Genomic DNA, 57,671 nt, shown 5'->3' with positions numbered 1-57,671 from the left:
TATTCCTGAGTTTTCAACCTTACATTTTATTTCAGCACCTTCAACAGATACAACTCTAAGTCCTACAAGACCGTCATCTATAAGTATTGTATCTCCTGCTTTTACGTCATCTGCAAGACCTTTGTAGCTTACTGTACATATTTCTTTTGTACCAACTACTTCGTCCATTGTTATTGTAAAGTCTGCACCCTCTTCTAATAGAACCTCTGGATCTGCAAAGTTTCCTGTTCTTATTTCAGGACCTTTTGTATCAAGAAGTATTGCGACTGGTTTATTAAGTTTTTCTCTTACTTTTTTAACCATATCCATTCTTCCCTTGTGCTCTTCATGAGAACCGTGTGAGAAGTTGAATCTGCATACGTTTAATCCATTTTCCATAAGTTCTGTTAAAGTCTCTTCACTCTGTGAAGCAGGACCAAGTGTACATACTATTTTTGTTTTTTTCATGCAACTTAACATATTTGCTTTCCTCCTGTATATTTAAAACAAGTATTATCCAGTATTACTAAATAATTATTATATAGATAATACTTTTGCCATTTCGTATAAATCTTTTTTGAAAGTTTTCTTCATAGATAGAGCTTCCTGTATGTCCATATCTATTATCTGATTATCTCTTATACCTACAACTCTTGCAGATTTTCCATCAAGAAGAAGTTCAACTGCTCTTGAACCAAGTCTACTTGCAAGTATTCTATCAAATGCTGTAGGGCTTCCACCTCTCTGAACATGTCCAAGAACTGTTACTCTTACGTCAGCTCCTGCCTCTTCAGTAAGTTTTTTCTTAAGGTCGTTTGCACTTCCTATTTTTTCAACACCCTCAGCCATTACTATTATACTGTGTCTTTTTCCTCTCTTCTGAGTAGTTTTTAGTCTCTGAGTTATTTCGTCTGATGATATTTCCATTTCAGGAACTATTATAGTTTCAGCTCCCCCTGCTATTCCTGAATAAAGAGCAAGGTCTCCACAATGTCTACCCATAACCTCTACTATGTTAACTCTTTCGTGAGAAGATGATGTATCTCTTATTTTACTTATAGCATCTATTACAGTGTTCATAGCTGTATCAAATCCTATTGTGTAATCTGTATATTCAAGGTCGTTGTCTATTGTTCCAGGTATACCTATTGCCGGGAATCCCATTTCGCTAAGTTTATTAGCTCCATTGAAAGATCCGTCTCCACCTATTACAACAAGACAGTCTATTTTATATTTTTTAAGTATTTTTACACCTTTAAGTCTTCCTTCTTCTGTTTTGAACTCTTCACATCTTGAAGATTTAAGTACTGTTCCACCTCTCTGGATTATATCACCAACAGATGAAAGGTTCATTTCCTCTAAATCTTCCTCTAAAAGTCCTTTGTATCCTCTGTTTATTCCATATACCTTGCATCCATAGTATATAGCTGATCTTACAACTGCTCTTATGGCAGCATTCATTCCTGGTGCATCTCCACCACTAGTTAAAACTCCGATAGTTTTCATTGTTTTGCCTCCTGTTTCATTCATTATTTATATATGCTTTAATTTTGTTGTCATTATAGATTATGTCATTTTTATAGGACGTTCCACGTCCCTATATGTATTTTTTATCCCACGTCGGTTAAAAAATTAAAATGTCCTTAGTTAAAAGTCCATTTTGTGTTATTATATCACAAAAACGTGTGTAAAGTTGCATAATTCGACATAAAAATTAAATTTTATCCAATCTATTTGAATATATCTTACTGTATTAATTTTACTCTTTTTGAATCTCAAGTAGAAGTGGTAAATTTATTTTTAACCTATGCTTTACATAAAAAAACAGCGAGATTAATTTCCCACTGTTTTTATGTATTTCAATTATAGAATATATGGATGTTTAAGCTTTTTATTTATCAGTATATTTTATCTTCCACATCAATATTATTTTTATTTTCTATAGTTTATTTGTACAAATGACAGTATACCGTTCTATCATTATCCAAATTCATTCCTTCAGGTTCTTTTTGTCTACATATATCAGATACATATGGACATCTTGTACTGAATCTACATCCTGCAGGAATTTCTACTGCGCTTGGTATACTTCCTGTCAATCTTATTCTTTCTTTCTTTTCATCCGGTGAATTTCTTGGAACTGAAGATATAAGCGCCTGAGTATAAGGATGCTTAGGATTTTTATAAATTTTTTCAGCTGGTCCATATTCAACTATTTTCCCCAGATACATTACAGCTATTTCATCACAGAATGATTTAACTACATTAAAGTTGTGAGATATAAAAATATATGTAAGTCCCATTTTTTCCTTCAGATCCAGCATAAGATTAAGTATCTGAGACTGTATCGATACATCAAGTGCCGCAGTCGGTTCATCGCAGACTACAAATTTTGGATTTATGGCAAGAGATCTTGCTATACCTATTCTCTGTCTTTGACCACCACTGAATTCATGCGGATATCTTACCATACATGCTCTGTCCATTCCACACAACTCCAGTATTTCTGCTGCTTTTTCTCTTATTTCATCTTTTGTGAGATTTCTGTGTTTTTTTATTCCTTCTGATACTATACTTTCTATACTTTTTCTTGGATCAAGACTTGCATATGGATCCTGAAATATCATCTGCATTTCGCCTCTGAGTTTTGTCATCTCGGATTTTGATATACACTCTTTTTTGTCATTGCTGTATATTATTTTTCCGTTATATATTACTCTTCCATCTGTGGGTTCTATAAGATTCAGTATTGCTTTTCCCATAGTAGATTTTCCACAGCCCGATTCTCCTACTACTCCCAGTATAGTATTTTCCTTTACAGAAAAGCTGATTCCGTCTACAGATTTTACATATTCTTCCGTTTTGCCGAATGCTTTTTTCCTTATTGGATAATATTTTTTCAGATTTTCCACTTCAAGTATAATCTTTTCTTTATCTGTATTCATAAGCTATACCTCCTGTTGTTCTGCTCTGTGGCATCTGACTGAATGATTTCCTGATATTTTTATTACAGGCGGTTCTTCTTTTTTGCATATTTCAGAAGCATAGCTGCACCTACTGAAATATGGACATCCCTTCACTTCCTCGTACATTCCCGGAACATTTCCCTCTATAGACTTGAATCTTCCATCAAAGTTGTCAGGCATTGCTCCTATAAGGTCTTTTGAATACGGATGACATGCATTTTTGAAAAATTCTTCTGTTGAACAGTTTTCCACTATTTTTCCAAAATACATTACAGATACTCTATCCGCAATCTCTGCAACAACTCCCAGATCATGCGTTATAATCATTACACTTTTTTTCTGTGTTGTACTTATATCCTTCAGTATATCAAGGATTTCAGCCTGTGTCGTTACATCAAGTGCCGTGGTCGGTTCGTCAGCTATTATAAGCTTCGGATTGCATATAAGCCCCATAGCTATCATTATCCTCTGTTTAAGTCCTCCACTAAGCTCAAACGGATATTTCTTTAGTATTTTTTCTGCATCTGGTATATTGAGTTTTTCCAGAAGCTCTATTATCTCTTCTCGACAATTGTCTTTTTTCTCGGGCATATGAATTTTGTAGACTTCTCTCAACTGTTTGTATATTGTTACCACAGGATTCAGAGATGTCATAGGTTCCTGAAATATCATTGATATATCATTTCCTCTTATTTCGCACATTTCTTTTTCTGTAAGTCCAAGTATATCTTTTCCATCAAAAATTATTTCTCCGTTTTCTATCTTTCCCCCTGAAAGCCCCATTACTGCAAGAGATGTAACACTTTTCCCACTTCCAGATTCTCCTACTACTGCAAGTATTTCTCCTTTGTCTACAGATATATCAACCCCTCTTACAACACTTACTCTGCCCATTACTGTATCAAAGGAAACTTCAAGATTTTTTATTTCCAGCAAACTACTCATCATCACACCCCCTATGCCTTAGTTCTTGGATCAAGAGCATCTCTTAAGCCATCTCCAACAAAGTTGATAGATAATACCATTAGTATTATTAAAGCTCCGGCCGGCATCCATAGCCACCATTCTCTCTGAAGCGTTCCTATATTCTGAGCTGCTATAAGCATATTTCCCCAGCTTGGTTCAGGAAGCCTTACACCTATTCCCAGAAAGCTCAGAGATGCCTCTGTAAGTATTCCATTTGCAATTGCAAGTGTTGATGCAACAAGAACCGGAGACATTATATTTGGAAGTACATGAGATTTTATTATCTCAAATGACGAAAGCCCCATGGCTTTTGCTGCCATTATATAGTCATTTTCCTTTATTGATAATATCTCAGCCCTTACAATTCTGGCTATATTAGGCCACATAAGAAATCCTATTATTATGATAAGGTTTTTTATTCCTGGCCCTACCACTGCTGCAACTGAAACTGCTATTACAAAAAACGGGAAACACATTATTATATCTATTATTCTCATTATGATTTTGTCTGTTATACCACCAAAATATCCGGCAATAGCTCCCATTGTTACACCGATTACTACCTGAACACACATTGATGCTATTCCGACAAGTATCGATACTCTTCCCCCATATAAAAGCCTTGCGAATACATCTCTCCCAAGCTCATCCGTTCCAAGTATATGTGATGAATCCGGACTGTTGCTTATATTCATAAGATCTGTCCGACTTATTGAATAGTCTGTTATAAGTGGAGCAGCAGCTGACATCAGAACAAGCAATGCTATAACTATAATCCCTGCTACTGCAAGTCTGTTTTTCATAAATTTTCTAAATGATATTTCATTTAATGAAACATATTCTGTATTCTTCTTTTTTCTCATTATCATATCTGCACCCCCTTTATTCCATGACTTTTATTCTAGGATCTACAACTGCATAAAGTACATCAGCCAGTATATTTGCAATTACTATTACTACAGCTATCATCATTGTTATTCCCATTATAAGCATATAATCTCTGTTCATAATGGCATTGTAATTGAGAGTACCTATTCCAGGCCATACAAATACTGTCTCTGTTATAAGTGCTCCGGATACGAGTGTAGGCAACTGAAGACATAGAACTGTTACTATTGATATAAGCGAATTTCTAAGTCCATGAGTCCATATCGCCTGCTTTCTTGTAAGTCCTTTTGCCTGTGCCGTTCTCATATAGTCCTGAGATAAGGCATCAAGCATTGAAGAACGTGTATATCTTATAAGTGTTGCTGTCTGAGTAAGAGAAAGTACTGTAACTGGAAGTATCATATGTTTTATTACATCAAATATATATGCTATTCCGGTATAGCTTTCTGTAAGTGTCTCCATCCCGGAAGAAGGAAGAATTGCAAGGTCATATCCGAATATTTTTATAAGGATAAGTGCAAAGAAGAATGTAGGTATTGATATCCCTATAAAAGAAAGTACTGTAACAAGATAATCCACCCATGTACCTGATTTTTCAGCAGTTATTATCCCAATTACTATTGCAAGTACAGAGCTTACAATAAATGATGCAACTGATATAAGTATTGTATTTCCAAGTGCATCAAGTATTATCGAAAATACAGGTGCATTAAACTGAGTGGAATATCCAAAATCACCTGTAATAGCTCTTCCTATCCATTTCATATATTGAATATATATCGGATCATAATATCCAAGTTCTCTGAGCTTCTGCTCTACAACATCCGGTGACATGCTCGGATCTATCATATTAAGATATGGATTTCCAGGCTGAAGATGTATAAGAGTAAATACTATTACTGATACACCAAACAGTACTATAAGTGCTACTCCCAGCCTTTTTAAGAGGAATTTTCTCATATATTTTCTCCTTTCATAAAATAAGGACTGCCCTCAGAAGAACAGCCCTTTTATTTAATCAAACTATTTTATAACCCAGTTGTTTACATTATAGAATTCATTGAATGTTGATGGTGTATATCCTTCAAGTTTACTGTTGTATACTCTTTCTATGTTCTGGCAGAATAGATACATTTCAGGAACATCTTCATTTAATTTTTTACCGAATTCCGCATATGCAGATTTTCTTTCTTCCTGATCTAGTGTTGCATTTCCTTTTTCTATTAACGCATCAGTTTCAGGATTGTTGTATGCAACTATATTGTATCCTATAACACCTGCTTCGTTTGATATTGCTTCAGAATGCCACATTGGTCTTGGGTCTGGATCAAGAGATAATGTGTTACCCATCATGTAAAGATCATAATCGTGATTTGCTACAACTTTATCCATAACTGCTGAATATTCCATAGAGTCAATTTCTATTTCAACTCCAACAGCTTTCATCGCTTCCTGTATTGAAACTGCCACCTTCTGTCTTATATCGTTGTCTGTCTGACAAACAAGGCTGAATTTTAGTTTTTCTCCAGCTGAATTTTCTACAAATCCATCTCCGTCCTTATCTTCATATCCGGCAGCTTTTAAAAGTTCTTTTGCTTTTTCTGTGTCGTATTTGTATGCATTAAGTTCTGATTCCTCAGGATATGCCCAGCTTGATGGAAGCATTGGAGTATTTACTATTTCTCCTCTTCCTTCAACTATATTATCAAGTATACTCTGACGGTCTACCGCATACATAAATGCCTGACGTATATTTTTGTCCCGAAGTTTTTCGTTTCTAAGGTTGAATCCCATGTATGTAAACATATAGTTAGGGAATTCAACAAGCTTATACCCTTCATTTTCAAGTGCTGATACATCATCTTTTTTAAGTGCTTCAACATTTGCTATATCTATAGATCCGCTTTTGAATTCTGCCTGTGTAGTATCTGCATTTATAACTTTAAATATAAGATTTTTTGTTTTTGCTGCTCCGTCAAAGAAGTCAGATGCAGCTTCGAATTTTACATTTGAACCACTTGTAAATTCAGTAAGTTTGTATGGTCCACATCCTACTGGTTTATTAAGTAAATCTGTTTTGTTCTGCCATTCTGCAACCGGAACTTCTCCCCATATATGTTCAGGAAGTATTTTAAGGTTACCTATATTTGTAACAGCTGGTGCATATACTTTCTCAAACTGTATTTCTATAGTATCATCATCTACAACCTTGATTCCTTCTACATCTTCTGCTTCTCCATTATGATACGCTTCTGCACCTTTTATATTCTGTACATCGCCATAATATCCGCCTGTATATCCGCCATCTGCCATGCTTTTTAATGTGAATGCCACGTCCTCTGCAGTAACTTTTTCGCCGTCATGCCAAGTAGCATTATCTTTAAGGTCATAAGTTATTGTCTTCATATCTTCTGACACCTCAGATTTTTCGGCAAGATATGGAACTATTTCACCTTTTTCATTTACCTGCATAAGAGATGCATATACAACCGCATTTACATAATCGTCCTCTTTTATATTAGATATTAGAGGGTTGAATATTCCCTGAGGAGTTGTATTCATAGAATAGACAATAGTGTCTTTTGCCTCACTAGAGTTTCCTCCTGATCCGCCACATCCAGTAAGTATACCTGTCGCCATTGCAGCAGATAACAGTACGCTGAAAAGCTTTTTCGATTTCATATTTTAGCCTCCTTTTAAAACATAATATGGTTAATTTGAACAAACTAATCCTTCTTTAAATTAATTATATTTTAAATTCACTTTAATTGTAAAATCGCTAATTACTATAAAAGCTTTTCCTGTTATCGATTTAAAAAATAGTTGTATTAATTGTATTTTTCTAATAAATTAAAAAATAAGAATATGTTTCCATATTCTTATTTTTTTGTATATATTCAGTTTTTTAATCATACCCTGACTTTGTTTATATCGTAAGGAGTTGTCTGGTAAACAAAATAATTAAGCCAGTTTGAATAAAGAAGATTTGCACCAGATCTCCACGTTACCATAGGTCGTTTTGTATCATCGTCATTTGGATAGTAGTTTTTAGGAACTTCTATCTCAAGCCCTGCGTTTTTGTCTCTCAGATATTCAGCTTCAAGAGTTCCTGCATCGTATTCTGAATGTCCCATTATAAATATCTGATTCCCGGACTCTGTAGCAACCGCATATACTCCGGCTTCATCAGAAGAAGAAAGTATATCCAGTTTGGGCTCTTTTTCTATGTCATATCTGCTTACTGTCGTATGTCTTGAATGAGGTACATAGAATGTATCGTCAAATCCTCTGAAAAGCGTAGAGTTTTTGAATTCAACTTTGTGAGGAAATACACCGAACATCTTCTGAGGAAGTATTTTTTTATTTATACCGTAGTGATAATAAAGTCCAGCCTGTGCTCCCCAGCATATATGGAATGTACTGTGTACATTCTTTTTAGACCATTCCATTATCTCACACAGCTCGTCCCAGTAATCCACCTCTTCAAAAGGCATCATTTCAACCGGAGCTCCTGTTATTATCATACCGTCGAATTTCTGGTCTTTTATATCGTCAAATGTTTTATAAAATGACAGCATATGTTCCATCGGTGTATTTTTTGATGTATGACTTTTTGTAGCTATAAGTTCAAGTTCCACCTGTATTGGAGAATTTCCAAGAAGTCTCGATATCTGTGTCTCTGTTTCTATTTTTTTAGGCATAAGATTCAGAAGTACAACTCTAAGAGGTCTTATATCCTGAGTTATAGCTCTTTTTTCTGTCATTACAAATATATTTTCTTCTTTTAGTGTCTTCGCTGCCGGAAGCGCATCCGGTATTTTTATCGGCATATAAACACCCCCTATAAAAGTGCCTGTTTTAAATCTTCTATTATATCGTCCGGATCTTCAAGTCCTATTGAAAGTCTTACAAGGTCCGCAGAAACTCCTGCATCTACAAGCTGTTCATCAGAAAGCTGTCTGTGTGTTGAACTTGCTGGATGAAGACAGCATGTATGAGAATCCGCAACATGTGTTTCTATATTGGCTATTTTTAGTTTTGCCATAAATTCTTCAGCAGCTTTTCTTCCGCCTTTTACACCAAAACTTATTACTCCACAACTTCCATTTGGAAGATATTTGCTCGCTGTTTCATAGTATTTATTGCTTTCAAGTCCAGGATAGTTTACCCACGCTATATTTTCGTTTTCTTCAAGGAATTTTGCTACCTTAAGTGCACTGTCACAGTGTCTTTTTACTCTTAGATGAAGACTTTCAAGTCCTATGTTAAGAAGGTATGCAATCTGTGCCTGCTGATTTGAACCGAAATCTCTCATAAGCTGAGCCACACATTTAGTTATAAATGCTCCCTCTATACCGAATTTTTCTGTATATGTAACACCGTGATAACTTTCATCCGGAGTACATAGTCCAGGGAATTTGTCAGGATATTTTGTCCAGTCGAATTTTCCTGAATCGACTATACATCCACCTATTGCAGATGCATGTCCGTCCATATATTTACTTGTAGAATGAGTTACTATATCTGCTCCCCATTCAAAAGGTCTGCAGTTTATAGGTGTCGCAAATGTATTATCCACTATTAGAGGAACACCGTGTGCATGTGCTGCTTTTGCAAATTTTTCTATATCAAGTACTGTAAGTACAGGGTTTGCTATTGTTTCTCCGAATACCGCCTTTGTATTTGGTCTGAATGCCCGGTTAAGCTCTTCTTCTGTACAATCCGGTGATACAAATGTAAAGTCTATTCCCATTTTTTTCATTGTTACAGAGAAAAGGTTGAATGTTCCACCGTATATTGTAGCTGATGAAACTATATGATCTCCAGCTTCAGCTATATTGAATACTGCAAAGAAGTTTGCCGCCTGACCTGAACTTGTAAGCATTGCTGCTGTTCCACCCTCAAGGTCAGCTATTTTTTTTGCCACAAAATCGCATGTAGGGTTTGCAAGTCTTGAATACATATATCCATCTGATTCAAGATCGAATAATTTACCCATATCTGCACTTGTATCGTATTTAAAAGTTGTACTCTGGTATATAGGAAGCTGTCTTGGCTCTCCGTTTCCTGGTTTGTATCCTGATTGTACGCATTTTGTTTCTATTCCTGTCATTTCAAATTCCTCCTGCTAAACTCAAATATTTATAAATTTAAGAGCTTTTCCGTGTACAAAAAAAGCCCGTCTCAAGTATTCTTTGAGACGAGCATATTACCCGCGGTACCACTCAAATTGCACTTATGTGCCACTCAGACTCCATCAAGCCTTATGCCTTCACGCAGCAATCACGTAGAACCCTACTTGCAGATGTTTCGAATTCTCAGCTCAGGAGCCATAGACCATTGGTTGATTCGGATATCGCTTTGCACCATCCAGCGACTCTCTGTAATCCTCTTCAGCCGATCCTCTCCGTCACAGCCTTTAAAAAGATAATATATGATTTTTCTGACAATGTCAATTATAATTTTCAGATTATTTTATTTTTTTGGATAATTATTTTTTAGTAAATAATTATTATAAAATATAATTTTACACATCTTTATAATAGTTATAACCATATCTAATATTAAGTATATCAAGATGATTATTTTTTAGCTTTTTTTCTATGATTTTCTTTTTATTATCACTTTCCATCCGATTTACAGTATTAATCAAACCATCTACAAGACCTAAAAATTTACTACTATGAATACTTATCCCCATTAGGTTCTCATCCCAATCTGCTCTATGCCTAGTTCCTATACAAAGCATAGATATATTTATATCTTTTGTCGAATAAACTCTTGATGTTAATTCATAACATATTGCTTGATTACCTAAAATCTGCAAACTGTTAGCAACTCCATATTTGTATGAATACCCTTGCAAAATACGCATACAATTATACGGATTTGTTATAAATATAATTACGTCTGGAATATCTTCAAAGTATTCGATTGGCTTAACCTCTACTCCATAGTTTTTTTCTTTTAAATAACACAAGCTTTCTCTTACAGATTTACTTAGTTCTCTACTTTCATATAGATTTAACCTTGCCCAATTTTCACCATTTGAGTTTTTTAAATCTAATGGATTTATACCTAATACTCTAGGACCACTCTGACATCTAAAAGTTTCTTCTAATGCTTTTATTTTATGTCCTTTATATGCAGCTTTTACCATTCCACAATAGTTAATTGATTTTTTAGGAATATTAGCGTCTGATGCATTATATTCATCTTCTGTTTTTAACAACTTTACTCCTATAATATGATTTTCTAAATCTATTAAAGAATAAATTATTTTTACATAATCATGATATTTCATAGTTATTCCTCTACTTGGCTATCGTCTGTATAGAATTCAAATACTCCTGGGAATTTTTCATTTATTTCTTTCTGCACTGATTCTTCTCTAAAGCATTTTGCAAAATCTGTAGCCCACTTTGACTCTATATTTTCATTTTTTACTATTACACCCATCGGTATATTTATCATTTCTTTATCTCTTAAAAGATATGTTGATGGATCTTTACCCGCATTTGACATATGTGTAAAAAATATACATGCTGCAGCCATATCTTCCAAAGAAGTCACTGTCTGAGCTTGATCCATGTCTATAATTTCTATATTCTTTTTATTTGTTTTTATATCTGCTATTGTTGGATTATCTACATCATTTAATTCTATAAGACCCGCATCTTGTAATATATTTAATGCTATTGCCATATTCATTGGGTCATTCATTATTGCAATCTGAGATCCATTAGGTATATCTTCAATTGAATCATATTTTTCAGAATAAAGACCTATTCCTGTATAATATCCATATGGTTTAGCCATTCCTAAATCAGCATTTTTACTTTCATTAAAACTTTCAACATATTTTTTATGTTGCCCTAGAGCAATATCTACATCCCCATTGTTACAAGCTTCTAATACAACTGGATTTGAATCAAACATAACAAATTCTGTTGTGTATCCCATATCCTCATAAATCGGCTTTATCGCTTCATATGTAACTTGAGATATTGATGTACCACCTATTTTTATATTAGTTTTTTCTTCATTTGAGGTATCTGTACCTGAAGAACATCCTGCTAACAATAATGTACTTATTAGCATTGTTGAAATTATAGCTTTTAATTTCATTTTTTAATTCCCCCTTATTTTAAATTTTTATATATTATTTTACTTATCTTTTCAATAAGTAAAACAAATACTATTAATATACATACAATAAAATACATTATTGCGTAATCAAATTGCTGATATCCATAAGTTAAAGCTACTGCACCTAGCCCACCTGCTCCAACCGCTCCAGCTAATGCGGTCATATTAAGCATATTAATCAGCATTATTGTAAAATTTGAAACTAAGCTTGGAAGAGCTTCTACTAACATAACTTTATATATTATTTGAAATTTAGAAGCTCCATATGATTTAGATGCCTTTATTATATCTTCATCAACCATCTTTAATGAGCTCTCTGTCATTCTTGTTGCAAATGGTGTACAAGCAATAGTTATTGAAAAAATTGCAGCTGTTGCTCCTACTGTTGTTCCTACAAAAAACCTTGTTATAGGAGCTATAGCTACTATTAATATAAGTGTTGGAAATGCTCTTATTAAATCTGTTATTTTATCAATTATATTAAACAGTATTTTATTAGGTGTAAGACCATTTTTATCTGTTAAAATAAGTATAATTCCAAAAATCATTCCAAAAATTATAGATAAAATTGCTGATATAAATACTATTTTTATTGTCACAAATATAGCTGGTATTATAAGAGTATCCATATAATCAAATAATCTTGTGTTACCTAACATTATTCTTCACCTCTATCTATATGAAAATAATTTATATTATTTCTATCCAAATACTCTATTACTGTTTCTAAATCATCTTCAGATAAATCTATATTATATTTAAATATTCTACCCTTCGATGTATTTATAAATTCTGCTGCTTTTATAATATATTTTGATTTAATATGTTTATTAAGTTGATATATTATATCTTTATTATTTTCATTATATAAAGATGATATAATTATATTTTCATAATTTTCATCAGCCTCAATATTTTGTTCTCCTAATAACTCCTTTAAATATTCTGATTTGTTTATAAATGCTTTATCTACTTGTTCAACTTGTACCAATTTACCATCTTTTATTATTGCAACTCTATCACAAATATTTTGTATTACAGACATTTCATGTGTAACTATAACTATTGTTATATTTAATTTTTCTCTAAGAGATTTTAGTAAGTTCAATATTGACTTTGTATTAGCTGGATCTAAGGCAGAAGTACACTCATCACATAATAATATTTTTGGATTTTGTGTCAATGCTCTAGCTATTGCAACCCTCTGCTTTTGTCCACCACTTAATTCTTTAGGTTTACACTTCAATTTATCTTCCAACCCCACTAATTTAGATACCTCTAAAATTTTCATATCTATTTCATCAGGTTTATAACCCCAACATTCCATTGGCATTGCTATATTTTTATAAATACTTTTTCTATTGATAAGAGAAAACCCTTGAAATATCATTCCTATATTTTTTCTAATTCCTTTCAGTTGATTATAATTTAAATATTTTATTTCTTTTCCATCTATTAAAACACTTCCTTCTTCAAAATCTTCAAGCCTATTTAAACAGTTTAATAATGTTGATTTTCCTGCACCACTTTCACCTATTATACCTATTATTTCTCCATCTTCTATTGTTAGATTTATATTTTTCAATATTTGCTTTTCTCCATAAAATTTATTTAAGTTTTTTATTTCTATCATTATTATTTCCTCCAAATAAATTATCTCTTAAATATAATTTGGGATTACATCTAAATTATATTACAGTTATGACAAATATCATTATCGTTATTTGCTATTTATTACAACGTTTATATTTCTATTTTCTATAATATTTTTCCAGAATAATCTCATTTTCATACTTTGACAGACTGTATAAAACAAGCGTATAATCTGATTATAAATACAGGAGGATTTTATTATGATTGAATACGATAAACTTGTAAGGGACAACATCCCTCAGATTATAGAATCAGGCGGAACAAAATGTGAATTTGAAACAGTCGATGATTTCTCAGCACTTGAGTATCTTTATGATAAACTTCGCGAGGAAAGTCAGGAACTTATAGACTGTAAAAATGTCGATGAGGCATGCGATGTGCTTGAAGTTGTATTTGCAATAGCTTCAAAATACGGCTATACAGAAGAGGAACTTCTTGCAAGAAGAGAAGAAAGAAAATCTGTAAGAGGTGGATTTGAAAAAAATATAGTTCTCAAAAAAGTATTATAGGAGCCAGAAGGCTCCTTTTTATCTTATTATTTTTCTTGAAAGTACTACCAGCAGATAACTCATGGAAGAAATACCGACAAATGATTCCAGAAGAACCACCAGCTTTGTAAGGCTGTTTAGCGGTGTAATATCCCCGTATCCTACTGTAAAATAGGTTATTCCACTTACATATAGATAATCTATATATGTTTTTGCATGTCCAAAACTTATATATGGTACTGTATAGTAAACAGTCGCAAATGCTACAATACTCAACAGAACTGTAATTAACATCCATTGAGGTTTTGTTCCATATCCACTTGTTATTCCGACTATTGAATCTACAATTCTCTTGCTGCCCTTGATATTTTTGTTCTCCAGCCTTCTATATTCCAGATAACATATATCTTCTTCGCGGTTCTGTCCAAGAAGTTTAAAATTTTCCTTCATCACAAGAAACTGGGAACTGTCTTTATTTTTCTTCATTACATCTATTATTTTGTCTGTATTTATAAATTCAATTCTACCGTTGTTTATCATTCCCTCTATACTGAACTTTTCTATACCATCCCCGGCATCCAGATGAAGTATACTATTCACACTGCAGTCGATGATTTCTATCTTCTTTGATGCGGTAAATTTCATTTCACAATGTCCATATAGTTTACATTTTTTCAGTTTTATATTTCTTACTGATGTATGCTGAAGGTTAAAATCCTCTATTTTGCTGTGATTTATCTGCATGTTTTCTATATCCGCTCCGAATATTACAAGTTCATCCATATTCATCACGAACTCAAGTCTCACACTTCCACCCGTCATTTTCAGACACAAAAGAGATATGCTTATATTGCTTCTTATCATTGTTATTATAAGGTCTGAATTTTTAAATACACTTCTTGCAAATGTTATCGTCTCAAGAAGCTTTTCTCTTGTTCTACATATTACATTACTTATATTCACTTCTGAATTATAAAAACTGCATTCTTCAAATCTCATTCTTCCATCTGGAATATATACTGTAGCTATATTTATATCTATCTTATAAAATACAGAATCAGTAAAACTCATATTTCCATTTTTCACTCTCATTTTCCAGAAGTCCACTCTTGTATTTTTTGTATCACTTCCTACCCACAATGAGCAGCATGCCTGAAATGAATCAAATTCAACTGTTTCTGATTCCCTGTAATTTTTTATATTTCTATACCATGAAAAACAGTCTATATATGCATAGTTAAGATTTATTTCTTTTCCCTCAAGAAACATGGTTTCAAGTTTTTCATAATCTATGCAGGCAAGCCTTGCAACAGCAGTTTTGTTTCCATCTTCAGAAACTCTGTATACTATAACACTTTTTCCATTTCCTACATTTGTTATATTTTTAGGATATATTCCATCATCAGATTTATTTGATATCGAAGAATCCTTTATCCAGTACAGTTCTTCTTCGTTATCTATATACTCTACTTCATATTTTCCTGTAAACATTATTCTCCCTCGTATTTTCATGTTTTAATAGTTCTATTTTATCATATATAAAAATATCATTTATATAAATTTATGAGATTATCTGAATGTTTATATAGAAAATAATATAAAAAGTCTGTATAATAGTGTGTATGATTATATAATATATAAAATTTATTATTCGGGAGGAATCAATGTTTTACTTATTACTTGCAATCATATGCAGTGGATCTATTGCCCTTGTTTTCAAAGTAAGTGAAATGAAAAACTGCAATAGATACCTTGTTACTACTATCAACTATCTTACAGCATTTATAATTTCATCTGTTGTATTTTTCAGTTCAGAACTTACACTTCCATCTTCACTTGATGGACTTTGGAGTGCAACAGCCGGAAACTTCGGAGGAAATCTAACTCCACTTGGAAGTATCGGAGCATCTATAGTTCTTGGTATTATAACTGGACTTTTATTCTTTGTAAGTTTCATAATATACCAGAAATCTATAAGCGAATGTGGTGCCAGTCTTTCAGGAATGTTTTCTAAAATGGGTATACTTATACCTATGATATTTTCAATATTTATATGGAATGAAATTCCATCCGCTATAAAATGGCTTGGTATAATACTTTCATTTGCATCTATAGTTATAGTAAACGTAAACCCTGCAAATATAAAAGAATCTGCATTCAGACCTATACTCCTTATACTTTGTGTGCTTTATGGAACTGCAGATTTTATGAATAAGGTATTCCAGAAATACGCTCTTGTAGAATATAAAAATCTGTTTTTACTTATAGTTTTCCTTTCAGCAACTATATTCAGTTTATCTCTACTTGTAAAAAACAGAGACAAGGGAATAAATCTTTTTGGATGTTTTATAGGACTTTGTGCTGGTATACCTAATATGTTCGCTTCATTCTTCCTTATAGATTCTCTTAAATCTCTTGAAGCAGCAGTTGTATACCCTATGTACAGTGCCGGTGGAGTAGTATTTATAATGGCAATGAGTTATATCTTATTCAAAGAGAGACTTACAAAAAAAGAGCTGTTTGCAGCTGGTCTTACAATAGTAAGTATGGTTATTATAAATCTTTAGTTAATATTAAAAAGAGTATATCGTTTTCACATGATATACTCTTTTTTTATTAATTTTACGTTAATAAAAAAACAAAGTTTTTAAAGTGTATACACTCCTTTGTACAAATATCACTTATGTTATCTAGATAACATAAGTTTTTGCTTATTAAAACAAGTTTTATTTTGCCAATCTAATTATTTTAGCAAAGAAAACTTGTTTTAAAAAGATTTACATATTGTCTTTTTTTTAATATAATATAGGTATAAACTCAATACCTAATATAAATGTGTAAGTTTATCAATTAAATTTACCACAAACCACTTTTTTTAGATGGAATTTAAATTATCCTCTAATTTAAATTTATCAATCTGTAGTAAAGGCCGCCTCTTACCCGGGCGGCCTTTCTGTTTATTCTACATATACAGATGATACACAGTTCAATTTTTCAAGATCAGAAATTAGACTATCTGTAGAAACCACATAAAGTCCCGGTACCTTATATTCCGATTTATTTTCTGAATCTCCATTTTCATCTTCCGGAATAATAGATACAATATCATAACCCGAATATCTTCTACACACGGAGAAAATATTCATCAGTATATCCTGATCTTTTATGGATTTAGTTTTTATACACAGTTTTTTCTGAGTTTTCTTGTCTGCGTACTTTCTTTTCTTTTCTGATTTAAGTTCAAATCCGGATACATCATTTATATCCTTCACTTCTCTGGCTATAAGTTTCGGTTCATCATTTTCACTTATATTAAAAGTTCCCCTTATCAGAACAATACAGTCTTCATTCAAAAGGATATTGTACTTCTGAAGCACTTTAGGAAATACTACTACCTCCATTGCTCCATATAAATCCTCTACTGTAATAAATGCCATTATTTCATTTCGTTTTGTGGTCATAACTCTTTTTCCTATGACCATTCCACCGATTATGGCTTCTGTCTCATCGAGCTCCATATATTTTGAAATATCCTCATCTGATTTGAGTTCATTAAGTTTTCCCATATCTATGCTTGTACTATTTTTCAGTTTTCCCCGGTATTCAGCGAGTGGATGACCGCTTACATACATTCCAAGAACTTCCTTTTCCATGTTGAGTTTTTCCTTTTCATCAAACTCTCTCATAACAGTCATCTTTGTCATATCAGAAAAGTCCGATTTAGTATCTTCTTCAGCTGAAAATGCATCAAACAGGGATATCTGTCCCGCAACATTTTTCTTTCTATCTGAAGATATACTTTCAAGCACTTCCTCATATCCAGCCATAAGAGTTGCTCTATTTTCACTTATATTGTCAAATGAGCCACATTTTATAAGACTTTCAATTACCCTTTTATTTGAGTCCTTTGAATCAAGTCTTTGCGCAAAATCTATGAAATCTTTGAATTCACCGTTTCTTTCTCTTTCGGCTGTTATATTTTCTATAACATTCATTCCGACATTTTTTACTGCGGCAAGTCCAAATCTTATTCTGTCACCTTCAACAGAGAATTTTGCAAAACTTTTATTTATATCCGGTGCTTCAACTTCTATTCCAAGTGCATTACATTCCCTTATATATTCTACTACTTTGTCTGTATTTCCCATTATACTCGTTATAAGGGCTGCCATAAATTCAACCGGATAGTGAACCTTCAGATATGCTGTCTGATACGCAAGCACACCATATGCCGCAGCATGCGATTTATTGAATGCGTATCTTGCAAAGTCTATCATGTCATCAAATATCTGATTTGCCTCTTCTTCAGGAACACCATTTCTTATACATCCCGGAATTTCTATATTTCCGTCATCGTCAATTTTCCCATGTATAAAATACTGTCTTTCCTCTTCCATGACATCCATTTTCTTTTTACTCATGGCTCTTCTTACAAGGTCGCTTCGTCCGTAGCTGTATCCCGCAAGATCCCTTACGACCTGCATAACCTGTTCCTGATATACCAGACATCCATATGTTACGTCCATTATAGGCTTCAGTTTTTCGTGTATATACTCTATCTTTTCCGGATTATTTTTGTTTTCTATATATTTAGGTATGGAATCCATTGGACCCGGTCTGAAAAGTGAGATACCGGCCACTATATCCTCGAAGTTGCTCGGTTTAAGCTGCTTCATAAAGTTTCTCATACCTCCACTTTCAAGCTGGAATACTCCAAGTGTATTACCAGAAGAAAGAAGTTCAAATACCTTTTCATCGTCGTATTCCATTTTTGAAAAGTCGATTTTTTCCGTATATCCTTTTATTTTTCTGTTTTTTTCTATAAGGTCAAGTGCATCTCTGATTACTGTCAGAGTTCTCAGTCCAAGGAAGTCCATCTTCAGAAGTCCAAGTTCCTCAAGCGTATTCATCGTAAACTGAGTGGTTATGGAATCCTGATGCTTATAAAGTGGAACATACTCGTCTACAGGCTTTCCTGCTATAACCACACCTGCAGCATGTGTTGAGGCATGTCTCAGCGTACCCTCAAGTCTCTTTGAAACATCTATTACTTCCTTTGTCTCTCTGTCTGATTCATATAATTCCTTAAGTGCCGGATTTGTATCCATAGCTTTGTCTATAGTCATTCCAAGTGCAAAAGGAATTTCCTTTGCTATTCTATCAGCTTTGTTATATGAAATATTAAGCACTCTCGCAACATCTCTTACTGCGATTTTTGCCCCCATTGTACCAAATGTTATAATCTGTGCTACATGGTCCTCTCCATACTTTCTTTTTACATAATCTATAACTTCCTCACGTCTTTCGTAACAGAAGTCTATATCTATATCGGGCATCGATATTCTTTCAGGATTCAGAAATCTCTCAAAAAGAAGGCTATACTTCATAGGATCTATATCCGTTATTTTTAGAGTATATGCAACTATCGAACCTGCTGCACTTCCTCTACCCGGACCGACCATTATTCCATTGCTTTTTGCAAAGTTTATAAAATCCCATACTATCAGGAAGTACTCAACATATCCCATATTTACAATTACATTGAGCTCAAAATCAAGTCTCTCCCTGTATTCCTCTGGTGGATTTTCTCCATATCTTTCCTTGAGTCCTGTTTCACACAGATGTCTCATATATGTTTCTGGAGTATAACCTTCCGGAACATTGTATTTTGGTATATGATATTTATGAAATTCAAATTCGACATTACATCTTTCTGCAATCTCAACCGTATTGTCCAGTGCCTCCTGTACTTCCGGAAACAGACTTTCCATTTCCTCTCTCGATTTCAGATAGAATTCATCGCTTGGAAATTTCATCCTGTTTGTATCATCTATAGTTTTCTGCATCTGAAGACACATAAGTATATCCTGTATTCTTGCATCGTCTTTATCTACATAGTGAACGTCATTTGTAGCAACAAGTGGTATTCCAAGTTCTCTTGAAAGTTTTACAAGTTTTGCATTTACCTCTTTCTGCTCCGGTATACCGTGATCCTGAATTTCAAGATAATAATTTCCACTTCCGAATATATCTCTGTACTCACATGCAAGTTTTTTTGCTTTATCATAATTCCCATTCATAAGAGCTCTTGGAACATCTCCCGCAAGACACGCTGAAAGCGCTATAATACCGTCACTGTGCTTTCTAAGCTCTTCCATATCTGTTCTAGGCTTATAATAGAATCCATCTACATATGATTTTGATACTATCTTCAGAAGGTTTTTATATCCCGTCATATTTTTTGCAAGAAGAACCAGATGCCCCTGATATTTATCATAGTTTGGGTCTTTATCATATAGGGTTCTGGGAGCAGTATAAACTTCGCATCCTATTATTGGCTTTATTCCCTCTTTTACCGCTTCTTTATAAAAGTCGATTACTCCAAACATACATCCATGGTCTGTTATAGCAACAGAGCTCATACCAAGTTCCTTTGCTCTTTTTACAAGCGTTTTGACTCTGGAGAAACCATCCAGTAGACTGTACTCGGTATGAACATGAAGATGTACAAATTCTTTTTTCATATATTCACCTCCCGATTCTATTTCTATATTTTTATGATATACCATATTGTTATTCTGTTCAATTATTCTAAATATACCCAGTTATTATCTTATTTCAATAAAAAGAGACTTTTTATTATATAAAAAGCCTCTATATATCAGTTTATTATTCTATATTATGCTTTTCTCTAAGGTCATCGGCTATTTCCTGGATTTTTCTGAGCCTGTGGTTTACACCGGATTTTCCTATAGGAGGATTAAGCATTTCCCCCAGCTCCTTCAGAGTAAGCTCTTCATTTTCTATTCTTATAAGGGCTATCTGCTGAAGATTTTCCGGAAGATTTTTTATTCCTATTGTCTTTTCAATGACTCTTATATTATCCACCTGCTTTACAGCTGCATTTACTGCTTTTGTAAGATTGGCTGTTTCACAGTTTACAATTCTGTTTACATTATTTCTCATTTCTTTTACAACCTTTACATTCTGAAGCTTCAAAAGTGCATTATACGCTCCCATAAGGTTTAAAAGATCTGATATCTGCTCACTTTCCTTGATGTAGACTACATGATTATTTTTTCTTTGCACTATTTTACTGTTGAATCCGAATGAATTTATAAGATCTTTAAGTGACTCTGCAAATTCACTGTTGTTTGTAACAAATTCAAGATGATAATTTTTTTCCGGATCGCTTATAGAACCGCCTCCAAGAAATGCACCTCTTATAAATGCCCTTTTCTGTTCTTCAGTTTCTATAAGTTCCTTGGATATCTCAGACTTTGGAAAAAATCCTTCTCCTTTTTCCAGAATGCCAAGTTCTTTTAATAACTTTTCTGCTCCCATTTCACTTTTTACTGTAAGTACATAACTGTTATTTCTTTTAAGCATCTGATTTTTATTTACTGTTATAACTGTGTTTATGTCGAAATTATATTTAAGAAGCTTAAAAACCTTTCTTGCTATTGAGTTTAACTCTGTTGTTATCTTAAGATTTAGCTTTCTGAATCCCGATATCTGCATACTTCCTGAAAGTCTTACAATACCGGCAAGTTCTGAAACCCCTGCAGATTCACTCTCATTTTTTATTCTGGTAAGTTCATTTTTTGTTTCCGTTGAAAATGACATTTCTATATATCACCCGGCATTTTCTAGTTGTTATTTTTTAGTTTTTTTCGTATTTCAACAAGTGCAACCTTTATAATCTCCTTCTCATCATCGTATCTTGCCATATCTACAACTCTATCAAGATGTATAAATTTTGCATCCACGAATCCCTCTTCCTTCTGTGGAAGAGTTTCCATATTTCTTGCATTCATAAGATACCAGAATACAGTTTTGTGAACAGTTCTGTTTTCATCCCAGTTTTCTTTGAATGTATAATGTATCTCACCAAGATATTTTTCTATATCTGCTTTTACTCCACTTTCTTCTCCCACTTCTCTCAATGCAGCCTGCTGATGACTTTCTCCGGGCTCAACCTTTCCTTTTGGTAAAACCCAGTCTCCATTGAATTTTTTAAGCAGGAGGACAGCATTTCCGAACAGTACTACACCGCCGGCACTTACTTCCTCTCTCATACAAATTCACTCCTTCTTATCTTTTCCTGAAATCAGAAAGGATTTTTATTATAACCTTTGAAACCTCTTTTGCATCATGTCTTATATAATTACTTTTTATCTCTATAAGATTAGACTCTACAGCCTTTATTCCCATATCTGAAAGTTTTTTCTCCTGATAATGATCAAGAAGTACCTGTTTTGCACCATCTTTTGAATATCTTGAGAAAACTTCATCATTTAAAATTTCTTTGTTTGCCACAACATAATCTACTATATTTTCGCCTGTATGTGCGGCAAGAGCCTCTATATGATCACATACGTTATATCCATCTGTTTCCCCCGGCTGAGTCATAACATTTGATATATATATCTTAGGTGCATAAGATTCTTTTATCGCCTCTACTACACCTTCAACCAGAAGATTAGGGATTACACTTGTATAAAGGCTTCCTGGACCCATTATTATTACATCAGCGTCCTGGATTGCATGTATAACTTCTTTAAGCGGCTGTATATTCTTTTTATTAAGATACAGTCTTTTTATACCGCTGCCTCTTTTTCTGCTTTCCTTTGGTATTGCTGATTCTCCTTCAACAATATCGCCATTTTTAAGTTCTGCAACAAGATTTACGTCCTCAAGTGTAACCGGATAAACTTTTCCTGTTATTGCAAATATTTCACCAAGCTTAGATACTGCTGTTTCAAAATTTCCATAAAGTCCTGTCATCGCTGCAAGAAACAGATTCCCGAAACTCTGTCCTTTTAAGACACCTTCTTCAAATCTGTACTGCATTACCTCGTTCATAGTAGGTTCTATATTTGCAAGCGCAAGTATACAGTTTCTTATATCTCCTGGAGGCAGCATTCCAAGGTCTTCTCTTAAAACTCCGGAACCTCCTCCATCATCTGCAACTGTAACTACTGCTGTTATATTTGAAGTATAGTATTTTAACCCTCTAAGAAAAACAGACTGTCCTGTCCCCCCACCTATAACTACAACTTTCGGATTCTTTACTATACTTTCCTCTTCTTTTCTGAGAGCTTCCTTTTTTTCTTTCTGCATTCTCAGATAAAAGACGACTGCCGCTATGAGTGCAGCCCATCCACCAATACCTATTATACCAGTTAAAATTTCCATCTTTACCTCCATAAGCTATCCAAGCATAGAGTCTCTGTGTTTTTTGATAACCCTGTATCCTTCCTTATGAAGATTATCATATACAAGATTTGCGATGGTAACCGATCTATGTCTTCCTCCTGTACATCCTATACCTATTACAAGGTGCTGTTTTCCTTCCTCTATGTACTGAGGAACAAGGAAATCTATAAAATCATATAGTTTTTCAAGAAATTCTTCGCTTACTTTTGAGTTCATAACATAATCTCTTACTTCCTGAAAATCTCCTGTCTTTGCTCTTAATGATTCATCATAATACGGATTTGGAAGGAATCTTACATCAAATACAAGATCCGCATCTGTTGGAATACCGTATTTAAATCCAAAAGATACGACAGAAATTGTTATATTCGGAACGACTTCCTCCGAATTATCGCCATATATTTTTCTTATCTCTTCTTTAAGATCTTTAGGCTTCATATTTGTAGTATCTATTATACATGTAGCATACTTTTTAAATGGCTCCATTATCTGTCTTTCTATTTTTATTCCCTCTGGAATCTGCATATTCTTAGAAAGAGGATGATTTCTTCTTGTCATTTTATATCTTTTTAAAAGAACGTCATCATCACAGTCCAGATATAGAACTTCAAACTTATAGTTTGCTTTTTCAAGATATTGTATACTCTCATGAAGAGCCTCAAAAAATCTTCTTCCCCTTATATCTGCTCCTATCGCAACTTTGTCATTTGAATTTCCCTGAAAACATATCTCTGCAAATTTAGTTATCAGCGCAGGAGGCATGTTGTCCACACAATAGAATCCCATATCCTCTAATGCCTTCATTGTTTCACTTTTTCCAGATCCTGAAAGACCTGTAACTATAAGAAATTTCATACAAATGCCTCCTTTGATTCAACTACTCTACTCTATTACATTAGCTATTCTTTTTATATCTATTCCAGATTTCTTTATTGTCTCAAATGCATTTGAAAAATTGCCTACCATAAACGGTTTGTGCGCATCCGATCCTATTACAAATCTGTTTCCTATGCTATCGATTTTTCTCAGCTGCTCTTCATTGAGTCTTGCATGAGAATTGTTTATCTCAAGCATCACGTTTCTTTCTTTAGCTGCTTTTGCAACTTCTTCTATATATACATCACCCTTGTCACCCGGATGAGTAATGATAAAAATATCATTGTTTTTTATTGCATTTACAAGGGCATTTGTATTGTATCTCTTTGCCCTTTCTGTATTCAAAGCATAATTACTTGCGTGGTTTATAAACCCTCTTATTGATGTAGGTATAGAAGCAAAATGATATCCTGCCATAACATAGTCAAATTTATCTCTTATACCGTCATCCATATCTATATTTCCTTTATCGTCAAGTATATTACACTCTATACCAAGAAGTATTTCTATATCTTTGTATTTTTCTTTTAAAGAATCTACTTCCTCTCTCATTCTTGATACATCATCTCTGTTTATTCCATATAAAAAATGTCTGTATCCATGATCCGATATTCCAATCGTCTTGAGCCCTTTTTTTATTGCTTCCTGTACATTTTCCTCCATTGTACCTTCTGCATGCCTTACTCTCTGATTTTTACCGTTGCTGTAAATGGTATGTGTATGATAATCAGCAATTATCCTCATTATTCATCATCTCCGACTATCTTTACTTCCTCTTCAAGCATTACTCCAAACTTAGCGTTTACAGTGGCTTTAACTATATACATAAGATCAAGCAGATCTTTGGCTGTTGCATTTCCTCTGTTTATCACAAATCCAGAGTGTTTTTCAGATACCTGAGCATCTCTAAGTGCAAGTCCTTTTAGACCACTATCCTGTATAAGCTTACCTGCAAAATATCCCTCAGGTCTTTTGAAAGTACTTCCTGCACTCGCATAGTTAAGAGGCTGTTTTGTAACTCTCTTTTCTCTAAGGCAGTCCATTTCAGCCTTTATATCATCATATTCTCCTTTTTCAAGCTCTATTACGGCAGATATTACTGTATATCCTTTTTCTGTAACTATACTTCTTCTATATGAGAAATTCATGTCTTTGTTCTCAAGTTCAAATATATTCCCATCTTCATCCATAAGTCTTACACTTTTGACAATATCCTTTATTTCTCCGCCATATGCACCTGCGTTCATTGCAACAGCTCCACCGAAACTTCCTGGTATTCCCGCTGCAAACTCAAATCCTTTCAGCTCATTTTTTAACGCTGCATTTCCTATTCTTGAAAGAAGTGCACCTGATTTCACATTTATAAGGTTTCCTTCCACTTCTATACCTGAAAAATTATCCGCCAGTTCAACTACAACTCCTCTTATACCCCCGTCTCTGACAAGAAGATTTGATCCGTTTCCTATTATCATGTGCGGTATGTTTTCTCTTTTTATATATCTGAATACTTCTTTTATTTCTTCTTCTGTTTCAGGCCTTACCAATACATCCGCTGGTCCTCCAACTTTAAACGATGTATGTTTTTTCATAGGTTCATCAGCCATTATTTTATCTTCACCAAGTATATCTTTTAAATCTGAATATACTTTTTTCTTATCCATTATACGTTCCCCTTTCAACAATGTTGTTTATCAATAATATATCTATAATCTGTCTTTAGTCCCTTTTTATCTTAACATTAAATTTTTTGCAAATTCTTACTATTTCGCAAAATCAAGTGCATTATACACCCAATTATATATTATATAATAATGTAAATATTAAAAAATAACAATATGCAAGAGCAAATAATTTACATAACTCTATATATTTTGTTTTAATATACCCAGAATATCCAACAAAAAAGAGACGGTATTAATACCATCTCCTTTGTATATCTATCTATCATTGTGTATAAGCTGATTAAGTTTCTTTGTAAACTCTTCTGCAGCATCATATCCCATTCCTTTTTGTCTATAATTCATAGCTGCAACTTCAAGTATCATAGAAGTGTTTCTTCCCGGTTTTACAGGAACAGTCATTTTTTCTATCTGTACTCCCATGATAGTTTCGTACTCTCTATCAAGTCCCAATCTATCATAATATTTCTTGCTGTCCCAGGATTCGAGATATACAACAAGCCCTATCTCGTGTTTCTGTTTAACAGCCCTTACTCCATAAAGACTCTTTATATCAAGTATCCCTACTCCTCTTATTTCCATAAAATGTCTAAGAAGTTCCGGAGCCTGACCGATTATTCTATTTTCATCTGTTTTTCTTATTTCAACGGCATCATCGGCAACAAGTCTATGACCTTTCTGAACAAGTTCAAGAGCAGTTTCTGATTTTCCGACACTACTTTCTCCTTTTATAAGTACACCTACTCCATATATATCCACAAGAACTCCGTGTATAGTCTCATACTTAGCCATTCTGTTTTCCAGATAGTTTGACAGCTTATTTATAAGTCTTGTAGTATTCCTTTTTGATCTAAGAACAATCGTATCGTGCTTTTCTGCAGCTTCCAGGAAATCCTGTTTTATCTCCATATTTCTCGATACTATAACTGCAGGAATCTTATATGAAAAAAGTTTCTCCAGTCTTTCTTTTCTTATATTATCATCCATCTGAGCAAAATACTCATATTCTCCTCTACCGATAACCTGAATTCTATCATATGTGAAATACTCAAAAAATCCGGCATACTGAAGACCTGGTCTGTTAAGCTCTGGTGTCGCTACAAAATGCTCCTCATTGTCCTGAGGATAATTTATTATTTCAAGATCCAAATCTCTCGCTATATCGAGTATATTTACTTTTGTTTCTCCCATAGTACATCTCCTTATTTATATTCTTTTATTTCTTTCTGAAAAAATTATATACATTTTCAGCAGATTTTTTGTTCATCCCCTCTGTATCTGCAAGTTCCTCCATTGAAGCCTCCTTTATACCATCTATACCTTTAAACTTAGAAAGAAGTGCTTTTTTTCTTTTTTCACCTATTCCCGGTATATTATCAAGTTCTGATTTTGTAAGTTTTTTATTTCTCAGGCTCCTATGATATGTTATTGCATAGTTATGTACTTCTTCCTGTATTCCGGATACAAATCTATAGAGGTTTGAAGTTCTATTAAGCTCTATTTCATTTGTTTCATTTACAAGTCCTTTTGTTCTATGTCTATCGTCCTTGTACATTCCCCACAGAGGAATATCTACACCAAGCTTTCTGAAGACTTTTTTTACAGCATTTACCTGACCCTTACCTCCATCGAGAAGTATCAGATCCGGATAGTTTCCATGTCCTAGTCTTCTTTCAACAATTTCAGCCATAGAATCGTAGTCATTTGGACCTATTACGGTTTCTACTTTAAATCTCCTGTATTCCTTTCTGTCTTTTTTACCATCTGTATATACAACCATAGAACCTATTGAATCCACTCCCTGTATATTCGATATATCAAATGATTCTATTCTTGAAGGTATTTCATCAAGTTCAAGCAGATTTTTAAGCTCTTCAAGTGCACCGATACTTTTTTCATATTTTCTTTTATTCATATCAGAGAACTTTTCAAGATACTCAACCGCATTTTTCCTTACCATTTCTACAAGGCTCTTTTTTTCTCCCTTTTTAGGTATTCTTATAGTTACCTTCTGTCCTTTTCTCTTGGCAAGTATATCCTCTAGTATCTGCTGATCTTCTATTTCCTCTTCTATTATGATTTCCTTTGGAATATACTCCTGCTCCATATAGAACTGTTTTGTAAATGAACCCAGAATTGATTTTCTGTCACTGTCCATTACTCCCTCGAGTATAAAATGTTCTCTACCTACTATTTTACCATTTCTGACAAAGAATATCTGTACACAGGCTTCATTGTTTGCTCTAGCCATGGCTATTACATCCTGATTTATATCAAGTGAGGTATTGTCTATTTTCTGCTTTTCAACTATTCCCTCTAAACTCTTTATTCTATCTCTATATACAGCAGCCTCTTCAAATCTGAAGTTTTCTGCACATTCCTTCATCTTTTCGCTCAGAAGTTCCATCAGCTTATCTTCTTTTCCTGAAAGACACATTATTACATCGTCTATCATAAGTTTATACTCTTCTTTTGAAACATTTCCTGTACATGGCCCCATACATTTTTTTATATGGTAATTAAGACATGGCCTCATTTTATTTTTTATAGCTCTATCTATATCTATTCTACACTGTCTTATAGGATATATTTCCCTTATAGTTTCAAGAGTATCGTTTACAGCAGTTATATTTGTATACGGTCCAAAATATTTCGCTCCGTCTTTTTTTATTTTTCTCACTTTATATACTCTCGGATAATTCTCATTTACAGTTACTTTTATATATGGATATGTTTTATCATCTCTCAGAAGTACGTTGTACTTAGGTCTGTATCTTTTTATAAGGTTACACTCAAGTATAAGCGCCTCTGTTTCTGAATCGGTCATTATATATTCAAAACTCGATATATTTTTTACCATGGACTTCACTTTTGAAGTATGGTTCTTTGATGACTGAAAATATTGTCTCACCCTGTTTTTAAGTACGACAGCCTTACCTACATATATAACATTTCCCGATATATCCTTCATTATATAAACTCCCGGAGAATCCGGAAGCTTTTTTAGATGTTCCTGTATATCGAACAATCTCTCACCACCTTTTTTAATTATTATCTATAATCCATTTCGTTTGCTTTCTATCTATATACTTTTCCTCTACCCAGTAGTCCACAATTCTCTGAATACATTCGACAAGTATATGTCTATCTATGTGGTTCTCATCCACTGATATCTCTGATAATTCATCATCCGCATGTACCCCTGCATTTCCAAATGTTCTTACAACATGCATATATGACGTTATTCTCTGTGATGCAATATCCGCCTTTCTAAGGTATTCTATCTTCTGAAACAGATTTCTTCCACCTGCTTTTTCTCCTGCTACATCGTATATTATATACTCCAGAAGTTTTCTTGCAAGAACACACAGTTCAAACTGTCTCAGTTCTCTACTTTCAACCCTCATCTCAAGCTCTTCTATTACATCATCTCTACCTGTTTTTCTGTATTTCTGCCTTGATGATTTTCCTGTATATGACTTTATTTTACTCCATATGTCACATAAAATTTCATCACAGCTTTCATCACTGAATACATTTTTCTGATCTATATCACTTCTGTTTAAAAGTTCATTCATCTTGCAGTCAAAGTCCATAACTTTTTCTCTATCGTTATCTACTATATAAATACCCTCTAGACTATAAGTCTTTTCCATTGCATTTCTGCTCTGCTCGACAAGAATTCTTAGAATCTCGTCATTTGATACATTTTTCAGACATGATCCTATTACCGGCATAGCTGCACTTTCGATGTCTATGCCTATACCATATGCGAGATTGAACATCGCAAAAACATTTTTTATTCTCGACTCCAGAATTTCCGGAGTTACAATTTCCTCATCTTCATTTATATCAACACATGCTATTCTTTTGAATCCGAATTTTTCGTTTTTTATTTCCTTTGAAAGCCATACTCCAAGGGATCTGTGTAAATCTATCTCGGCATCCTCATAAAGGCTGTCAAGCGAGATTGAACATACATCCCTGAGTGTACACTCAAACGCTTTCGTAACAGAACCAACATGATTTTCATAAGATGCTATTATCAGTACATCCGCCGGATGATAAAACTCTGTCAGATCTGCATAGTGAAGCTCCAGAAATTTAAGCCCTGATACAGTTCCAAACTCGTGCCTATTCAGATATACTTTAGAATATTTATCCATACAGATACCCCCTTTTCTAAAAAAGCCTGAAACATGTTCAGGCTTTTTCTTTCTTTAATTTAATTATACTTCATTTATGATTTTATATCACTCGAAGTTTAAATATTGTATCTATATTTAATATAAATTATCTGAATTTATTCAAAATATCTTTTCAGGAACTGTCCTGTATAACTTTCCTCTACTTTTGATATTTCCTCTGGAGTCCCCTGTGCTACAAGAGTTCCTCCACCGTCTCCACCTTCTGGTCCAAGGTCTATTATATGATCACATGTTTTTATTACATCGAGATTGTGCTCTATTACAACTATTGTATTTCCTGTATCCGCAAGTCTCTGAAGAACATCTATAAGCTTGTCTACATCTGCCATATGAAGTCCTGTTGTAGGCTCATCCAGTATGTATAAAGTCTTTCCAGTAGGTCTCTTGCTAAGCTCTGCTGCAAGTTTTATTCTCTGTGCCTCTCCTCCTGAAAGCTGAGTTGAAGGCTGTCCGAGTTTTATATACGAAAGCCCTACATCCATAAGTGTTTCCAGTTTTCTTCTTATATTAGGTATGTTTTCAAAGAATTCAAGTGCCTCTTCCACGTTCATGTCAAGTACATCCGCTATTGTCTTGTCTTTGTATTTTACCTGAAGAGTTTCTCTGTTGTATCTCTGCCCTTTACATACCTCACATGGAACATATACATCTGGAAGGAAGTGCATTTCTATTTTTATTATACCGTCTCCCTTGCAGGCCTCACATCTTCCGCCTTTTACGTTGAAACTGAATCTTCCCTTCTGATATCCTCTCGCCTTTGCCTCGTTTGTAGCTGCAAAAAGATCTCTTATGTGGTCAAATACTCCTGTATATGTCGCCGGATTTGATCTTGGAGTTCTTCCTATAGGGCTCTGGTCTATGTTTATAACCTTGTCTATATTTTCAATTCCCTTGATTTCCCTGTGTTTTCCAGGTCTTTGTCTGACTCTGTTTACGCTGTTTGCAACACCTTTGTACAGTATCTCATTTACAAGTGTACTCTTTCCGGAACCGGAAACTCCTGTTACACATATGAATTTTCCAAGAGGGAATTTCACATTCAGATTTTTAAGGTTGTTTTCAGATGCGCCTTTTATCTCTATGAAATTTCCATTTCCTTCTCTCGTGCTCTCTGGAAGTGCAATTATTTTTTCTCCACTCAGGTATTTTCCTGTTATAGAGTTTTCATTTGCCATTATCTCCTCTGCTGTTCCCTCGGCTACAATCTCTCCACCGTGTATTCCTGCTCCAGGACCTATATCTACAATGTAATCTGCAGCTCTCATAGTATCCTCGTCGTGTTCTACAACTATAAGCGTATTTCCTATGTCTGTCAGATTTCTAAGTGTAGCTATAAGTTTGTCGTTGTCCCTCTGATGAAGTCCTATACTCGGCTCATCAAGTACATAAAGTACCCCTACAAGTGCAGAACCGATCTGAGTTGCAAGTCTTATACGCTGTGCCTCTCCCCCTGAAAGAGTTCCAGCCTTTCTTGAAAGATTCAGATACTCAAGTCCGACATTTTTAAGGAAGCTCGCTCTTTCTCTTATCTCTTTCACTATTTCTGTAGCAATCATTCTCTGTTTTTCAGAGAATATATCGTTAAGCCCGTCTATAAATTCTATAAGTTCATTTATAGAAAGCTCAGTTACCTCTATTATATTTTTTCCACCTACTAAAACTGAAAGAACTTCTTTTTTAAGTCTCTTTCCTTTACATGCAGAACATGGAATCTCAGACATATACTCCTCAAATTTTTCTCTCATATATTCCGATTTTGTCTCTGCATATCTTCTCGAAATATTTGTGATTACTCCCTCGAAGTGAGCCTTGTATTTTTTTCTTCCACCATATTTTGAGTCAAATTCAAATTCTACAATTGTACTTGTCTCTCCATCTCCATAAAGAAGCTCATTTACAAAATCTTCCGGGAAATCCTTGAAAGGAGTATTTATATCCACATCATAACTGTCAGCAAGACTTTTCATCATCATACTGTAGTATGTTTCGTCACTTGCTCCGGCCGCTCCCCATGCTGCTATTGCGCCCTGCTTTATAGTAAGCTCCTTGTTTGGAACAACAAGATCAGGGTCTACCTCTCTACTTTCTCCAAGTCCTTTACATACCTCACATGCACCAAATGGAGCGTTGAATGAGAACATTCTTGGAGAAAGCTCCTCTATTCCTATTCCGTGATCAGGGCAGGCAAACTTTGTAGAGAACATTATTTCCTCACCGTCTATTACCTGAGCAATAACAAGTCCGTCAGAAAGTTTTACCGCCATTTCAATTGAATCAGCAAGTCTTCCCTCAAGCCCTTCTTTTACTATTATTCTATCTACCACAACTTCTATATCATGTTTTTTATTCTTTTCAAGCTCTATCTCGTCGTTTACATCAAAGTTTTCTCCGTCTACTCTGACTCTGACAAAACCTTCTTTTCTGATATTTTCAATAGTTTTTTTGTGAGTTCCTTTTTTACCTCTGACTATCGGCGAAAGAATCTGTATCTTTGTTCTTTCCGGGAATTCAAGTATTTTATCTGTTATCTCCTGTATTGTCATCTGACTTATCTTCTTACCACATACCGGACAGTGAACTTCTCCTGTATTTGCAAAAAGTAATCTCAGATAGTCGTATATCTCCGTTACCGTACCCACTGTTGAACGCGGGTTTTTTGAAGTCGTCTTCTGGTCTATCGAAATAGCAGGAGAAAGCCCCTCTATATACTCGACATTTGGTTTTTCCATCTGTCCAAGGAACTGTCTTGCATATGAAGAAAGACTCTCCACATATCTTCTCTGACCTTCTGCATATATCGTATCAAATGCAAGAGATGATTTTCCCGAACCTGAAAGCCCTGTAAATACTATGAATTTATTTCTCGGTATAGTCAGGTCTATCCCCTTCAGATTGTTTTCTCTTGCACCTTTTATAACTATGTTTCTATCTTCCAAAGCATTATCTCCTTTCGTATTTAATAATTGTATATATTTCATTATTTGAATATTATCATTCTACTACTTTTTCTTCTTTTTCTTCTTTGAGCCACTGTTTTTTATATCCTCAAGTTTTTTCTGAAGCTCTGCAATCTTATCTCTAAGTTCTGCTGCCCTTTCAAACTGAAGTTCTCCAGCCGCCTCTTTCATTTCTCCCATAAGTTTTTCTATATTTGTCTTTATCTCGTCAGGATTTTCTGTTTCCCTGATTCCATATACAACCTCTTCTTCAGCTACAGATGTAGCTTCTATTGCTCCTCTTATGTCCTTCTTGACAGTCTTTGGAACTATTCCATGTTCTTTGTTGAAGTTGTCCTGAATTTCCCTTCTTCTCTTTGTCTCGTCGATTGCATTCTGCATAGAGTCAGTTATTTTATCAGCGTACATTATAACTCGTCCATTTTCATTTCTCGCAGCACGTCCTATAGTCTGTATAAGAGATGTCTCGGAACGAAGGAATCCCTCCTTGTCGGCATCAAGTATAGCTATAAGAGAAACTTCAGGTATATCAAGCCCCTCTCTAAGAAGGTTTATTCCTACAAGCACATCGAATTTACCCATTCTCAGGTCTCTTATTATCTCAGTTCTTTCAAGTGTTGCTATATCCGAATGAAGGTATTTTACCTTTATTCCAATCTCTTTCAGATAATCTGTCAAATCCTCACTCATCTTTTTAGTAAGGGTTGTTATAAGTACTCTCTCACCTTTTTCTATTACAGAATGTATCTCGCCTACCAGATTATCTATCTGATTTTCTATAGGTCTTACATCTATAATAGGATCCAGAAGTCCTGTAGGTCTGATTATCTGTTCTGCAAATGTAGTACTGTGTGCTACTTCATATGGACCAGGTGTAGCAGTTGTAAATACTATCTGATTTATATTTTCCTCAAATTCTTCAAAGTTAAGAGGTCTGTTGTCGTAAGCTGAAGGAAGTCTGAATCCGTTGTCTATAAGAGATTTTTTTCTGGATCTGTCCCCCGCATACATTCCCCTAACCTGAGGAACTGTAACATGTGATTCGTCTATTATCATCAGAAAATCGTCCGGGAAGAAATCCATAAGTGTGTACGGTTTTTCTCCCTCTGCTCTTCCTGTAAGATGTCTTGAATAGTTTTCTATTCCCTGACAGAATCCTATTTCTCTAAGCATCTCTATATCGTAATTTGTTCTCTGCTCGATTCTCTGAGCCTCAAGAAGCATATCGTTATCTTTGAAATACTGTATTCTCTCCTCAAGCTCGGCTTCTATACTTTTTATAGCTGCTTCCACTCTTTCAGGAGTTGTTACATAATGAGATGCCGGAAATATTGCAACGTGATTTCTTACTCCAACAATTTTTCCGGTTATATAGTCTATCTCTGTTATTCTGTCTATCTCATCCCCAAAGAATTCTACCCTTATTGCTTTCTCGTCATTTCCAGCCGGATATATCTCGATCACATCTCCCCTTACTCTGAATGTACCTCGTGTAAAGTTTATATCATTTCTCTCGTACTGTATCTCTACAAGTCTTTTTATTACATCGTCTCTGTCTCTCTGTATTCCTGGTCTAAGTGAAAGCATCATCTCCTTATAGTCCTTTGGATCCCCCAGACCGTATATACAGGATACAGACGATATTATAACTACATCTCTTCTCTCAAGAAGTGCAGCTGTTGCAGAGTGTCTGAGTTTATCTATCTCATCATTTATACTTGCGTCTTTTTCTATATATGTATCACTGCTCGCCACATATGCTTCAGGCTGATAGTAATCGTAGTACGATACGAAATACTCTACAGCATTTTCAGGAAAAAATTCCTTGAATTCTCCATAAAGCTGTGCTGCAAGTGTCTTATTGTGGGCAAGTATAAGAGTAGGCTTATTTACTTTTTCAATTATATTAGCCATTGTAAATGTCTTTCCAGAACCGGTAACTCCAAGAAGTGTAGAAAACTTTTCACCTCTGTTTATAGCGTCTGATATTTTCTCTATCGCTTCCGGCTGATCACCCATTGGTGAAAACGGCGAATGTATTTTAAATTTATCCATTTCACTTACCGCCTTTCTTCCGATTTTTATACTTTATATATATCCATTTATATGATTATTTTACCATTTATTATTTTTTCTTCGAATTCAGTATATCACAACGTATTTTTTATGTATATATTTTTTCAAACGTATGTTCTGTAATATTTTATTTTTATCTCAAAAAACAAAAAATCGCCCGCATTACGCGAGCGATTTTTTCTATTTACAAAGCTGATATATTGCATCCGCAAAAATCATTCCACTCATAAGAAGTGTATCTATAACAGCAGATTCATCAGCTCCATGCATTTTATTATCTTCACCTTCAAGAGCAGCTCCAAATGCAACAGCATTTTTTATACCGTGTACATAAGTTGCTCCGCCCATGGCTTTTGCTTCCCCTTTGTTACCTGAGTATTTTTCATATGATGCTATAAGAGTCTTCACAAATTCTGAATCAGATGGAACATAGTGAGGTGGTAGGAAATCATCCTCAAATTCAAGTCCAATTTCAGCTGCTTTATTTCTTATTGGATCCATGCTCTTATAAGTAGAACATATAGGCATTCTTGAATCATAGACAGCCTCAAAATTCTCACCGTCATATTTCATTATATTAAGGCTTACAGTTATTTCCCCTGATTCATCATCAGCAGCATATACACCTGCTGCGGTTCCATTTGTATCACCATGAGGGAACATCTCTGAAAGCGTCTCTATTGCGTCCGAAAGCTCTGATTTATCAAGATTTATTCTCTTAAGCAGTTCAAGCAGTGCTGTATCGCTGTTACATCCTTCCTCTGGTGTAGACGCATGTGCAGGAACTCCTTTTACAAGTATATCTAAAATTTCTCCTCTTTCTGTAAGTTCAATAGTTGTGCCTGTTATATTTTCAACTTCAGCTACTATACTTTCTATTTCATTAGGTTTAAATCCTTTTATAGATGCATATGCCTTACCGGGAACGACATTGTCTTTTTCCCCTGCAGATATACTTATTACTGATTTTTTCCCATCTGATTTCAGTTTTCCCTTCATCATTCCGTAATAAAGACCTTTTTCTATATTTATTACAGGGAAATCTGCATCAGGAGAGAAAGTCATATCAGCGGGTTCTGTCTTTGAAAAATAGTATTTTATATCTTCACTGTAACATTCCTCGTCACAGCCAAACATTATTCTTACATTTTTTGATAGAGGTATTTCAAGCTCTTTTATTGCTCTCATTGCATAAAGTGCCGCAACTGCAGGTCCTTTATCATCTGCAGTACCCCTACCGTATATTCTTCCATCTATTTCCTTCATTACAAACGGTTCTGTCTTTGTCCATCCTTCACCTGGAGGAACTATATCAAGATGAACCATTATCTCAAGTGCTCTTTCATCATCATTATAAAGAGACGCTGTACCTACATGATTTTCCCAGTTTTTTGTATAAAATCCGTATTTTTCAGACATGGAAAGTGCTGTGCTGAGAGCTTTAAAAACTCCTTCACCATATGGCATACCATCTTTCGCTTCCGTTCTCTGACTGTCTATCGCAACAAGTTTTGCTATATCAGACAGCATTTCATCTCTGTGATCCTCAAAATATTTTCTTATTTTATCTTTATACATATTTTCTCCTTATAGTAATTTGTATTTTCTTTTAATTGGCATCAAGGAATTTTTTTATTCCTTCTACTGTATTTTCTTCTATACCCATTTTTTCAAGTGTTCTACCTGATGAGAAATAATCCTCATCGTTATATGCACCAGCAAGAGTTATGCACGCCTGTATAACCGGAACTTCTAATCCACATGCCTTTGCAAGATGATAGCATGGTACAAGAAGATAAGGAACGTCCTCTGTTATATATCTCGATTTTGAACTGTCAGGAGCATTTTTTATCTTGCCGTGAGTACCTGATTTTCTATTGAAATCATATACACTCTTTTCATCAGATGCATATAAAGCATTCATAGCTTCAAGCTCTGTTCTAAGTTTAAATCCAAGTGCATTTCCTACAGAAACTCTTTCCTTATCCATTTTATCAGCTGCATTTGCTGTAGCTGTACTGCAGCAATCTCTGTAATAGTTGAATTCTCCATTGAAGTTTTCAAGAAGGCCTATATTTACAGTTGCCATAAGCGGATGGCCCCCGAAGTTTATATTTTCAAGTCCTGCTACAAGAGGATTTGGAAGTATTTCCGCCAGTATAGGAAGTACATCGTTTATTATATCAACAGTCTCTTCTGTTTTCTTTGAAGATGGGAATATACTTACAGGAAGGAATTCCTTTATACCCATTATCGCTGTTTTTCCTGGTTCTGCAACTCTGCATGCCCACGGTATACTTATTGCATCTACAAATGTAACATCAATTCCCGCTTTATCCGATTCATCAAGCGCTTTTTTCATTACAAGTCCACCATAGTTTCCAGGCATTATTATAATCACTGCTCCATCTTTAAGATATGGTATCATCATACCAAAAAGTTTTTCCTGTGCAAATGAAGGACACACCATGACATATATGTCTGCAAACTCCATCGCCTCTTTTATATCTGTTGTTGCAAGATCTATTTTTTCAAAACCCGGCAGAATCATTTCTCCCTCCAGATATTCTGCTAATGCCTCTATTCCACCGTTTTCTTTTGCAGCTGCTACATTTTCTGAAAATGCCTCTGTGTCAAACAGGCATACACTATGCCCGTCTTTTGCAAAATGGTATGCTGCTGTTGTTCCACCATTTCCTGCTCCTATTACTGTTACTTTTTTCATTTTGTTTCTCCTTTTTTCAATTTTCAGTTTTTTAGTTATATTTACTATTATACTTTTGTACAATTAAGATGTAAAGCAGAGTATAGTATTGCATATAAAAAGCCACCTTTTCCATAAAAACATGGTAAAGATGGCCTTTTATAAATAAATTTCTATACCTCTATAAAATTATTTCATTCTATTCATCACTTCGTCATATGTCGGCATTCCACCCTGGGCTCCGAATTTACCTACCGATATTCCTGCTGCAGTATTTGCAAAAACAAGAGCCTCCTTTATATTCACTCCATTAAGTACAGATACCGCAAATGCACCGTTTAATGTATCTCCTGCACCTGTGGTATCCACAACTTCAGTTTTAAGTGCTGGTATATTTATTATTTCTCCTATTCTATCTACAGAGTAAACCCCTCTGCTTCCCATTGTTATTATCAGTTTCTCCGGATATTTTTTCATAAGACCTTCAAAATCATCACTTCCAAATATAATCGAAGTCTCATGCTCATTGGGTGTAAGATACGATATCTTATCTATTATATCTCTTTTTACTTCTCTTGCAGGCGCTGGATTAAGTATTACAATCTTATTGTTTCTGTAGCCAAGCTCAACAACATATTCTATTGTTTCCTGTGGTATTTCATGCTGAAGAACTATAACCTCGCTTTCAAGTATCTTATCCTCCACACTTTTTATATATTCCACGTCAACACAGTCATTAGCTCCGGCAAGTATAACTATTGTATTGTCATTTTCTCCTACTGTTATTACTGCAAGTCCAGTAGATACACCGGCTACTTTTTTGATGTAGTCAGTACATACACCATTTTCATTAAGATTATTTACAAGAGTTTCACCGAACGAATCGTCTCCCACACATCCGAACATATCCACGTCTGCACCAAGTCTTCCAGCTGCAACAGCCTGATTCGCACCTTTTCCACCAGGTATATAGCTTATAGAATTTCCCTTTATCGTTTCTCCTTTTGATGGAATTCTATCTGCTGTCACAGTCATATCCATATTTATACTTCCAACTACTGCTATTTTTTTCATCTGATCCTCCATATATGGTTTTTAAGCTTAAAATATATTTATTCATTTATATCGATAAAATCAAATTTTGTTACATCAAACAATCCCCTGTCTGTTATCTTTATCTCCGGTATTACAGGAAGTGACATAAAGCAAAGTGTCATAACAGGTTCTACACTTCCTGATATTCCAAGCTCTCTGTGTGCCTTTTCATGCATATCAGTAAGTTTTTCATCAACCCATTTTCCACTTTTATCCGTCATAAGTCCACCTATAGGAAGAGGCATTGATTCTATTACCTTTCCATCCTTTACAAGAACCATTCCTCCCTCCTGAGCTATAAGTGCATTTACTGCAGCTTCCATCTCGTCGTTGTCCACACCGGTAACTATTATATTGTGTGAATCGTGTGCTATGGAAAGTGCAACTGCACCTTTTCTGATTCCATATCCTTTTATAAGTCCGCATGCTACATTTCCAGTTCCTTTGTGTCTTTCAACTACTGCAATCTTTACAACATCCTCGTCTGGATTTCTTACAAAATCTCCATCCGAATCCTTCTGTACTTTTACCTTCGTTTTCTTCGTTACAACCTCACCTGTTATAAGCTCTATTGCTGTTGCATATTCACCTGTTAAATTAAGTTTTAACTTATCTTTGCTGAAACCTTTGACATTCATACTGTTTCTTACTCCGGAAATGTCCGCTTTTACATCTTTTCCTGTATATTTACCCTCAGATGCACAGTGTTTTCCTTCTATGAACACGTCTTTTACATGTATTTTCTCGTCCATATCAAAAAGTACTATGTCTGCTCTTTTTCCAGGTGCAATTGCTCCTCTGTCTTCTAACTTAAAAAGTTCAGCTGCATTCAGTGTAGCCATCTGTATTGCTGTAACAATATCTATTCCTTCTTCGAGACACATATTTATATGATTATCAAGATGTCCCTCTTCAAATATTGTCTTTGGCTGTCTATCATCAGAACAAAGTACACATCTTCTGCTGTTTGTAGAGTTTACACCTTTTATCATGGTTTTAAGATTGTGACACGCAGATCCCTGTCTTATCATAACATACATACCTCTTGAGAGTCTGTTTTCCATATCTTCAAGAGTAGCACATTCGTGATCTGCCGCTATATTTGCAGCTGCATATGCATTCAGCTCCTTATCAAATACATTCGGTGCATGCCCATCTATCACTCTACCTCTGTCTCTTGCAGCAAGTATTCTATCAAGTGTTTCATCATCTCCATATATAACACCAGGATAATTCATAAACTCACCAAGCCCCAGAACATTTCTTGAATCCATATAGTCCGCTATATCTCTGCTGTCTATAGATGCTCCCGCTGTTTCAAAGATTGTAGCTGGAACACATGATGGCACCATGAACTTTATATCAAGATCTGTTCCATCTGCATCTTCAAGCATATAATCCATTCCCTTTATTCCCCGTACATTTGCTATTTCATGAGGGTCAGCTATTATAGTTGTCGTTCCATGAGGTACTGTAAGTTTTCCAAGCTCTGATGGAGCCAGATATGATGATTCTATGTGTATATGGCTGTCTATAAATCCCGGTGCTGCAAATTTACCACCGGCATCTATTTCTTTTATTCCATCGTAGTTTCCTGTACCTGCTATAAATCCATCTGCTATGGCTATATCACTTTCTTCAATTTTTCCTGTATATACATTTATAACTTGGCAGTTTTTTATAACCGTATCTGCTTTTATTCTTCCTGCCGCAGTATCTATTATTTTTTTTAGTGTTTTTCTGTCCATATAAGCCTCCGTAATAAAGTATTTTTTCTATTATACCATTTATTTATATATTATCCATATCTGTTATATTTTTATTTTCTTCTCTTTTTCTATATTTAAGAGGCGTAAGGTTGTACTTTTTTTTAAACCGCCTTATAAAATTTGAAGTATGATCATATCCAACGGACTCAGATATATCATCTATACTTTTTGATGTATTGCAAAGCATCCACACAGCCCGATTCATTCTCTGAAGTGATATAAAATCTCCTATTGTCATATTAAAATAGTATTTAAAACCATATACAAGTTTCTGTACACTTATAAAAAATTTATATCCTATAGCTTCTATTGTAGGTGGATGTACAAAATTTTCCCCGAGAAATTCCTTTACCCGACATATGGTTGTATAATCATCTCTATCAAGTTTTATCCTTCTATTTCCTACAATTATTTCTCCGTATTTATCCTCACTATCATTTTTATGTATATATCTGTCCCCTTCTTCTTTTATTATACCAATAAAATTCAGAATCATCGCTTCCAGATTATATTCATTCAGAGTATTATCCTTATCCATCTGTATAACTCTATTTATTGCACTGACAAGCTCCACCGGTATATGTTTGTATGTATGATTTATTTCAAATTTTTCCTCAATATCCGGATTTCCAATTCTGTTTACGATATAATCCATAAATTTCTGATATACAGTTATTTCAACTCCTTTGAAATACTGTCCTTTTTTCCAGTGCTGAACTCCTTTTATATTTTCCTCAAGTACTATAAAAGAAGATGGCTTAAATGAAGATTCCTGAGAATCAAGAATTTCAAAATTTGTAGTCCCACTGTACACTATGCCAAATCTCAGAAGTTTTTCATCCGTTTCAAATGATATCGAAAAGTCATCTTTTATTTTATACTCCGCAATTCTTATTTCATACTCATCGTCTTTTCGGTATTCTTTTATATATCCATTATCTGAATCGTAGTCTTTATATATTGTAAAGAATTTTTCTTCATTCTTTTTGAATCCAAGCTCTCTTATTATTTCTCTTTTGAATCTCTCTACTCCGTATGTCTCAATCAATAAATATCCGCTCCTTTTTATAAAATCTATTCTCTAAATAATAACATAAAATTATCTTTTTTAGTGTTATAAATAATCATTATTTTTGTATATATTGAAAATATAACTCTTTTGATATATACTCTCAATTAGATTTATTTGAAGGGAGACTTATTATGATAAAAAAACTATCTTTTTTAATAATTTCATCTGTTTTGGCACTATCTGTTCTTACAGGTTGCACAAACAGCAATAAAAACTCAGACTCTGTATCTACAGAGACAATAAAGGTTACTGATTCAAAGGGGGAGGTTGAAATACCAGCGAATCCCCAGAGAATAGTAGATTTGAGTGGAAATAGTGATATTCTGAAAATACTTGGTTACGATGTCGTAGGTACTGCAAACTCTGATGCATATGATTATACAAAGCTTCCATCTTATCTTGAGGAGGAACTTTCAGATGCAAAGATTGTAGGTTACAGTATGCAGGATACTATGGATATAGAGGGGATACTTAATCTCAACCCTGATCTGATAATAATATCCAACGTACAGGAAAAAATGTATGAACAGCTTAAGGATATAGCCCCTACAGTTATGATTCAGCTTGAACAGATAGACTGGACAGAAGATTTAAAATTAATAGCAAAAATATTTGGCAAGGAAGATATTGCAGAGAAATGGCTTAATGACTACACTAAGGAAGCTTCTACTGCCGGAGAAAAAATTATAGAAAAAAACGGCAAAGATACAACTTACCTTCCAATATTAGCAAGCGGTGGACAGATATATGTATTTGATGCTGCAGGTATAGGAAGTGTTATGTTTGACGATATGAAACTTTCAAAACCTTCTAACCTTCCTGAGCAGGACAGTATTTCTCTTCCGGTTGTTTCTTATGAAGGTCTTGCTGAAATAGACGCGGATTACCTTGTTCTTGTAGGAACTGATGATGATATAGCTTCACTTAAAGAAAACTCTATATATCAGAATATGCGCGCTGTGAAAAATGGAAATGTAATTGAACTGCCATCAAGTCCTTACTTTAATATGGGTTATAGCTGTATCGGAAAGAAAAAGTTTCTTGAAGAATCAGCTGATATATTCTAAATGACAGCAATATCAAACAGAAATAAAATTATAATAGCAGCAGGAATGCTGCTGTTATTTTTAGGAATACTTTTATCTCTTTTTGCTGGAAGCATGGATTTGTCATTTTCTGATATAATACATGGAATCTTTTATTATGATGGCAGTAATATAAAAGATCAGCTTATAAGAGATGTGCGAATACCTAGAATTATATCCTCTATACTTATCGGTGGAATGTTGTCACTTTCTGGAGCAGCAATACAAGGTGTAATAAAAAATCCAGTTGCAGAACCATCTATTCTTGGAGTGAATCAGGGTGCTGTATTCGCAGTTTCTATATCATCTGTATATGGAATTTCAAGTGGGGGATTTGGGCTTTTTATGATGTCCTTTGCAGGAGCTGTATTCAGCGGTATATTTCTTCTGTTTTTCCTGCTTTCAGACTCAAGAAATCAGACTGTATCGAGAATGCTCCTTATGGGAACTTCTATAAGTATGTTTTTTATATCGATGGCTTCGATTGTAGCTATTATTGGAAATAGATCTCAGGAACTTGCATTCTGGATTTCTGGAGGTCTTAGAAATGTTGATTGGACAGATGTTGTTTTTCTTTCTGTTATAGGAATACTTTTCTCTATTCTTCTAATTCTTCAGGCAGGAAAGATAAATCTTATTTCGTTGGGTGATGAATCTGCAGTCGGACTTGGTATATCACCCGAAAAAATCAAAATATCGACAATACTTTTTATAATACCTATATGTGCAGTTTCAGTATCTGTTGCTGGTAGTATTTCTTTTATAGGGCTTTTTGTACCTCATATAATAAGAAAACTTTCAGGAAGTGATTACAGATACCTTCTTCCTCTTTCTTTTATTTACGGCTCTGTTTTACTTGTTTATTCAGATATACTGGCAAGAACTATCTCTGCACCATATGAACTACCTGTAGGTCTATTTACAACGGCAATAGGTATTCCTGTTTTTCTTATGCTTGTCAGAAAGGAGAGTAAATAATATGAAAAATAGAAAATATAAAATTATTATATCTATATTTATTGTACTACTTGTAATGTCTATAGCTATATCTTTTATGACCGGCAATTATTCTATGAAGATATTGGATATTATATCTACTCTTTCGGGAAACGGAAATAAGTATCAGGAGTTTACACTTTATCAGTTAAGACTACCGAGGATAGTACTTGCCATTCTAGTTTCATTTGCACTGGCAACATCAGGGGTTATATTACAGGCAATAACAAAGAATCCCCTTGCAGAACCAGGTATGATAGGAATAAACGCCGGAGCAGCTCTATTTGTGGTTGTATTTATATCACTTGGTACAAATACATATTATTCATCTCTGACTCAATCTTCAAAGCTTATGATACCTTTTGTTGCAATAGCTGGAAGTATATTTGCTGCAGTCATTGTATATACTCTTGCATACAAGGGGAATATTTCTCCAGTTAGATTTGTTCTTTGTGGAATAGGATTAAATGCCGGTATCAATGCTATTATTACTTTTTACCAGCTCAATATCAGCAAAGGTGATTTTAATCAGGTTCTTACCTGGACAAATGGAAGTCTCTGGGGAAGCAGCTGGGATTATATCATTCCTGCATCACCATTTATAGCTATATTAATTATTTTTACATTCTGTAGACATAAAATTCTTGATTTGTTGTATCTGGGTGATGAAATCTCAATCGGACTTGGTGTATCTCTTACAAAAGAAAATATTATATTTATAATTACTGCTACGTTACTTGCAGGTGTTGCTACCTCTGTAGCTGGAAATATAGCATTTCTTGCTCTTCTGGGTCCACGGATTGCAAAGAAACTTGTTGGAAACAGACATTTATTTCTGATTCCTCTTTCTGGAACAATAAGTTCCATAATACTTGTTTTATCCGACATAATAGCTCGTACAGTCTTTTCTCCTATAGAAATTCCTGTCGGGATTGTCGTTTCTATTGTCGGTATACCTTATTACTTATATCTTATACGGAAAAAATCATAGGAGGTTGATCATGGAAATAAAAATAAATGGACTTAGTACCGGATACGGTGACAAAATGATTATAAAAAATCTGAATACCATAATACCCGATGGAAGTTTTACAATGATAATTGGTCAAAATGGATGCGGTAAATCTACTCTGCTTAAAACATTATCCAGAATAATAAAACCAAAGTCTGGAACTATTTTTATAGGTAATAATGAACTGGGAAAAATAAAAAATAAATCGCTGGCTAAAAAAATTGCGGTCTTGCCTCAGAATCCCATGGTTCCTGAAGGTATAAAAGTACATGAACTTATAGCATACGGAAGGTTTCCTTATCAGAAGCCTTTTTCAGGACTTTCTTCAAAGGATTATGAAATTATAGACTGGGCTATGGAAAAGACGGGAATATCCGAACTGAAAAATTCTGTTTTATCTGAGCTTTCAGGTGGACAAAGACAGAGAGCCTTTATTGCTATGGCTCTTGCACAAAAGACTGATGTATTGCTACTTGATGAACCAACGACTTATCTTGATATAGCTCACCAGCTTGAGATACTTACTCTTCTTAAAAAATTAAATATTGAGGAGAATGTAACTATAATAGCTGTTGTACATGAGCTTAATCAGGCATGCAAATTTGCAACAAATATAATAGGAATGAATGCAGGCAAAATAATATTTGAAGGTCATCCGATGGATGTAATAACAAAGGAAAATCTGAAACTTGCATATGAAATAGATGCTGAACTTTATGTAGATAGAAAAAAAGGGTATCCTATATGTATCGATTACGGAGCCTGCCATGAATAAAAACTTCAGACTCGTTTTGTATGGACAGATTATCAGTATGTTTGGAAGTGCAATACAGAGATTCTCTCTTTCTCTGTATATTCTTGAAATAACCGGAAATTCTTCAATATACGCAAATATACTTGCACTATCTGTCCTTCCTTATATATTTGTCGCTCCTATCGCAGGAAATATCGCTGATAGGTTTAACCACAGAAAAACAATGATCGTTCTGGATATTTTATCTGCTGCATCTATTTTGATATATGGTATCGGTATATATATAAATTTTTATCCTATTATTACGACATCTATAACAATGATACTGCTTTCTTTATTTTCTGCCTGTTATAATCCCGTAGTTACTTCATGTATACCTAATATTGTAGAAGAGGAATCTCTTTCAAGATCAAATAGCTTTATAGCAATGGTTTCATCTATATCAAATATAGCAGGTCCTGCTGTATCCGGTATAATGTTTTCATTAATTGGTATAAATGGAATCATTATAATCAATTTTATAAGTTTTATCTTTTCTGCTTTTATGGAGTATTTTATAACCTATAATTTTAAATCTTATGAAAAGCTAAGTAGCAATATCAATATAATAGATTCATTCAAAGAATCATTAGATACTATAAAAAACATAAAAAAACACCACTCAGTTGTAATGGGAATAATCATTTCATACGGATTATTTAACATCTGTATAGTTCCCATAATCACTATAATACTTCCCTCTGAAATAAAACTCGCCCTTAGGCTTTCTTCCTCATCTTTTGGTATAATTGAAGGAATTGTGGCATCAGGAATGCTTTTGGGAAGTATATTTATAGCACTTTGCCCATATTTATTCAGATTTGACAAATACTATAGATGGAACTATATTATTCCTGTTTCTATTGTTGGTATGTCCTCTGCTTATATTTTCTCCGATAATAAGTTTTTACTGGCAGCAGCAATTACAGTTGCTTGTTTCTTTATAATGTTTTCTCTCAGTATAGGAAATACTGTTACACTTACACAGATTCAAAAATCTGTTCCTTCTAATATTCTTGGAAAGGTCAGTTCTATATCTACGGCATTTGCATCTTCCACCGTACCTATAGGACAGATACTTACAGGATTTATTCTACAATATAACATTCACAGAGGAATATTGCTTATCATATATGCATTCATATCTCTGATTATCTGTATATACATCAAAAGATTCAGTACAAATAAATAATTTCCTGGAAAATAGAAACGTATAAATTCTATAAAATAGTCTTTTACATAAAATTAAAATATCCCCGTATTAAACGGGGTTTATAAATATTATTTTAATTATATAAAAATCAAAATTTTTATATGTATTCTTTATATTTATCAAATAAGTTTTTATATACTGTAGAGTTCTCAATTAAATCTTTATGAGTTCCTTTTTCTTTTATAGTTCCATTTTCAATAACATATATATATGTAGACAAATTCTGAACATAATTAACCTTATGTGTGACGTAAATTCCAATTTTATTTTTCATTATATTTTTATATATATCAATCAGCTCATATTGTTTATGTATATCTAATGATGAGTCTGGCTCATCTAAAATATAAACATCAGCATCTTTGAAAATGGCTCTTCCTACTGCCAATTTCTGCCATTCTCCTAAAGACAATTGTCTATCTCCAAACCAATTTCCAATTATTGTATCCAAATCATTTTGTGAGTTACAAATACTTTTGTTAAAATTTATAGTTTTTAGTGTTTTAAATATTTTTTCTCTGTTATTTATAGACTCGATATCTCCAAATGCAATATTCTCACATATACTAGCTTCATATTTTACATAATCTTGGAATATACATCCAACTTTATTATAATAATTTTTTATATCTATTTTTTTTAGATCGATATCATTTATAAATATTTGACCACTATAGTTTCCATATAATCCTAATATGAGTTTTATAATTGTTGTCTTTCCTGATCCATTTTCACCAACAAAAGCTACTCGCTCGCCTTGTTTTATCGTAAAATTAATATTATTTATAACATTTTTGCCATTATTATAGCTAAAAGATACATTTTTGAATTCAATTTTATTTATACTACTTATTTTTAAATCACCTTTTCTATTATTTGGTTTTAAATCAAAAAAATCAAATAAAAAGTTTATATACATAGATTGTTCAATTATACTTTCAATGCTAGAAAATATATTTTCAATATTACTTTTTATATTTATAATAGAATCTATATAGGCTGTAACATCTCCTATTAAAATTCTTGATATATATCCCTGATAAACAATATAAATATATATTAAACCTAATAAAATACTATTTATAATATCTAGTATACTTGAAAAGATAAATTCTATTTTAGTCATTGATATGTCCTGTGAAATAATTCCACTTTGGATCTTATCAAATTTATTTACAAAATATTGTTTTAGGCCAAATAATTTAATTTCTTTAAATGCATTTCCTGTAGTAAAAAGGAAATTTATATACCAACTTTTTCTTTCATCTATTGTCCTTTTTACTCTAATATCATACCATAGATTATTAATCTTAATAGTTACTATACATTCGATAAAAGATGGTAATAAAACTAAAAGTATAAGCCACCATTTAAACTTGATTATTATTATAGAAACTGATATCAATGTTATAATACCTTTAAATAGATTTATATTCTCTGAAATAAAAGATATAATTGATAATCCATTTTGACTATTTGCTCTACTTATCACATCGTAAACTTCTTTATTTTCAAAATCCATCAATTCTAGTTCTGTTGTTTGCTCTATCATTTTTATGCTTATATACTTTGAAAATTTCAATCCAAATATATTCTTATATAAGGAAAATATATTAGATATAAATAGCTCCAACAATGATATAAATATATACAATAATACATATTCTAGTATTATATTAAAAGTCAAACCTTTTTGTAGATTATTTATTATCTTTTGCATTACAATTATTAATATAGAGGGTATTATCCCTTGAATTATTGAAATAAAACAATTTAGAAGAATGTATTTTTTATCATAATTCCATATTATTGAATAGCTATTTTTTAAACAAGTAAAAATTTTATTATTATTTATATTATTCAATTATATTATTCCCCTTTATCTAATATTGTACTAAAAGTATAATTTTATAATATACTCCAAAATTTATTATTTCAATACTTAAGCAAATATTTTCCTAAATACTTGATTATATTTTTTCATAGGTATATTATAAAATTATATAAAACAAATTGGAGAGGTGTTTTTTATGAAAGATAATCCTTTTATTCATCTATTCGAGACATCTGATGGTAAATATTTATTTGATGTTAATAAAAATACAATTATTAGTATTCCAGATAATGTCTATAATTTTCTAAAAAAACCTACAACTAATATGGACAGTAATGTCGAAAAATATTTACATACTCTTAAAAACTGTGGTTTTTTAAAGAGCAATAGAGTTGAAATTTCTGAACATTCTGAAACAAAGTATTTGAAATATTACTTAGACAATAAATTAAGCACTTTGTTATTACAATTAACTCAAAATTGTAATTTACGATGTGATTATTGTATTTATTCTGGAAACTACAACACAAGAACTCATTCTAATAAAATTATGGATTTTGAACTGGCAAAAGATGGGATAGATTTTTTAATAAAACATTCTCGTGATAGTGATAATATTTTTATAGGTTTTTATGGGGGAGAACCATTTTTAAATTTTGATTTAATGAAAAAATGTATGGATTACTCATTAAAAAAAATACCTAACAAAGAAATATATTTTAATGTTACAACAAATGCAACATTACTTACCAAAGAAATTGTAGATATTATTGTAAATTACAATCTTACCATTCTAATAAGTCTTGATGGACCAAAGCAAATACATGATGAAGCTAGAAAATTTGCTTTTAATAATCGTGGCTCTTTTGATACATTATATAATAACCTTAAATACATAAAAACAAAATATCCGGACTATTATAAAGAGCATATTCTTTTTAATACAGTTCTTCATCAAAGTAACTTTGGTTGTGTTGATAATTACATAAAATCTGATGATTTATTATCTGACTCGTACTTTATGTCTACTTTTATAAGTGATAGTTATTCAGATAAAAAACATGAGATTTCAGATTCCTCTATAAGTGAAATCCAATATGAAAAATTCTTATTATTTTTATCAAAGATTGGTATATTAAATAATTATAAACCATCTAAATTATTAGATTTAGATTTTCAGCAAATCGGTAGCATTGTAAATTCATCAAAAATTGATCACTTACCTAAAAAATCACATCATTCAGGTGTATGTATTCCTGGAGTACAAAAACTTTTTATGAATGTAAATGGAGATTTTTTCCCTTGCGAAAGAGTTAATGAGCTATCTGATTTTTCTAAAATTGGATCTATAAAAAATGGGCTTGATTATAATAAAATTGAATATATGATGAATATAGAAAATATTACAAAAGAAGAGTGTCATAACTGTTGGGCATATAATCATTGTACAATTTGTCTTTCTGGATTAGAAGATAATAATGGAATAAAAAGAGAAAATATTCTTTTAAGATGTCCTTATGTTAAAAATTCTATTGAAGAAAAACTTAAAGACTATACAGTTCTTAAATCATTAGGATATAATTTCTAAAAATTTTTAAGGCGGTGTAATTATGTACAAACTTTTAATTTTCTACTATAACAATGAGCTTATTCCAGTATTAGAAAATGCTGATTTAATTAGTAATAATATTAGTGATATTAATGTTATTTCATTTCAAGATGTAAATAATTCTTTTCAAGATAAACGTATAAGATTCACAAATATTGATTATTTATATGAATCAATATTAAATTCTGATATAATTTGGATATTTGATTCTAAGGAAACAGGCAATATTGATATATATATAGATAATTGTATCTCAATAGCTATGAATCATAATAAAGAAATCATCTGGGGAAGTAGCAAAAATATAAGTAATGAGCTATCAAAATATGATCTTCTTAAAGATATAACAATTGTAAATTCTAATTTAGAGTATAATCTAGATTCTAAAAATGAGCTATTAGATATTGATACTCCTATAGTTTTTATTTTAGGATTATCAGAAAATACAAATAAATATGCAACTCTATTAAAAATACATAAAGATCTAAAAAAAAATAATTTTGATGTATACTCTTTATCTGCAAGAAATTCTAAGGATTTTAATGATATAAATATTTTACCAAAGTTCATATATGATAAAACAATAAGTTTATCCGATAAAATACTACTTTTCAATCATTATATTTATATGTTAGAAAAAACTTATAAGCCAGAAATTATTTTGATTGAAATTCCTGGAGGTTTTGGAGTTTTTTCAAAAAAATTAACAAATAATTTTGGAGAATTTTTATTTATAGCTTCTAATGCATTGCTTTCGGATTTTAACATTTTGAATATTCCTCTTGAAGATTATAATCAATCTGACTTTGATAATATGAATAAATTTATAAATAATAGATTTAATTTAAATATAGATATTTTTAATATTATTCCAAAAAGATTATGTTTTGCTGAATCTGAAAGAACTCATAAATTTTCTTATTTATCTTTAGATAATGATATTGTTGATAAATTTATAGAAAAATTTGACAATAATCAAAATATATTTAATGATAATAATATTAAAGTTTCTTTAGCGAATGAAATAATTAAAGTTTTGACTTATTATTCAAGTAATAACTTATTATGATTAAAGAACTACAATAAAGAAATGAGGTATGTATATGAAATATAACAAAGATTCATTGGAAAAAGAATTGAATTTTATAATGATTAATCGAAGTAATATAAATTTTTTAGAAAATCCAAATTTGAAAAGTCAGAATTTTTTTTCTAAAGAAATAAATTTACCACCTAGAGAGCTTGTTCTTATATTAATAGATATACAAAATAAACTTAATGTTACTATCCCAGAAGCTGATATTATAAATAAAAAATTTAATACTTTTAATAATATACTCTCTATTCTTGAAAGGAGTTTTGATTATGAAAAAATTAGGTAAAAGAAGCAACAGCTTATCAAATTCTGTAACACCACTTAATGAATGTATGTTTATATGTCAAATTGCTTGTAATAATGCAGCAGATACTATGTGTAAATGTTCTAGTAGCACAGCACAATCAACTAGCTATAACTCTAAATGGAACACTTATCATATGATGCATATATCTCCTGGTGGAACTAAATAAAAATAAACTTTTATAATATTTATCAGCTTTTGTGATATATAAAAAGGGATTATTTTACTAACAATTAGCTAGTAAATAATCCCTTTATTATATATTAAGCAACTTATATTAGCATAATAAAAATGCTGTTGTAAATACTATAAAGTATCAATACAACAGCATATTTTTATTGATCTTATTCTTCAACTAGAGAATTTAGTTTTCCACTTATAGCCCAAAGTACTACAGCAGATACTATAGCTATAGCAGCTACTGCGAAATATCCCTGAGCAAATGGGAATTTCTGTAAGAACTCATATAAATATCCATAAGACTTAGCTGAGAAGAATGTTGCAACGTTCCATACACCAAGCATAACTGTTAGAAGTCTTGCTGGAGCGAACTTACTTACGAATGAGTTTCCAAGTGGAGAGAATACCATCTCACCAAGTGAAAGAACTATACCGAATGCAACTATCCATAAAAGACTAGCCTGTCCATCTCCTCTAACAACATCTGCACCTGCGAATATTACGAAAGCTATTCCTAGTAATAATAGTCCTAGAGAAGTTTTCTTGAACATGTCAAGGTCACCCTGTGGTCTAGCTGCTAGTTTACCCCAAACTACTGCCATTATTGGACCAAGTGCCATACAGCAGAATCCGTTTAATGAATCAAAGTATGAAGTTGGAACCTGGAAACCTCCAACATTCCAGTTCATGTGCTCTGGCCAGTAGAAGTAAACTGGCTGATATGCAAGATACCAGAATAACCAGAATATTATAGAGAATATAGAAACTATGAATATAGCAACTATTCTCTGTTTTTCATTCTTAGTTAAAGGCTGTTTTTCTTCTTTCGCTGATTCATCTTTTACTTCCTCAGCTTTGAAAGGTTTTAGACCTATATCACCGAAGTGTCTAGCTCCTACTATGAACCAAACTGTACAAACTACCATTATAGCTGCACATATTAAGAATGCTGGCTGGAAGTTAGTTTTATTTGCACACATAGCTCCTAAGAATGTCGTACCTATGAAAGATCCTATATTTACGAATGAGTACTGTATAGAGAATGCAGCATCTAGTTCTTCTTTACTATCGAATAATCTACCGTTTATAGCAGATACCTGAGATTTGAAGAATGCTGTACCTATAGAAACTAATATTATCATTGCGTTTGTCATTGCAAGGCTTGTCTGAACTGATGCGAAGTATCCGCATACATAACCAGCTGCCATTAATAATGTACCAACTGGAACAAGTTTTCTAGCCCCAACATAACGGTCTGTTATATATCCACCTATAAGTGGAGATATGTAAGTGAATGCAACTAAGTTTGCTGATATTTTAGCTGCATCAACGTCTGTAAGTCCAAGTCCACCATTTACTATCTGTCCTGCAACGAACATTGTAAGGATGTACTTAGCTGCGTAGTATGCCATTCTTTCAAATGTGTAAGAAAGAGAACATACCCAGAACCCAAATGGTCTTTTGTGTGTAGTGCTCATCTTTTTTTCCTCCTGTGTATTTATCTTTTCAGTTTAAAGATTTCGAAAATTTAAAAAAAACACTTCATTTTATATCTTTTCGAATCTCTAATCCCGATATTTATAATATCATATAAAAAAAACTTTTTCAAGCTTATTTAACGAATTTCCTATTTCTTTAAATGCTTTTTTATCTCCAAAACGATTATATACTAAACAAACTAAACCGAAAAACGTTTCTTAATTTTTATAGTTTCGTTATATTACTACCTTGAACAGCAGATAAGTTAGATGTATAATATATTTTATATGATTTTATTTATGTAAATAAGGAGGAAACTATTTGAACCCTACATTCAGACTTAAATACAAAGAAACAGAAAAACAAATGACTGATACATTCAAACTGTTTCTTTTATACAAAAATTACAATTCTTATAAATCTTATGTAGCTTTTCTAGGTGTATTTATCTATATTTTTATAATGTATTTTATGAAACCTCGGATTAACCTTGGACTTTTATACTTTACACTTCAGTTCCTTTCTTTCTGGCTTGCTGCATTTGTTGTAGGAGACATTTATGCAAAAACAAGCGGAAGAAAAAAAGCTTTAAAAGATGCTGAAATGTATGGATATGATCAGTATCATAGAAGACTTGAAAACAGAGGAGAAGAACTTGAAATAGAGGTTGAATTCTTCGACGATAAATTCACTTTTACGGTAAAGGAAAATGTTACTGATTATAACTATAACGATGTATCTAGAATACTTGAAACAAAAGATGTATACGGAATTATGATTGGTCATAAACTTACAAATAATCAGATTCTGGCAATTCCAAAAAGCTCAATGAAAAAAGAAAAAAGAGAAAAGTTTATAGACTTCCTTATGGAAAAGACTACAAACAGAAAGAAAAAGAATATTATAAACGTACCTTATGATAGAGTATAAATAAAAAGGTGCTATTGCAAATACTTATGCAATAGCACCTTTTTATTTTCAATTATCTCATTCAGAAATCATATATATTTTTTCTGTTATATATTCTAATTTCCTATCTTTCGTTTTTTATTGTTTTTTCTATTATTAAATCCATCATTTCAGATGTAAGAGCTCCCTGAACATAACCAAAGACTTCACCTTTTTCATTTATCATAAATGTTGTAGGCATGGAAGATATTCCATATCCTCCAAAAACTGTCCCTTCCCTGTCCATAAGAACCGGGAATGTATATCCGTTTTCATCAAGGAATGATTTTATTTCCTCTTCGCTTTTTTCCTTCCCAAATCCAGGTGCAACAACACCTATAACCTCAACTTCCGGAGATTCTTCACTGTCTTTATGTTTTTCATACAGCTTCTGTATATCAGGAAGTTCGTATTTACATGGAGAACACCATGTAGCCCAGAAATTCATAAATACAACCTTTCCTTTATAATCAGAAAGTCTATGCTTTTCTCCATACTGATCATATAATATAAAATCTGGAGCTGGATTCAACTCATCTTCACTCGATTCCTCATTCCGTGATTTGTTGTCTTCGGATGATACAGATTCATTATACGAAGTATTCTGTGTCGCACTCTGTGATGTATTGAACTTTCCTGAAAACATAACAGCACCCATTATTATCATAATAATTCCGCCCAGTTTCACAGTATAGTTCACAACATTTCTATACTTTCTGAAAAACTCCAGTATTTTTGCTGTAAATATACCTGTAAGAATAAATGGTATTGTAAATCCGGCAGTATATACTCCTATAAGCATAAATCCCATCTGCCATGTAGATGAATTACCAGCCATTATTAAGACCGATGCAAGCACAGGTCCTACACATGGAGTCCATGCAAAACTGAACGTAAATCCAAACAATGCTGCAGTAACGGGAGACATTTTCATTTTTTCGATACTTATCGGTATTCTTTTTTCAGATCCAAGTATATTCAATGTCCCGAATATTCCTGTCTGATATATACCAAAAAGTATTATTATAACTCCACCTATTCTCGAAAACAGAAGCCGGTTTTCAGAGAAAAATTTACCAGCTGCAGAGGCTCCAAGTCCCATTATAAAAAAGGCCGCTCCTATACCTAAACAGAAACATATTATATTTATAAAAAGCCTCAGTCTACTTCCAAAAAGCTTTCCATCTTCCGTATTCCCACCCGAAAGATAACCAATATAAATTGGTATCAATGGAAGAACACATGGAGATAAAAAGCTCAGCAGTCCCTGTATAAATACTGTAACAGCAGGAACTCCAGTTTCTATATTAAAATTCATATAATACCTCCAGAGATTAATTTTCTAAGTTATATACCCTCTGAGATATACTCACTAACTTTTATATCTGAATTCTATTATTGATTTTTTCTATACACATCTATATTTTTTATCCGGCATATTCCCTGTGTCATCGTTCCCATTGGACAATATACACACCACGATCTTGGTTTGAAAAGAATCATCGTTATTATTCCAAGTATTGTGGAGGTAAGCATTACACTGTAAAAACCAAATGCAAACTGAACCATCCACGGATTGAATCCTCCTTCATACGCAAAGCTCCAAGGTGCTTTGAATGTCCAGAGTATCGTTACGACCTCTTTCATGTCAGTAGCACCTCTGAACACCATATACGTCGATACAAGCATATTTATAAACATAACCATAAAGAATGTTAAAAATCCGTATCTGAACCATTTGCTTTTTATAAATTTGGGTATATCCTTCTTTCTTGATAGTTTAAGTTTTTTCCCTAAAATATCAAAAAGCTGACCCCTTCCACAGTATCTGTTGCAGTATGCTTTGTTTCCAGACACAACAGATATTATCAGTGGTATAAAAAAACACAAAAGCCCAAACCATGCAAACATTATATTAAAAAATCCAAGCGTAAGATAAAGAAGAGACGCTATCCATAAATAATCATACCATTTTTTGCTCTTTTTCATTATGCCTCTACCCCCGCTTTTAAAATTTCTATTACAGATGCAGGACATTCTCTGCTGCATAATCCACAACCTATGCATTTATCCACATCTACAGATGCATATAGTCCCCTATAAACACTTGTTGCATCCTTTGGGCATACTTTTACACAACATCCACAGGCAACGCATGTACTTCTATCAACTTCAGCATATTTCTTTTGTTTTATTTTCTTATCCGTTATTGTTTTTTTAATGTTAGACATATTTTATTCCTTTCTGTTTTATTGGATAAAATTTTGTAATATGTTCATCCGATATCCAATTATAATTTATCCAATCCTGATTTTCTGTAACCATGTCACACAAAGAAATATTTAGTTGATATATGACAGCTCTTATATCATTTATAAAACTCTCGATTTTCATAAGTTTAGCCGTATTATATAGTATTTTTTCTCAGTATATCTATATCCTCAATTGTTAAAACACCTCTTCCAGTCTTTATGGCACCCTCCTGTTCAAGATGTTTTAATAGTCTACTAATAACTTCTCTGACACTACCTATATTTGAAGCTATCTGCTCATGAGTCATTTTAATTCTAGTTCCATTTTTTTCATACTCCTCACATAAGAACACAGCAAGTCTTTTATCTACAGCAGTAAAAAGTATCCGCTGCATTGCAGTCATTATTTCGGAGAATTTTTTTGTAATTTCTTCGTACATATAACATTTCAGATATATATTTTTTTCAGCTACACTTCTGAATGTTCCAGAAGGTATACTCAATATCTCAAGATCACTCTCCGCATCCATATGTATATCAAATGCTATTGATTCAAGTATACATGATGCAGAAAGTACACATATATCTCCCTCTGAAAGTCTGTATAACGTAACTTCTCTTCCTTCCTCGGATATTATATATACTCTCATTGTTCCCTTTTTTAAGGCTATAATTCCAGCACATTCCGAGTATTCACTGTTTATCTGTCTTCCTTTTTTAAATTTTTTCTCAGATATACTTTCTGCTATAATATTTTGTTCATCACTATTTAATTTATTCCAAAAAGGAAAAAATTTCTGGATTTCATTCATAATTTATATCTCCTGTCTTCTGAATAAAAATTTAATATGACAAAAAATAAAAAAAGATTACGTGGCTACGACCTACTCTCCCGGGGGCCTTCGCCCCAAGTACCATCAGCGCTAGAGAGCTTAACTTCTGTGTTCGGAATGGGAACAGGTGTATCCTCTCTGCTATAGTAACCACATAATCTTCTGTTTCAGAGCTGCACTCTGAAAACCGCATACATACATCTTCCATCATTTATCTTGGTCAAGTCCTCGACCTATTAGTATCAGTAAGCTGCATACATTGCTGCACTTCCACCTCTGACCTATCAACCACG

48 protein-coding genes, 1 rRNA gene and 1 other annotated feature (1 of these 50 running past the window's edge) are annotated in these 57,671 nt (G+C 33.1%); of the genes, 11 read left to right on the top strand and 38 right to left on the bottom strand.

The window, feature by feature from the left end; all coding sequences use genetic code 11:
- From pyk to EXD82_RS08665, 13 genes are all read right to left on the bottom strand, one after another.
- Nucleotides 1-459, bottom strand: the start of a protein-coding gene (gene pyk, locus EXD82_RS08725) for a pyruvate kinase (protein WP_142536534.1). It extends 1,302 nt beyond the left edge of the window; only the first 459 of its 1,761 coding nucleotides appear in the window; its start codon is at nucleotides 457-459; the stop codon falls past the left edge of the window.
- Nucleotides 460-516: 57 nt separating this feature from the next.
- Entirely contained in the window at nucleotides 517-1,485 is a 969-nt protein-coding gene (pfkA, locus tag EXD82_RS08720; RefSeq protein WP_142536533.1) for a 6-phosphofructokinase, read from the bottom strand.
- A 440-nt stretch (nucleotides 1,486-1,925) separates the two neighbouring features.
- On the bottom strand, nucleotides 1,926-2,924 hold the full coding sequence (locus tag EXD82_RS08715; protein ID WP_142536532.1) for an ABC transporter ATP-binding protein: 999 nt from the start codon (nucleotides 2,922-2,924) through the stop codon (nucleotides 1,926-1,928).
- A gap of 3 nt (nucleotides 2,925-2,927) precedes the next feature.
- Complete coding sequence (locus tag EXD82_RS08710; RefSeq protein WP_246082039.1) at nucleotides 2,928-3,890, bottom strand: ABC transporter ATP-binding protein; 963 nt, start codon at nucleotides 3,888-3,890, stop codon at nucleotides 2,928-2,930.
- 11 nt (nucleotides 3,891-3,901) lie between these two features.
- The gene (gene opp4C, locus EXD82_RS08705; RefSeq protein ID WP_174919212.1) at nucleotides 3,902-4,780 is read right to left on the bottom strand and encodes an oligopeptide ABC transporter permease; all 879 of its coding nucleotides are present in this window, start codon (nucleotides 4,778-4,780) and stop codon (nucleotides 3,902-3,904) included.
- A 13-nt stretch (nucleotides 4,781-4,793) separates the two neighbouring features.
- The gene (locus tag EXD82_RS08700) at nucleotides 4,794-5,759 is read right to left on the bottom strand and encodes an ABC transporter permease (RefSeq protein WP_142536530.1); all 966 of its coding nucleotides are present in this window, start codon (nucleotides 5,757-5,759) and stop codon (nucleotides 4,794-4,796) included.
- Nucleotides 5,760-5,822: 63 nt separating this feature from the next.
- A complete protein-coding gene (locus EXD82_RS08695; RefSeq protein WP_142536529.1) occupies nucleotides 5,823-7,481 on the bottom strand; it encodes an ABC transporter substrate-binding protein in 1,659 nt (552 codons plus the stop codon).
- A 227-nt stretch (nucleotides 7,482-7,708) separates the two neighbouring features.
- Nucleotides 7,709-8,629, bottom strand: coding sequence for a homoserine O-acetyltransferase MetA (metA, locus tag EXD82_RS08690; RefSeq protein ID WP_142536528.1), 921 nt, complete (start codon nucleotides 8,627-8,629; stop codon nucleotides 7,709-7,711).
- A gap of 11 nt (nucleotides 8,630-8,640) precedes the next feature.
- A complete protein-coding gene (locus EXD82_RS08685; protein WP_142536527.1) occupies nucleotides 8,641-9,912 on the bottom strand; it encodes an O-acetylhomoserine aminocarboxypropyltransferase/cysteine synthase family protein in 1,272 nt (423 codons plus the stop codon).
- 80 nt (nucleotides 9,913-9,992) lie between these two features.
- Nucleotides 9,993-10,222, bottom strand: a binding site (T-box leader).
- A 104-nt stretch (nucleotides 10,223-10,326) separates the two neighbouring features.
- The gene (locus tag EXD82_RS08680; RefSeq protein WP_142536526.1) at nucleotides 10,327-11,103 is read right to left on the bottom strand and encodes a DUF169 domain-containing protein; all 777 of its coding nucleotides are present in this window, start codon (nucleotides 11,101-11,103) and stop codon (nucleotides 10,327-10,329) included.
- Nucleotides 11,104-11,105: 2 nt separating this feature from the next.
- On the bottom strand, nucleotides 11,106-11,927 hold the full coding sequence (locus EXD82_RS08675; protein ID WP_142536525.1) for a MetQ/NlpA family ABC transporter substrate-binding protein: 822 nt from the start codon (nucleotides 11,925-11,927) through the stop codon (nucleotides 11,106-11,108).
- A gap of 14 nt (nucleotides 11,928-11,941) precedes the next feature.
- Entirely contained in the window at nucleotides 11,942-12,607 is a 666-nt protein-coding gene (locus EXD82_RS08670) for a methionine ABC transporter permease (RefSeq protein ID WP_142536524.1), read from the bottom strand.
- Entirely contained in the window at nucleotides 12,607-13,581 is a 975-nt protein-coding gene (locus EXD82_RS08665; protein ID WP_142536523.1) for a methionine ABC transporter ATP-binding protein, read from the bottom strand. Before EXD82_RS08665 ends, EXD82_RS08670 begins: the two co-directional genes overlap by 1 nt.
- A gap of 220 nt (nucleotides 13,582-13,801) precedes the next feature.
- Between EXD82_RS08665 and EXD82_RS08660 the strand changes: the two genes are divergently transcribed.
- Nucleotides 13,802-14,110 carry a nucleoside triphosphate pyrophosphohydrolase gene (locus EXD82_RS08660; protein ID WP_142536522.1) on the top strand — a complete coding sequence of 103 codons (309 nt, stop codon included), beginning with the start codon at nucleotides 13,802-13,804 and terminating at the stop codon, nucleotides 14,108-14,110.
- A gap of 18 nt (nucleotides 14,111-14,128) precedes the next feature.
- On the opposite strand, the gene EXD82_RS08655 is transcribed toward EXD82_RS08660, so the two are convergent.
- A complete protein-coding gene (locus tag EXD82_RS08655; protein WP_174919211.1) occupies nucleotides 14,129-15,580 on the bottom strand; it encodes a potassium channel family protein in 1,452 nt (483 codons plus the stop codon).
- A gap of 173 nt (nucleotides 15,581-15,753) precedes the next feature.
- On the opposite strand from EXD82_RS08655, the gene EXD82_RS08650 reads away from it, so the two are divergent.
- The gene (locus EXD82_RS08650; protein ID WP_142536520.1) at nucleotides 15,754-16,656 is read left to right on the top strand and encodes a DMT family transporter; all 903 of its coding nucleotides are present in this window, start codon (nucleotides 15,754-15,756) and stop codon (nucleotides 16,654-16,656) included.
- A 390-nt stretch (nucleotides 16,657-17,046) separates the two neighbouring features.
- Here EXD82_RS08650 and EXD82_RS08645 read toward each other — a convergent pair whose 3' ends face one another.
- From EXD82_RS08645 to EXD82_RS08565, 17 genes are all read right to left on the bottom strand, one after another.
- Nucleotides 17,047-20,613, bottom strand: coding sequence for a DNA polymerase III subunit alpha (locus EXD82_RS08645; RefSeq protein ID WP_142536519.1), 3,567 nt, complete (start codon nucleotides 20,611-20,613; stop codon nucleotides 17,047-17,049).
- Between the two features lie 145 nt (nucleotides 20,614-20,758).
- A complete protein-coding gene (gene whiA, locus EXD82_RS08640; protein WP_142536518.1) occupies nucleotides 20,759-21,715 on the bottom strand; it encodes a DNA-binding protein WhiA in 957 nt (318 codons plus the stop codon).
- A gap of 23 nt (nucleotides 21,716-21,738) precedes the next feature.
- Nucleotides 21,739-22,167 (bottom strand): NUDIX hydrolase, encoded by a 429-nt coding sequence (locus tag EXD82_RS08635; protein ID WP_142536517.1) that lies wholly within the window; start codon nucleotides 22,165-22,167, stop codon nucleotides 21,739-21,741.
- 16 nt (nucleotides 22,168-22,183) lie between these two features.
- Nucleotides 22,184-23,287, bottom strand: a complete 1,104-nt coding sequence (locus EXD82_RS08630) for a gluconeogenesis factor YvcK family protein (RefSeq protein WP_142536516.1) — start codon at nucleotides 23,285-23,287, stop codon at nucleotides 22,184-22,186.
- Between the two features lie 15 nt (nucleotides 23,288-23,302).
- Nucleotides 23,303-24,163 carry an RNase adapter RapZ gene (gene rapZ, locus EXD82_RS08625; protein WP_142536515.1) on the bottom strand — a complete coding sequence of 287 codons (861 nt, stop codon included), beginning with the start codon at nucleotides 24,161-24,163 and terminating at the stop codon, nucleotides 23,303-23,305.
- 27 nt (nucleotides 24,164-24,190) lie between these two features.
- The gene (locus tag EXD82_RS08620; protein ID WP_142536514.1) at nucleotides 24,191-24,928 is read right to left on the bottom strand and encodes a PHP domain-containing protein; all 738 of its coding nucleotides are present in this window, start codon (nucleotides 24,926-24,928) and stop codon (nucleotides 24,191-24,193) included.
- A complete protein-coding gene (gene murB / locus EXD82_RS08615; RefSeq protein ID WP_142536513.1) occupies nucleotides 24,928-25,845 on the bottom strand; it encodes a UDP-N-acetylmuramate dehydrogenase in 918 nt (305 codons plus the stop codon). Before murB ends, EXD82_RS08620 begins: the two co-directional genes overlap by 1 nt.
- A 276-nt stretch (nucleotides 25,846-26,121) precedes the next feature.
- Complete coding sequence (gene hprK, locus EXD82_RS08610) at nucleotides 26,122-27,054, bottom strand: HPr(Ser) kinase/phosphatase (protein ID WP_142536512.1); 933 nt, start codon at nucleotides 27,052-27,054, stop codon at nucleotides 26,122-26,124.
- A gap of 25 nt (nucleotides 27,055-27,079) precedes the next feature.
- Entirely contained in the window at nucleotides 27,080-28,891 is a 1,812-nt protein-coding gene (gene uvrC / locus EXD82_RS08605) for an excinuclease ABC subunit UvrC (RefSeq protein WP_142536511.1), read from the bottom strand.
- 16 nt (nucleotides 28,892-28,907) lie between these two features.
- Nucleotides 28,908-30,029: a DUF4145 domain-containing protein gene (locus EXD82_RS08600; RefSeq protein WP_142536510.1), complete on the bottom strand. Its 1,122-nt coding sequence runs from the start codon at nucleotides 30,027-30,029 to the stop codon at nucleotides 28,908-28,910.
- 137 nt (nucleotides 30,030-30,166) lie between these two features.
- Entirely contained in the window at nucleotides 30,167-33,007 is a 2,841-nt protein-coding gene (uvrA, locus tag EXD82_RS08595) for an excinuclease ABC subunit UvrA (RefSeq protein WP_142536509.1), read from the bottom strand.
- 63 nt (nucleotides 33,008-33,070) lie between these two features.
- A complete protein-coding gene (gene uvrB / locus EXD82_RS08590) occupies nucleotides 33,071-35,083 on the bottom strand; it encodes an excinuclease ABC subunit UvrB (RefSeq protein WP_142536508.1) in 2,013 nt (670 codons plus the stop codon).
- Nucleotides 35,084-35,284: 201 nt separating this feature from the next.
- Nucleotides 35,285-36,682: a Sapep family Mn(2+)-dependent dipeptidase gene (locus EXD82_RS08585; RefSeq protein ID WP_142536507.1), complete on the bottom strand. Its 1,398-nt coding sequence runs from the start codon at nucleotides 36,680-36,682 to the stop codon at nucleotides 35,285-35,287.
- A gap of 31 nt (nucleotides 36,683-36,713) precedes the next feature.
- Entirely contained in the window at nucleotides 36,714-37,829 is a 1,116-nt protein-coding gene (locus tag EXD82_RS08580; RefSeq protein ID WP_142536506.1) for an NAD/NADP octopine/nopaline dehydrogenase family protein, read from the bottom strand.
- Nucleotides 37,830-37,997: 168 nt separating this feature from the next.
- Nucleotides 37,998-38,882 (bottom strand): ribokinase, encoded by an 885-nt coding sequence (gene rbsK, locus EXD82_RS08575; RefSeq protein ID WP_142536505.1) that lies wholly within the window; start codon nucleotides 38,880-38,882, stop codon nucleotides 37,998-38,000.
- A 38-nt stretch (nucleotides 38,883-38,920) separates the two neighbouring features.
- On the bottom strand, nucleotides 38,921-40,651 hold the full coding sequence (ade, locus tag EXD82_RS08570) for an adenine deaminase (RefSeq protein WP_142536504.1): 1,731 nt from the start codon (nucleotides 40,649-40,651) through the stop codon (nucleotides 38,921-38,923).
- A 43-nt stretch (nucleotides 40,652-40,694) separates the two neighbouring features.
- Nucleotides 40,695-41,720 (bottom strand): helix-turn-helix domain-containing protein, encoded by a 1,026-nt coding sequence (locus EXD82_RS08565; protein WP_142536503.1) that lies wholly within the window; start codon nucleotides 41,718-41,720, stop codon nucleotides 40,695-40,697.
- Between the two features lie 155 nt (nucleotides 41,721-41,875).
- Here EXD82_RS08565 and EXD82_RS08560 point away from each other — a divergent pair, with 155 nt between their 5' ends.
- The 5 genes from EXD82_RS08560 to EXD82_RS08540 are packed head-to-tail and all read left to right on the top strand — an operon-like array spanning nucleotide 41,876 to nucleotide 46,822.
- Complete coding sequence (locus EXD82_RS08560) at nucleotides 41,876-42,811, top strand: ABC transporter substrate-binding protein (protein ID WP_142536502.1); 936 nt, start codon at nucleotides 41,876-41,878, stop codon at nucleotides 42,809-42,811.
- A complete protein-coding gene (locus EXD82_RS08555; protein WP_142536501.1) occupies nucleotides 42,812-43,807 on the top strand; it encodes a FecCD family ABC transporter permease in 996 nt (331 codons plus the stop codon).
- 1 nt (nucleotide 43,808) lies between these two features.
- A complete protein-coding gene (locus EXD82_RS08550) occupies nucleotides 43,809-44,816 on the top strand; it encodes a FecCD family ABC transporter permease (protein WP_142536500.1) in 1,008 nt (335 codons plus the stop codon).
- A gap of 10 nt (nucleotides 44,817-44,826) precedes the next feature.
- On the top strand, nucleotides 44,827-45,612 hold the full coding sequence (locus EXD82_RS08545; RefSeq protein ID WP_142536499.1) for an ABC transporter ATP-binding protein: 786 nt from the start codon (nucleotides 44,827-44,829) through the stop codon (nucleotides 45,610-45,612).
- Nucleotides 45,605-46,822, top strand: a complete 1,218-nt coding sequence (locus EXD82_RS08540) for an MFS transporter (RefSeq protein WP_142536498.1) — start codon at nucleotides 45,605-45,607, stop codon at nucleotides 46,820-46,822. The genes EXD82_RS08545 and EXD82_RS08540 overlap by 8 nt, the downstream gene beginning before the upstream one ends.
- 118 nt (nucleotides 46,823-46,940) lie before the next feature.
- Here the strand turns inward: EXD82_RS08540 and EXD82_RS08535 are convergent, their stop codons facing one another.
- Entirely contained in the window at nucleotides 46,941-48,707 is a 1,767-nt protein-coding gene (locus EXD82_RS08535; protein WP_142536497.1) for an ABC transporter ATP-binding protein, read from the bottom strand.
- Nucleotides 48,708-48,873: 166 nt separating this feature from the next.
- On the opposite strand from EXD82_RS08535, the gene ccpM reads away from it, so the two are divergent.
- The 3 genes from ccpM to EXD82_RS08520 are packed head-to-tail and all read left to right on the top strand — an operon-like array spanning nucleotide 48,874 to nucleotide 51,668.
- Entirely contained in the window at nucleotides 48,874-50,265 is a 1,392-nt protein-coding gene (gene ccpM / locus EXD82_RS08530) for a Cys-rich peptide radical SAM maturase CcpM (RefSeq protein ID WP_142536496.1), read from the top strand.
- A 22-nt stretch (nucleotides 50,266-50,287) separates the two neighbouring features.
- Entirely contained in the window at nucleotides 50,288-51,355 is a 1,068-nt protein-coding gene (locus EXD82_RS08525; protein ID WP_142536495.1) for a TIGR04066 family peptide maturation system protein, read from the top strand.
- Between the two features lie 34 nt (nucleotides 51,356-51,389).
- The gene (locus EXD82_RS08520) at nucleotides 51,390-51,668 is read left to right on the top strand and encodes a peptide maturation system acyl carrier-related protein (RefSeq protein WP_142536494.1); all 279 of its coding nucleotides are present in this window, start codon (nucleotides 51,390-51,392) and stop codon (nucleotides 51,666-51,668) included.
- A gap of 362 nt (nucleotides 51,669-52,030) precedes the next feature.
- Here EXD82_RS08520 and EXD82_RS08515 read toward each other — a convergent pair whose 3' ends face one another.
- Nucleotides 52,031-53,344, bottom strand: coding sequence for a peptide MFS transporter (locus tag EXD82_RS08515; protein WP_142536493.1), 1,314 nt, complete (start codon nucleotides 53,342-53,344; stop codon nucleotides 52,031-52,033).
- A 322-nt stretch (nucleotides 53,345-53,666) separates the two neighbouring features.
- On the opposite strand from EXD82_RS08515, the gene EXD82_RS08510 reads away from it, so the two are divergent.
- Nucleotides 53,667-54,275, top strand: a complete 609-nt coding sequence (locus EXD82_RS08510; protein ID WP_142536492.1) for a YcxB family protein — start codon at nucleotides 53,667-53,669, stop codon at nucleotides 54,273-54,275.
- Nucleotides 54,276-54,378: 103 nt separating this feature from the next.
- On the opposite strand, the gene EXD82_RS08505 is transcribed toward EXD82_RS08510, so the two are convergent.
- The 5 genes from EXD82_RS08505 to rrf form a co-directional block, all read right to left on the bottom strand.
- Entirely contained in the window at nucleotides 54,379-55,611 is a 1,233-nt protein-coding gene (locus EXD82_RS08505; RefSeq protein ID WP_142536491.1) for a redoxin domain-containing protein, read from the bottom strand.
- Nucleotides 55,612-55,688: 77 nt separating this feature from the next.
- Nucleotides 55,689-56,282, bottom strand: coding sequence for a 4Fe-4S binding protein (locus tag EXD82_RS08500; protein WP_142536490.1), 594 nt, complete (start codon nucleotides 56,280-56,282; stop codon nucleotides 55,689-55,691).
- Nucleotides 56,282-56,524: a 4Fe-4S binding protein gene (locus EXD82_RS08495; RefSeq protein WP_142536489.1), complete on the bottom strand. Its 243-nt coding sequence runs from the start codon at nucleotides 56,522-56,524 to the stop codon at nucleotides 56,282-56,284. Before EXD82_RS08495 ends, EXD82_RS08500 begins: the two co-directional genes overlap by 1 nt.
- A 176-nt stretch (nucleotides 56,525-56,700) precedes the next feature.
- Entirely contained in the window at nucleotides 56,701-57,357 is a 657-nt protein-coding gene (locus EXD82_RS08490; RefSeq protein ID WP_142536488.1) for a Crp/Fnr family transcriptional regulator, read from the bottom strand.
- 59 nt (nucleotides 57,358-57,416) lie between these two features.
- Nucleotides 57,417-57,533: ribosomal RNA gene (gene rrf, locus EXD82_RS08485) — 5S ribosomal RNA — on the bottom strand.
- Nucleotides 57,534-57,671 lie beyond the last annotated feature (138 nt).

Source organism: Peptacetobacter hominis (assembly GCF_006861675.1).
GTDB classification, from domain to species: domain Bacteria; phylum Bacillota; class Clostridia; order Peptostreptococcales; family Peptostreptococcaceae; genus Peptacetobacter; species Peptacetobacter hominis.
The sequence above is the reverse complement of the archived record's forward strand: the minus strand, read 5'-3'. Positions and strand labels throughout refer to the sequence as shown.

Bases quoted from the DNA above. Each gene is read 5' to 3' on its own strand.
- pfkA (WP_142536533.1), bottom strand. From the start codon at position 1,485: ATGAAAACTATCGGAGTTTTAACTAGTGGTGGAGATGCACCAGGAATG.
- EXD82_RS08715 (WP_142536532.1), bottom strand. From the start codon at position 2,924: ATGAATACAGATAAAGAAAAGATTATACTTGAAGTGGAAAATCTGAAA.
- EXD82_RS08710 (WP_246082039.1), bottom strand. From the start codon at position 3,890: ATGAGTAGTTTGCTGGAAATAAAAAATCTTGAAGTTTCCTTTGATACA.
- opp4C (WP_174919212.1), bottom strand. From the start codon at position 4,780: ATGATAATGAGAAAAAAGAAGAATACAGAATATGTTTCATTAAATGAA.
- EXD82_RS08700 (WP_142536530.1), bottom strand. From the start codon at position 5,759: ATGAGAAAATTCCTCTTAAAAAGGCTGGGAGTAGCACTTATAGTACTG.
- EXD82_RS08695 (WP_142536529.1), bottom strand. From the start codon at position 7,481: ATGAAATCGAAAAAGCTTTTCAGCGTACTGTTATCTGCTGCAATGGCG.
- metA (WP_142536528.1), bottom strand. From the start codon at position 8,629: ATGCCGATAAAAATACCGGATGCGCTTCCGGCAGCGAAGACACTAAAA.
- EXD82_RS08685 (WP_142536527.1), bottom strand. From the start codon at position 9,912: ATGACAGGAATAGAAACAAAATGCGTACAATCAGGATACAAACCAGGA.
- EXD82_RS08680 (WP_142536526.1), bottom strand. From the start codon at position 11,103: ATGAAATATCATGATTATGTAAAAATAATTTATTCTTTAATAGATTTA.
- EXD82_RS08675 (WP_142536525.1), bottom strand. From the start codon at position 11,927: ATGAAATTAAAAGCTATAATTTCAACAATGCTAATAAGTACATTATTG.
- EXD82_RS08670 (WP_142536524.1), bottom strand. From the start codon at position 12,607: ATGTTAGGTAACACAAGATTATTTGATTATATGGATACTCTTATAATA.
- EXD82_RS08665 (WP_142536523.1), bottom strand. From the start codon at position 13,581: ATGATAGAAATAAAAAACTTAAATAAATTTTATGGAGAAAAGCAAATA.
- EXD82_RS08660 (WP_142536522.1), top strand. From the start codon at position 13,802: ATGATTGAATACGATAAACTTGTAAGGGACAACATCCCTCAGATTATA.
- EXD82_RS08655 (WP_174919211.1), bottom strand. From the start codon at position 15,580: ATGTTTACAGGAAAATATGAAGTAGAGTATATAGATAACGAAGAAGAA.
- EXD82_RS08650 (WP_142536520.1), top strand. From the start codon at position 15,754: ATGTTTTACTTATTACTTGCAATCATATGCAGTGGATCTATTGCCCTT.
- EXD82_RS08645 (WP_142536519.1), bottom strand. From the start codon at position 20,613: ATGAAAAAAGAATTTGTACATCTTCATGTTCATACCGAGTACAGTCTA.
- whiA (WP_142536518.1), bottom strand. From the start codon at position 21,715: ATGTCATTTTCAACGGAAACAAAAAATGAACTTACCAGAATAAAAAAT.
- EXD82_RS08635 (WP_142536517.1), bottom strand. From the start codon at position 22,167: ATGAGAGAGGAAGTAAGTGCCGGCGGTGTAGTACTGTTCGGAAATGCT.
- EXD82_RS08630 (WP_142536516.1), bottom strand. From the start codon at position 23,287: ATGGAAATTTTAACTGGTATAATAGGTATTGGTGGATGGGCTGCACTC.
- rapZ (WP_142536515.1), bottom strand. From the start codon at position 24,163: ATGAAATTTCTTATAGTTACAGGTCTTTCAGGATCTGGAAAAAGTGAA.
- EXD82_RS08620 (WP_142536514.1), bottom strand. From the start codon at position 24,928: ATGAGGATAATTGCTGATTATCATACACATACCATTTACAGCAACGGT.
- murB (WP_142536513.1), bottom strand. From the start codon at position 25,845: ATGGATAAGAAAAAAGTATATTCAGATTTAAAAGATATACTTGGTGAA.
- hprK (WP_142536512.1), bottom strand. From the start codon at position 27,054: ATGGGAGAAACAAAAGTAAATATACTCGATATAGCGAGAGATTTGGAT.
- EXD82_RS08600 (WP_142536510.1), bottom strand. From the start codon at position 30,029: ATGGATAAATATTCTAAAGTATATCTGAATAGGCACGAGTTTGGAACT.
- uvrB (WP_142536508.1), bottom strand. From the start codon at position 35,083: ATGGATAAATTTAAAATACATTCGCCGTTTTCACCAATGGGTGATCAG.
- EXD82_RS08585 (WP_142536507.1), bottom strand. From the start codon at position 36,682: ATGTATAAAGATAAAATAAGAAAATATTTTGAGGATCACAGAGATGAA.
- EXD82_RS08580 (WP_142536506.1), bottom strand. From the start codon at position 37,829: ATGAAAAAAGTAACAGTAATAGGAGCAGGAAATGGTGGAACAACAGCA.
- rbsK (WP_142536505.1), bottom strand. From the start codon at position 38,882: ATGAAAAAAATAGCAGTAGTTGGAAGTATAAATATGGATATGACTGTG.
- ade (WP_142536504.1), bottom strand. From the start codon at position 40,651: ATGGACAGAAAAACACTAAAAAAAATAATAGATACTGCGGCAGGAAGA.
- EXD82_RS08560 (WP_142536502.1), top strand. From the start codon at position 41,876: ATGATAAAAAAACTATCTTTTTTAATAATTTCATCTGTTTTGGCACTA.
- EXD82_RS08555 (WP_142536501.1), top strand. From the start codon at position 42,812: ATGACAGCAATATCAAACAGAAATAAAATTATAATAGCAGCAGGAATG.
- EXD82_RS08550 (WP_142536500.1), top strand. From the start codon at position 43,809: ATGAAAAATAGAAAATATAAAATTATTATATCTATATTTATTGTACTA.
- EXD82_RS08545 (WP_142536499.1), top strand. From the start codon at position 44,827: ATGGAAATAAAAATAAATGGACTTAGTACCGGATACGGTGACAAAATG.
- EXD82_RS08540 (WP_142536498.1), top strand. From the start codon at position 45,605: ATGAATAAAAACTTCAGACTCGTTTTGTATGGACAGATTATCAGTATG.
- ccpM (WP_142536496.1), top strand. From the start codon at position 48,874: ATGAAAGATAATCCTTTTATTCATCTATTCGAGACATCTGATGGTAAA.
- EXD82_RS08525 (WP_142536495.1), top strand. From the start codon at position 50,288: ATGTACAAACTTTTAATTTTCTACTATAACAATGAGCTTATTCCAGTA.
- EXD82_RS08520 (WP_142536494.1), top strand. From the start codon at position 51,390: ATGAAATATAACAAAGATTCATTGGAAAAAGAATTGAATTTTATAATG.
- EXD82_RS08515 (WP_142536493.1), bottom strand. From the start codon at position 53,344: ATGAGCACTACACACAAAAGACCATTTGGGTTCTGGGTATGTTCTCTT.
- EXD82_RS08505 (WP_142536491.1), bottom strand. From the start codon at position 55,611: ATGAATTTTAATATAGAAACTGGAGTTCCTGCTGTTACAGTATTTATA.
- EXD82_RS08500 (WP_142536490.1), bottom strand. From the start codon at position 56,282: ATGAAAAAGAGCAAAAAATGGTATGATTATTTATGGATAGCGTCTCTT.
- EXD82_RS08495 (WP_142536489.1), bottom strand. From the start codon at position 56,524: ATGTCTAACATTAAAAAAACAATAACGGATAAGAAAATAAAACAAAAG.
- EXD82_RS08490 (WP_142536488.1), bottom strand. From the start codon at position 57,357: ATGAATGAAATCCAGAAATTTTTTCCTTTTTGGAATAAATTAAATAGT.